The organism is Cecembia sp., assembly GCF_007126775.1.
Lineage (GTDB): Bacteria > Bacteroidota > Bacteroidia > Cytophagales > Cyclobacteriaceae > Cecembia.
In genome coordinates, this window is the sequence record NZ_SLAP01000165.1 from 1 (window position 1) to 57671 (window position 57671).

51 protein-coding genes and 1 tRNA gene (1 of these 52 running past the window's edge) are annotated in these 57671 nt (G+C 38.3%); 29 read left to right on the plus strand and 23 right to left on the minus strand.

From position 1 onward, the window contains the following. The 5 genes from QZT73_RS10620 to QZT73_RS10640 form a co-directional block, all read left to right on the plus strand. Nucleotides 1-323 (plus strand): acyl-CoA-binding protein (locus tag QZT73_RS10620; protein ID WP_363331094.1); only part of this gene is annotated, 323 nt, incomplete at its 5' end. Between the two features lie 253 nt (nt 324-576). After that, complete coding sequence (locus QZT73_RS10625) at nt 577-2298, plus strand: DEAD/DEAH box helicase (protein WP_291778654.1); 1722 nt, start codon at nt 577-579, stop codon at nt 2296-2298. Nucleotides 2299-2447: 149 nt separating this feature from the next. Next, nucleotides 2448-3164, plus strand: coding sequence for a 16S rRNA (uracil(1498)-N(3))-methyltransferase (locus QZT73_RS10630; RefSeq protein WP_291788075.1), 717 nt, complete (start codon nt 2448-2450; stop codon nt 3162-3164). Then, nucleotides 3161-3652, plus strand: a complete 492-nt coding sequence (locus tag QZT73_RS10635) for a hypothetical protein (RefSeq protein ID WP_291778648.1) — start codon at nt 3161-3163, stop codon at nt 3650-3652. The genes QZT73_RS10630 and QZT73_RS10635 overlap by 4 nt, the downstream gene beginning before the upstream one ends. Before the next feature lie 112 nt (nt 3653-3764). Beyond that, nucleotides 3765-4910, plus strand: a complete 1146-nt coding sequence (locus QZT73_RS10640; RefSeq protein WP_291788077.1) for an alpha/beta hydrolase-fold protein — start codon at nt 3765-3767, stop codon at nt 4908-4910. A 69-nt stretch (nt 4911-4979) separates the two neighbouring features. Here the strand turns inward: QZT73_RS10640 and ahcY are convergent, their stop codons facing one another. Together ahcY and QZT73_RS10650 are read right to left on the minus strand one after the other, a co-directional pair. Continuing rightward, entirely contained in the window at nt 4980-6299 is a 1320-nt protein-coding gene (ahcY, locus tag QZT73_RS10645) for an adenosylhomocysteinase (protein ID WP_291788080.1), read from the minus strand. Nucleotides 6300-6381: 82 nt separating this feature from the next. Then, complete coding sequence (locus QZT73_RS10650) at nt 6382-7137, minus strand: biotin--[acetyl-CoA-carboxylase] ligase (RefSeq protein WP_291784106.1); 756 nt, start codon at nt 7135-7137, stop codon at nt 6382-6384. Nucleotides 7138-7230: 93 nt separating this feature from the next. Between QZT73_RS10650 and rsfS the strand changes: the two genes are divergently transcribed. From rsfS to QZT73_RS10670, 4 genes are all read left to right on the plus strand, one after another. Then, the gene (gene rsfS, locus QZT73_RS10655) at nt 7231-7581 is read left to right on the plus strand and encodes a ribosome silencing factor (RefSeq protein ID WP_291784108.1); all 351 of its coding nucleotides are present in this window, start codon (nt 7231-7233) and stop codon (nt 7579-7581) included. 64 nt (nt 7582-7645) lie between these two features. After that, on the plus strand, nt 7646-9706 hold the full coding sequence (gene ftsH / locus QZT73_RS10660; protein WP_291784110.1) for an ATP-dependent zinc metalloprotease FtsH: 2061 nt from the start codon (nt 7646-7648) through the stop codon (nt 9704-9706). A gap of 102 nt (nt 9707-9808) precedes the next feature. Then, nucleotides 9809-10570 carry a UDP-2,3-diacylglucosamine diphosphatase gene (locus QZT73_RS10665; protein WP_291788084.1) on the plus strand — a complete coding sequence of 254 codons (762 nt, stop codon included), beginning with the start codon at nt 9809-9811 and terminating at the stop codon, nt 10568-10570. After that, a complete protein-coding gene (locus QZT73_RS10670; protein ID WP_291788087.1) occupies nt 10567-11403 on the plus strand; it encodes a hypothetical protein in 837 nt (278 codons plus the stop codon). Before QZT73_RS10665 ends, QZT73_RS10670 begins: the two co-directional genes overlap by 4 nt. Nucleotides 11404-11440: 37 nt before the next feature. Here the strand turns inward: QZT73_RS10670 and QZT73_RS10675 are convergent, their stop codons facing one another. Further along, entirely contained in the window at nt 11441-11869 is a 429-nt protein-coding gene (locus QZT73_RS10675) for a peptidylprolyl isomerase (RefSeq protein ID WP_291788089.1), read from the minus strand. 215 nt (nt 11870-12084) lie between these two features. Between QZT73_RS10675 and QZT73_RS10680 the strand changes: the two genes are divergently transcribed. Beyond that, the gene (locus QZT73_RS10680) at nt 12085-13467 is read left to right on the plus strand and encodes a sigma-54 dependent transcriptional regulator (RefSeq protein WP_291778810.1); all 1383 of its coding nucleotides are present in this window, start codon (nt 12085-12087) and stop codon (nt 13465-13467) included. Beyond that, entirely contained in the window at nt 13457-14800 is a 1344-nt protein-coding gene (locus tag QZT73_RS10685) for an ATP-binding protein (protein WP_291778813.1), read from the plus strand. The genes QZT73_RS10680 and QZT73_RS10685 overlap by 11 nt, the downstream gene beginning before the upstream one ends. A gap of 36 nt (nt 14801-14836) precedes the next feature. Here the strand turns inward: QZT73_RS10685 and QZT73_RS10690 are convergent, their stop codons facing one another. Further along, nucleotides 14837-15304, minus strand: a complete 468-nt coding sequence (locus tag QZT73_RS10690; protein WP_291778816.1) for a hypothetical protein — start codon at nt 15302-15304, stop codon at nt 14837-14839. A 270-nt stretch (nt 15305-15574) separates the two neighbouring features. Here QZT73_RS10690 and QZT73_RS10695 point away from each other — a divergent pair, with 270 nt between their 5' ends. The 4 genes from QZT73_RS10695 to QZT73_RS10710 all read left to right on the plus strand — a co-directional run bounded on the left by QZT73_RS10695 (nt 15575) and on the right by QZT73_RS10710 (nt 21028). Then, nucleotides 15575-16426: a UDP-2,3-diacylglucosamine diphosphatase gene (locus QZT73_RS10695; protein WP_291788090.1), complete on the plus strand. Its 852-nt coding sequence runs from the start codon at nt 15575-15577 to the stop codon at nt 16424-16426. After that, nucleotides 16423-17562: a glycosyltransferase family protein gene (locus QZT73_RS10700; RefSeq protein ID WP_291788092.1), complete on the plus strand. Its 1140-nt coding sequence runs from the start codon at nt 16423-16425 to the stop codon at nt 17560-17562. Before QZT73_RS10695 ends, QZT73_RS10700 begins: the two co-directional genes overlap by 4 nt. Before the next feature lie 219 nt (nt 17563-17781). After that, nucleotides 17782-20454, plus strand: a complete 2673-nt coding sequence (locus QZT73_RS10705; RefSeq protein ID WP_291788094.1) for a glucosidase — start codon at nt 17782-17784, stop codon at nt 20452-20454. Beyond that, nucleotides 20429-21028: a ribonuclease HII gene (locus tag QZT73_RS10710; protein WP_291779366.1), complete on the plus strand. Its 600-nt coding sequence runs from the start codon at nt 20429-20431 to the stop codon at nt 21026-21028. Before QZT73_RS10705 ends, QZT73_RS10710 begins: the two co-directional genes overlap by 26 nt. A gap of 22 nt (nt 21029-21050) precedes the next feature. On the opposite strand, the gene QZT73_RS10715 is transcribed toward QZT73_RS10710, so the two are convergent. From QZT73_RS10715 to lepA, 6 genes are all read right to left on the minus strand, one after another. Beyond that, the gene (locus QZT73_RS10715) at nt 21051-23870 is read right to left on the minus strand and encodes a carboxypeptidase-like regulatory domain-containing protein (RefSeq protein WP_291788096.1); all 2820 of its coding nucleotides are present in this window, start codon (nt 23868-23870) and stop codon (nt 21051-21053) included. A 144-nt stretch (nt 23871-24014) separates the two neighbouring features. Then, nucleotides 24015-24515, minus strand: a complete 501-nt coding sequence (locus tag QZT73_RS10720; RefSeq protein ID WP_291782847.1) for a DsrE family protein — start codon at nt 24513-24515, stop codon at nt 24015-24017. Nucleotides 24516-24620: 105 nt separating this feature from the next. Then, the gene (locus QZT73_RS10725; RefSeq protein WP_291788098.1) at nt 24621-25964 is read right to left on the minus strand and encodes a hypothetical protein; all 1344 of its coding nucleotides are present in this window, start codon (nt 25962-25964) and stop codon (nt 24621-24623) included. A gap of 140 nt (nt 25965-26104) precedes the next feature. After that, nucleotides 26105-26187, minus strand: a tRNA-Leu gene (locus QZT73_RS10730). A gap of 95 nt (nt 26188-26282) precedes the next feature. Continuing rightward, a complete protein-coding gene (locus QZT73_RS10735) occupies nt 26283-27170 on the minus strand; it encodes a tetrahydrofolate dehydrogenase/cyclohydrolase catalytic domain-containing protein (protein WP_291782852.1) in 888 nt (295 codons plus the stop codon). Between the two features lie 174 nt (nt 27171-27344). After that, on the minus strand, nt 27345-29138 hold the full coding sequence (gene lepA / locus QZT73_RS10740) for a translation elongation factor 4 (RefSeq protein ID WP_291788099.1): 1794 nt from the start codon (nt 29136-29138) through the stop codon (nt 27345-27347). Between the two features lie 234 nt (nt 29139-29372). Here lepA and QZT73_RS10745 point away from each other — a divergent pair, with 234 nt between their 5' ends. Next, nucleotides 29373-29918 carry a DUF4924 family protein gene (locus QZT73_RS10745; RefSeq protein WP_291788101.1) on the plus strand — a complete coding sequence of 182 codons (546 nt, stop codon included), beginning with the start codon at nt 29373-29375 and terminating at the stop codon, nt 29916-29918. Nucleotides 29919-30217: 299 nt separating this feature from the next. Here QZT73_RS10745 and QZT73_RS10750 read toward each other — a convergent pair whose 3' ends face one another. Then, a complete protein-coding gene (locus QZT73_RS10750; protein ID WP_291782858.1) occupies nt 30218-32146 on the minus strand; it encodes an AAA domain-containing protein in 1929 nt (642 codons plus the stop codon). A gap of 66 nt (nt 32147-32212) precedes the next feature. On the opposite strand from QZT73_RS10750, the gene QZT73_RS10755 reads away from it, so the two are divergent. Both QZT73_RS10755 and QZT73_RS10760 read left to right on the plus strand, forming a co-directional pair. Next, entirely contained in the window at nt 32213-32818 is a 606-nt protein-coding gene (locus QZT73_RS10755) for an ACP phosphodiesterase (RefSeq protein WP_291782860.1), read from the plus strand. Next, complete coding sequence (locus QZT73_RS10760) at nt 32815-33300, plus strand: hypothetical protein (protein WP_291782863.1); 486 nt, start codon at nt 32815-32817, stop codon at nt 33298-33300. Before QZT73_RS10755 ends, QZT73_RS10760 begins: the two co-directional genes overlap by 4 nt. Here QZT73_RS10760 and QZT73_RS10765 read toward each other — a convergent pair. Both QZT73_RS10765 and QZT73_RS10770 read right to left on the minus strand, forming a co-directional pair. Further along, nucleotides 33272-34318 carry a porin gene (locus tag QZT73_RS10765; protein WP_291788103.1) on the minus strand — a complete coding sequence of 349 codons (1047 nt, stop codon included), beginning with the start codon at nt 34316-34318 and terminating at the stop codon, nt 33272-33274. The two genes, QZT73_RS10760 and QZT73_RS10765, sit on opposite strands and share 29 nt — an antisense overlap. A 43-nt stretch (nt 34319-34361) precedes the next feature. Then, nucleotides 34362-34901, minus strand: coding sequence for an inorganic diphosphatase (locus QZT73_RS10770; RefSeq protein WP_291782868.1), 540 nt, complete (start codon nt 34899-34901; stop codon nt 34362-34364). 286 nt (nt 34902-35187) lie between these two features. Here QZT73_RS10770 and QZT73_RS10775 point away from each other — a divergent pair, with 286 nt between their 5' ends. Beyond that, nucleotides 35188-35661, plus strand: coding sequence for a response regulator (locus QZT73_RS10775; protein WP_291782871.1), 474 nt, complete (start codon nt 35188-35190; stop codon nt 35659-35661). Between the two features lie 2 nt (nt 35662-35663). Here the strand turns inward: QZT73_RS10775 and QZT73_RS10780 are convergent, their stop codons facing one another. From QZT73_RS10780 to QZT73_RS10790, 3 genes are read right to left on the minus strand one after another with little or no spacing between them, the layout of a single operon-like run. Further along, nucleotides 35664-36875: an alanine dehydrogenase gene (locus QZT73_RS10780; protein ID WP_291788105.1), complete on the minus strand. Its 1212-nt coding sequence runs from the start codon at nt 36873-36875 to the stop codon at nt 35664-35666. Then, nucleotides 36856-37299: a tRNA (adenosine(37)-N6)-threonylcarbamoyltransferase complex ATPase subunit type 1 TsaE gene (tsaE, locus tag QZT73_RS10785; protein ID WP_291782874.1), complete on the minus strand. Its 444-nt coding sequence runs from the start codon at nt 37297-37299 to the stop codon at nt 36856-36858. The genes QZT73_RS10780 and tsaE overlap by 20 nt, the downstream gene beginning before the upstream one ends. Before the next feature lie 5 nt (nt 37300-37304). Beyond that, the gene (locus tag QZT73_RS10790; protein WP_291782876.1) at nt 37305-38864 is read right to left on the minus strand and encodes a bifunctional response regulator/alkaline phosphatase family protein; all 1560 of its coding nucleotides are present in this window, start codon (nt 38862-38864) and stop codon (nt 37305-37307) included. 51 nt (nt 38865-38915) lie between these two features. Between QZT73_RS10790 and QZT73_RS10795 the strand changes: the two genes are divergently transcribed. The 6 genes from QZT73_RS10795 to QZT73_RS10820 are packed head-to-tail and all read left to right on the plus strand — an operon-like array spanning nt 38916 to nt 44573. Further along, nucleotides 38916-40154, plus strand: a complete 1239-nt coding sequence (locus QZT73_RS10795) for an HD domain-containing protein (protein WP_291782878.1) — start codon at nt 38916-38918, stop codon at nt 40152-40154. A 21-nt stretch (nt 40155-40175) separates the two neighbouring features. Continuing rightward, nucleotides 40176-41198 carry a UDP-3-O-(3-hydroxymyristoyl)glucosamine N-acyltransferase gene (lpxD, locus tag QZT73_RS10800; protein WP_291788108.1) on the plus strand — a complete coding sequence of 341 codons (1023 nt, stop codon included), beginning with the start codon at nt 40176-40178 and terminating at the stop codon, nt 41196-41198. Between the two features lie 37 nt (nt 41199-41235). After that, nucleotides 41236-42630 carry a bifunctional UDP-3-O-[3-hydroxymyristoyl] N-acetylglucosamine deacetylase/3-hydroxyacyl-ACP dehydratase gene (locus tag QZT73_RS10805; RefSeq protein ID WP_291783731.1) on the plus strand — a complete coding sequence of 465 codons (1395 nt, stop codon included), beginning with the start codon at nt 41236-41238 and terminating at the stop codon, nt 42628-42630. Further along, nucleotides 42627-43406: an acyl-ACP--UDP-N-acetylglucosamine O-acyltransferase gene (gene lpxA / locus QZT73_RS10810; RefSeq protein WP_291783733.1), complete on the plus strand. Its 780-nt coding sequence runs from the start codon at nt 42627-42629 to the stop codon at nt 43404-43406. The genes QZT73_RS10805 and lpxA overlap by 4 nt, the downstream gene beginning before the upstream one ends. 4 nt (nt 43407-43410) lie before the next feature. After that, the gene (locus tag QZT73_RS10815) at nt 43411-44043 is read left to right on the plus strand and encodes an ATP-binding cassette domain-containing protein (protein WP_291783735.1); all 633 of its coding nucleotides are present in this window, start codon (nt 43411-43413) and stop codon (nt 44041-44043) included. 50 nt (nt 44044-44093) lie between these two features. Next, the gene (locus tag QZT73_RS10820) at nt 44094-44573 is read left to right on the plus strand and encodes a hypothetical protein (RefSeq protein WP_291783737.1); all 480 of its coding nucleotides are present in this window, start codon (nt 44094-44096) and stop codon (nt 44571-44573) included. Nucleotides 44574-44624: 51 nt separating this feature from the next. On the opposite strand, the gene QZT73_RS10825 is transcribed toward QZT73_RS10820, so the two are convergent. Both QZT73_RS10825 and QZT73_RS10830 read right to left on the minus strand, forming a co-directional pair. Next, nucleotides 44625-47012, minus strand: a complete 2388-nt coding sequence (locus QZT73_RS10825) for a Smr/MutS family protein (protein WP_291788111.1) — start codon at nt 47010-47012, stop codon at nt 44625-44627. A 4-nt stretch (nt 47013-47016) separates the two neighbouring features. Next, nucleotides 47017-47319, minus strand: coding sequence for a DUF4296 domain-containing protein (locus tag QZT73_RS10830; protein WP_291780004.1), 303 nt, complete (start codon nt 47317-47319; stop codon nt 47017-47019). Between the two features lie 210 nt (nt 47320-47529). Here QZT73_RS10830 and QZT73_RS10835 point away from each other — a divergent pair, with 210 nt between their 5' ends. Genes QZT73_RS10835 through QZT73_RS10845 form a run of 3 tightly spaced genes read left to right on the plus strand, consistent with a single transcriptional unit; the run spans nt 47530 to nt 50336 of the window. Further along, nucleotides 47530-48408 (plus strand): DUF58 domain-containing protein, encoded by an 879-nt coding sequence (locus tag QZT73_RS10835; RefSeq protein ID WP_291780001.1) that lies wholly within the window; start codon nt 47530-47532, stop codon nt 48406-48408. Continuing rightward, nucleotides 48401-49303, plus strand: a complete 903-nt coding sequence (locus QZT73_RS10840) for a hypothetical protein (protein WP_291779999.1) — start codon at nt 48401-48403, stop codon at nt 49301-49303. The genes QZT73_RS10835 and QZT73_RS10840 overlap by 8 nt, the downstream gene beginning before the upstream one ends. Next, nucleotides 49290-50336 (plus strand): VWA domain-containing protein, encoded by a 1047-nt coding sequence (locus QZT73_RS10845; protein WP_291779996.1) that lies wholly within the window; start codon nt 49290-49292, stop codon nt 50334-50336. Before QZT73_RS10840 ends, QZT73_RS10845 begins: the two co-directional genes overlap by 14 nt. 1 nt (nt 50337) lies before the next feature. Here the strand turns inward: QZT73_RS10845 and QZT73_RS10850 are convergent, their stop codons facing one another. The 5 genes from QZT73_RS10850 to QZT73_RS10870 form a co-directional block, all read right to left on the minus strand. Continuing rightward, entirely contained in the window at nt 50338-50967 is a 630-nt protein-coding gene (locus tag QZT73_RS10850; RefSeq protein WP_291779993.1) for a hypothetical protein, read from the minus strand. 15 nt (nt 50968-50982) lie between these two features. Further along, nucleotides 50983-52353, minus strand: coding sequence for a cystathionine beta-synthase (locus tag QZT73_RS10855; protein WP_291788114.1), 1371 nt, complete (start codon nt 52351-52353; stop codon nt 50983-50985). A gap of 147 nt (nt 52354-52500) precedes the next feature. Continuing rightward, entirely contained in the window at nt 52501-53376 is an 876-nt protein-coding gene (locus QZT73_RS10860) for an ROK family protein (protein WP_291788115.1), read from the minus strand. Nucleotides 53377-53457: 81 nt separating this feature from the next. Further along, complete coding sequence (locus tag QZT73_RS10865; protein WP_291783606.1) at nt 53458-55785, minus strand: glucosamine-6-phosphate isomerase; 2328 nt, start codon at nt 55783-55785, stop codon at nt 53458-53460. A 97-nt stretch (nt 55786-55882) separates the two neighbouring features. Further along, complete coding sequence (locus QZT73_RS10870) at nt 55883-57343, minus strand: DUF294 nucleotidyltransferase-like domain-containing protein (RefSeq protein ID WP_291788117.1); 1461 nt, start codon at nt 57341-57343, stop codon at nt 55883-55885. Between the two features lie 49 nt (nt 57344-57392). Between QZT73_RS10870 and gndA the strand changes: the two genes are divergently transcribed. After that, nucleotides 57393-57671: the start of a decarboxylating NADP(+)-dependent phosphogluconate dehydrogenase gene (gene gndA, locus QZT73_RS10875; RefSeq protein ID WP_291788121.1), read on the plus strand. 1656 nt of this gene lie beyond the right edge of the window; only the first 279 of its 1935 coding nucleotides appear in the window; the start codon lies at nt 57393-57395; its stop codon lies beyond the right edge, outside the window.

Sequence of the window (57671 nt, forward strand, 5' to 3'; positions counted from 1 at the left end):
AATTTTCCGAAACTAAAGTTTTGCTATATTTGGAAACTAATAAACGCAAAATGAGTTTACTTATGCATGTAACTACTTTAGAAGAAGCCTTTAACCTGACAAAAAAATTCACCAGTAAACCTGGGAATGAAGAGCTTTTGAAGCTATACAGTCTTTACAAACAAGCAACAGAAGGAGACAACCAAGATGAGCCTCCAGGAGGTTTTGATTTTGTGGCTGCAGCCAAGTACAATGCATGGTCTAAATTAAAAGGCATGGACAAGCAGGAAGCAGTAGAAAAATATATCTCTCTTGTAAATAACCTTTCGAAAGCTCACATTTGATTGGCAGTTGAAGCAAAGCAAATTTGGAAAAACACAAAAATGCGCTTTGCTTCAAAATTTTCCTCCATAAAAAGTATATATTTTTCCAGAATATTTTATCAAGCAATAGCATGTCCTTGCTTTTATAATTATTTACTCATACCTTTGTACCCGAATTAATTATTAATATTTTTCTAACCGTGGGTTTCCTTTCTGTCGCTTGACTTGGGTTACTTGTAGGAGTCATGGATTAGAAGAAGTAAGGAAACATTTCATGGAAAAAGAATTATTATTCTCAGACCTTGGGATTTCGGCTGAAATTCTCAAGGCAGTGGAAGATATGGGCTATACCCATCCTTCTACTATTCAAGCACAATCTATCCCCTACTTATTAGAAGGTAAAGATGTTATTGGACAAGCACAAACCGGTACAGGTAAGACTGCATCTTTTGCTATTCCAATTATTGACATGGTTGATGCTTCATTTAACAAACCTCAAGCCTTGATACTCTGCCCTACAAGGGAACTTGCTGTTCAGGTTGAAGGTGAAATTGTCAAACTATCTAAATACAAAAGAGGGGTATCTTCTACTTGCATTTATGGTGGTGAAGCAATAGACAGGCAGATCAGAAGCCTTAAAAAAGGTGTTCAGATTGTAGTAGGTACTCCTGGAAGGATCATGGATCACATGGACAGGGGCACATTGAATCTAGACCACGTACGCATTATTGTTCTTGACGAGGCAGATGAAATGTTGGATATGGGGTTCAGGGAAGATATAGAGAATATTCTCAGTGATTGTCCTGAGGAGCGTCAGACTGTGTTTTTCTCTGCTACAATGCCTAAGCCTATCATGGACTTGACCAGAAAATTTCAGGATAACCCCGAAATTGTAAGAGTGCTTAGAAAGGAGTTGACAGTAGAGAATATCTCTCAGGTATACTATGAGGTTAAGCCTGCTTTAAAACTTGAATTGATGTCCAGGTTAATCAACCTCCACCAATTTCAATTGAGCGTGGTATTCTGCAACACCAAAAGGGTTACGGATGAGGTTACAGAAGAGCTTGCTGCCAGAGGAATTACTGCTGAAGCCCTTCATGGCGACCTTTCCCAGGCACAACGTACCAAAGTCATGAACAAGTTCAGAAAAGGACATGTTTCGGTTTTAGTAGCCACCGATGTTGCTGCAAGAGGCATAGATGTGGATAATGTTGAGGCTGTTTTCAATTTTGACCTTCCTTTAGATGAGGAAAATTATGTACACAGAATCGGAAGAACAGGCCGTGCTGGAAAGTCTGGTGCTGCAATCAGTTTTGTGACAGGTAGAAAAGACATGTTCAAAATCAAGGATTTGGAAAAATTCATTAAGACTTCCATCTCCAAAATGGATCCACCTTCAGTTGCCGACTTGATCGAACTGAAGAAAGAACAATTGATCAAAGATGTCAATAGACATTTGAGCAAAGATGAAGACAATAGCTTTTACGAAGATGCTATTGGTCAAATGTTGACTGAAGGTCTTAGCATGGAGCAAATTGTTTTAGCACTTACCAAAATTCAATTGGCGGATGCTGTGAAAGAAATGCAAGAGCAGAACTTCAATTTAGATCTTGGAAGAGACAGAGACAGGGGAGTCAGAAGTGATAGAGGGGAAAGAAGAGGTAGAGAGCGTGGAAGAGAAAGAGATAGAAGCGGAAGAGGCGAAAGAAGCGAAAGAAGCGAAAGAAGAGGGGGAAGAGAAAAAGGAGTTAGAGAGCCTGGAATGGCTCGATTATTCTTGAATCTTGGTAAAAAAGATAGAATCCGACCAAATGATATTGTTGGTGCCATTGCAGGGGAAACCGGTGTACCAGGAAAAAATATAGGCGGAATTGATATTTTTGATAACTTTTCGTTTGTGGATGTCCCTTCAAAAGATGCTGATCATGTAATCAAAGTGATGAAGAACAATACCATTAAGGGCAAGTCTGTCAATATGGAAATTTCAAAAGGATAATTTGAATAATTGGTTTATATAGTTTATAAAGGTTAGTGTTGTTAAAGCGTAGTCCCTGAGGGATTACGCTTTTTTTTAAATCCAATATCTGTGTCTTTTCTATATATATTGCATATTTTTGAATCTGACAAATAGCATGAAAAAACAGGATGCAGCTTTTCTATCATGAAAATACCCAAGAAGACGTTTTTTACCTAGGTCCTGATGAATCCAGGCACCTTACCAAAGTGCTCAGGAAAACGCTTGGAGATCAGGTCCGGTTTACCGATGGCAGGGGATGCCTTTTTACCGGCACCATCATTCAGGCCAGTCCAGCAAAAACTAAAATTCAGATAAATAAAAGGCATTTCATTCCTCAAGAAGATTTTTATATCCATTTGGCAATCAGCCCAACCAAAAATTCGGACCGAATGGAGTGGATGGTGGAAAAAATTACAGAAATCGGAGTCCATGAAATTACGTTCATGGTTTCAGAACATTCTGAAAGGCCACATCTGAAAATGGACCGTATAGAAAAGAAAGTAATAGCTGCCTGCAAACAAAGTTTAAAAACCCACTTTCCAAAATTGAATCCCATCAGGCCCATGCAGGAATTGGTACAGGATAAAACTTTCGACGATTACCAGAGGTTTATAGCCTATGTAGATGAAGACAACAGCAGGCACTTATTTGAAAAGGCCTCAAAAGACCGAGCATACATTATATTGATAGGTCCTGAAGGTGATTTCTCTGAACAAGAACTTCAAATGGCATTTGACCAACACTTTCTTCCCTGTTCTTTAGCAAAAAGCAGACTCAGAAGTGAAACAGCAGGTATTGCAGCAGTGCATACTTTACAATTGATCAACAATCTGAAAAATTTATGAAAAAATTAATGTTTACTATCGGTATAGCCCTTGCAATAGGTTCATGTCAATCTACAACCGAAGAAAAGTCTACAGCCGTGGGTTTAGATGGCTGGCTTGAGGGCACTAGCGAGGAAAAATTTGAAGAAGTGGCACACCAATTGGGAGGCTACAGTAGGACTATGGTAGAGGTAGGGTACCGCTATTCAGAACTTTACTGGGCTGCTATGGATGAAAACTGGGGTTATGCTGATCACCAAATAGAACACATCATTGAGGCAATGGAAGATGGACTCAAAAGAAGGCCTGTAAGGGCAGCCTCGGCTGAAGATTTTATGAATGAAACACTTCCTTATATGGAATCCTTGTTGGAAAAAGAAGATAAAGAGGAATTCTTGAAAGGCTTTCAAATATTTACCTCTGCCTGTAACGCATGTCACGCAAAAGAGGGGGAATCTGCTATCATGATACAGCTTCCACTCAACAGGACATCCCCTGTCAGGTTTTAATACGGCCATTAACCTAGCAATTCGTAAAAATTATTGTTTAGCTGCCTTTTGATCAAACATCCACTTCCTTCCTTTAAGGATATATCGAAACAAATTTCCGGAGCATCACAAAATGGATTCTGAAGAAAAAACAGAGACGGTAGAAATAAACAGTTCAAAAAATAATCAAGAACTTACTATTCTCCTTAGAACAGATGAAGATGATCACAGACCTGTCTATCTTTCCGGTAATTTTAATAACTGGGAGACACAGGACCGGCGATTTATGCTTCATCGCATTAAGGAAGGAGAATACCAATATACCTTCCCTGCTAATTTTGATTTTCCGGACACCTTGGCTTATAAATTCACAAAAGGAGACTGGTCTGAAGTGGAGATAGACCGATATGGAAACAAAACCTCGAATAGACTTTGTATTAAAAGGTCAGGTATCCAAGAAGAACATGTCCCCAAATGGAGAAAGAACTGGTTACCCTACAGGCCCAGTCAACTTCCGCAAGTACATCTGATATCCGAAGAATTTGAAATCCCTCAACTGAACAAAAAAAGAAAAATTTGGGCTTTACTCCCCTATGATTACGAGACTTCAGAGGAACATTACCCAGTTTTATATTTACAGGACGCTCAGAATCTCTTCAATGAAAATGCTCCCTTCGGTAATTGGCAAATTGATAAAAAATTGGCCGTAATGTCAGACTATGGTATTGGAAAAATCATCATTATTGCCATTGAACACGCAGAAAAAGAAAGACTTTTGGAATACAATGTTGGGAAAACCTTACTCGGAGAAGGGCAAGGAAAAAAATACATCCGATTTGTAACCGACACACTCAAACCTTTTATTGATAAAAATTTCAGAACCAAACCTGAACGGGAATTTACTGGGATCGGAGGAAGCTCTATGGGGGGCTTGGTCAGTATTTTTAGCGGGCTGATGTATCCCGAAGTATATGGAAAGCTCATGATTTTTTCTCCTTCTCTCTGGGTTATTCCGAAAATAAAATTTTCATTTTTAGATATTTTTGCTCCTATGGAAACCAAAATTTATCTGTATGCAGGTGGTGATGAAAGTGAAACCATGATCAAACATGTCAAAAAATTCAAAAAAAGATTATTGAAAAAAGAACCGGTAAAAGAAAAAATAAAGGTAAATCTGAGCATTAATATGGAAGGAAAACACAGTGAGACTTACTGGAGTGATGAATTCCCAAAAGCAATTGAATGGCTGTTCTTTAGTGATAGGGAAGGAACTATATAGGAGTAAAGATATAACATAAAAAAACCCACTGGGATATCAGTGGGTTTTTATTTTTTTGCCAAAAGAGGATCAGTACCTGTAATATTCTGGTTTAAATGGCCCTTCAACCGTTACACCAATATATTCAGCCTGATCTTTTGTAAGACTATCTAGCTCCACGCCCAACTTAGACAAATGGAATGCTGCTACTTTTTCATCTAAATGCTTGGGCAATACATATACTCCCGCCTCATATTTATCAATATTGGTCCAAAGTTCAATTTGAGCCAATGTCTGATTTGAAAAAGAGTTGGACATTACAAAAGATGGGTGTCCAGTAGCACAGCCCAAATTCACAAGTCTACCCTCTGCAAGAACAATGATTTGCTTGTCCTCTATAGTATATAAATCCACTTGGGGCTTTATGACATCTTTTGTTTGGCCATAATTTTTATTGAGCCAAGCCATATCTATCTCATTGTCAAAGTGGCCTATATTACAAACAATAGCTTTATCCTTCATTGCCCTAAAGTGTGCTTCAGAAATGATGTCTTTGTTCCCTGTAGCGGTGACTACAATATCAGCTTCTTTTACAGCATCTACCATTCTCTTAACCGCAAACCCGTCCATTGCTGCCTGAAGGGCGCAAATTGGATCTATTTCGGTTACAATTACCCTTGCACCAGCACCTCTTAACGAAGCTGCAGATCCCTTACCTACATCTCCATATCCTGCAACAACCGCTACTTTCCCTGCCATCATTACATCAGTTGCTCTTCTAATGGCATCTACCAAAGACTCCTTGCAGCCATATTTATTATCAAATTTTGACTTGGTAACTGAATCATTGACGTTGATTGCAGGCATGGGTAGGGTACCTTTTTTCATGCGCTCATACAACCTGTGTACACCCGTGGTAGTTTCTTCTGAAAGGCCTTTGATACCTGCCACAAGCTCTGGATAATTATCCAAAACCATATTGGTAAGGTCTCCCCCATCATCCAAAATCATATTTAAAGGTTTTCTTTCTTTACCAAAGAAAAGTGTCTGCTCAATACACCAATCAAATTCTTCTGCAGTCATTCCTTTCCATGCATAAACAGAAATTCCCGCTGCTGCAATGGCTGCTGCTGCATGGTCTTGGGTAGAGAAGATATTGCACGAAGACCAGGTAACTTCAGCACCTAAAGCTGTCAATGTTTCTATCAAAACGGCAGTCTGAATGGTCATGTGAAGACAACCAGCTATCCTTGCCCCTTTCAAGGGCTGTGACGGCCCATATTCTTCTCTAATGGCCATCAAACCAGGCATTTCGGCCTCCGCTAATTTTATTTCTTTTCTTCCCCACTCTGCCAGGGAGATGTCTTTCACCTTGTATTGGATGAATTTGTCAGATTTAATTTCAGACATATTATTAAGTAATTAATGAATTGATTTTCAATTTAGAAGATGCAAATTTAGGCTTTTTGGAGCACAATATAAAATGACAGACTCACAGGTATCTAACCTCTTTAAAGGCATAATGGTTGAGTGATCCGTCTGTTTTTTCAATAATCAGTCTTCCATCCGACCCAATACCAACTATTTTACCTTTAAATGGCCTTTCATCAAAATAATCTGCCTCTTTTCCAAACCTGTACAATTGGCTTAAATAAAGCGCTCTCAAAACATTCTTTTGCCCTTTTTTTAATAAAAGATAGTTTTTTTCAATTTTTTGGACCAAAATTTCGAATATTTCAGCTTTATCCCATTCCTTTCCTGTAAGATCCATAAAGGAAGTTGAAAAGGGTAAATCACTCATTTTTTGGTTGATATTCAACCCAATCCCAATAATTGAATATTCAATTCCTTTCTGATTGATGATATTTTCAATTAAAATCCCTCCCAATTTCCCATAAACCTCATGAAGAACATCATTTGGCCATTTTACTCTGACGCCTGAAAAATAGTCCGATAGGGTTTCAACAACAGCGAGAGCAATTGCTATACTCAATTCAAATTGCTCAGAAGGTTTCAAAAAATAAGGCTTTAGTACAAGTGAAAAGGTTAAATTTTTATAAGGCACTGACCACCATATATTTCCCCGCTGCCCTTTCCCTCTTGTTTGGACCTCCGTGATCACGATACTGCCTTCTGTCAATTCTCCATTTTTAATTTTTTCCATTGCCATATCATTAGTAGAGTGACACTCTGTCAGGAAATGGATATCTTTTCCAAGAAAAACCGTATTGGCAAGGATTTTATACATTCTTTTATTAGTTAATTTGTAAGGCAATCAAGATATTTAGTTTCCATTTGCCGGAAGAGTTATAACCTAAAAACAAAATTAGCACAATTAAGTATGACAGCAGAAGAGCTGAGTAAAGTTATCATTAAAGGAATGGAAGAAAAAAAAGCTTCCGATATTGTTGTAATGGATCTAAGAGGTGTAAAAAACGCCTTCACAGATTTTTTCGTCATATGTTCCGGTAATTCAGACACACAAATAGAAGCCATATCCGACGCTGTTGAAGAAGAGGTGATCAAATCCAGCAAAGAAAAGCCTTTTCGAAGTGAGGGTAAAAATAATAAACAATGGATTCTTATGGATTATGTAAATGTAGTCGCACATATCTTTTTAAAGGAAAGGCGAACATTTTATGGTCTTGAGGAATTATGGGGAGATGCTAAAATTACTAAAATTGAATCCTGAAAGTTTTGAACTTTCAAGCATCAAAAACGTTTTAAATGAGTTCAAGTCACTATAGTATATAAGAATGAGCGAGAAGAATAAAAATAAAAACTTCATTCCCAAAACACCTCAAAAGCCCAATTTTCAGCTTTGGCTGATCATCACAGCGGTAATTGTGTTGATAGGGATTACTTGGTTTAACCAAAGAAGTACCGTCATCGATGTTACCCTGAAGCGTTTTGAGGACATGTATCTGGCCAACGATGTCGCCAAAGTAGTGGTGATTTACAACCAAAACTTGGTAGAGGTCAGTCTGAGACCAGAAAGTCTGCAAAATACCAAATACAAGGAAGAACTAGAGGCCAACAGTCCCTTTTTCACTCCAGCTGGCCCACATTATCAGGTAAGAATTGCTTCAGTAGACAAATTCATTGAAGATTTTCAAAATCTTGAGTCAGCTAAACCTGATGATCAAAGAATAGGATATACAGCAAAAACCCAAGAATCCTGGACCAATTGGTTTGGAAGTTTTGGGTTTCTTATCCTGCTCTTTCTTCTCTTTTGGATCATGATGAGGAGAATGGCAGGACCAAGTGGGCCTGGAGGCCAGATTTTCAATGTTGGGAAATCCAGGGCGCAATTGTTTGATGCTGAGAATAAAGTCAAAATTACTTTTGACAATGTGGCAGGATTGGATGAGGCCAAAGAAGAAATACAGGAAATTGTTGAATTCCTTAAAAACCCATCCAAATTCACTAAACTTGGTGGAAAAATCCCCAAGGGTGCCCTTCTTGTAGGCCCTCCCGGAACTGGAAAGACATTGCTTGCAAAAGCAGTGGCAGGTGAAGCAGGTGTTCCATTTTATACCCTTTCAGGTTCCGATTTTGTGGAAATGTTTGTTGGTGTTGGTGCTGCCCGGGTCAGAGACTTGTTCAAGCAGGCTAAAGAAAAAGCTCCATGTATTATATTTATCGACGAAATAGATGCTATCGGAAGGTCAAGAGGTAAGGGGCAAATGCCAGGTTCCAACGATGAAAGAGAAAACACACTGAATTCTTTGCTGGTAGAAATGGATGGTTTCGGTACAGATTCAGGTGTAATCGTATTGGCCGCAACCAACAGGCCGGATGTTTTGGATACTGCGCTTTTGAGACCGGGAAGATTTGACAGACAGATCAGTATAGACAAGCCTGATATTATTGGTAGAGAAGCTATTTTCAAAGTACACCTTAAGCCAATCAAAATTTCTGATGATGTAGATGCTAAGAAAATAGCTGCGCAGACACCAGGATTTGCAGGAGCTGAGATTGCCAATGTCTGTAATGAAGCAGCGCTGATTGCTGCAAGGAGAAATAAATCTGCAGTAGACATGCAAGACTTCCAGGATGCTATTGATAGGGTCATTGGTGGTCTTGAAAAGAAAAATAAAATCATCTCTCCAGAGGAGAAAAAAATAGTAGCATACCACGAAGCTGGTCATGCTGTGGCGGGATGGTTTCTTGAGCATGCTGACCCATTGGTCAAAGTAAGCATTGTACCGAGAGGTGTTGCTGCCCTTGGATATGCACAGTACCTACCCAAAGAACAGTTTCTGTATCAAACCGAGCAGTTAATAGATGAAATGTGCATGACCTTAGGCGGACGTGCGGCAGAGGAGATTATATTTGGTAAAATTTCCACAGGAGCACTGAGTGATCTTGAAAGGGTCACTAAAATGGCCTACTCTATGGTCTCAGTTTATGGTATGAATGACAAAATAGGCAATGTTTCCTTTTACGACAGTAAAAGCAATGAATACAAAATGACCAAGCCTTATTCCGAAACTACTGCAGAAACCATAGATGAAGAAGTCAGAAAGCTAATAGCTTCTGCTTACGAAAGAACTAAAAAGCTTCTGAATGAGAAGAAAGCAGAGCTAGAAATTTTATCAAAGGAATTACTTGAAAAAGAAATCCTTTTCCAGACTGATTTGGAGAAGCTTATTGGAAAGAGACCTTTTGCCAAAGAGACTACTTACGAAGCATTTACTAAAAAAGTAGATGCAAAAGAAAAGGAAGAAAAACTAAAATCGGAAAATAAACCGAAAATCAATGATGAGGGAAGTGATGAAAAGCAACCTCAAAAGATAGAAGAGGATAAGAGCTAATCCAGATCTAATTTAGGCATTCAATAACCTCCTGACTTGGGAGGTTATTTTTTTTATCAGTTAAAAGTTCTCTAAATTCGGTGCTGGATTCTTAAAACAGGCATGAATATATCCCTTCACAACAAAAAAGTTTTTTTTGCTTCTGATTTTCATCTCGGAGCGCCGGATGAAGCCCTGAGCAAAATCCGGGAAAAAAAAATAATCAATTGGTTAAATAGTATTGAAGAAGAGGCGGCTGCCATTTTCCTGGTAGGAGACATCTTTGATTTTTGGTTTGAATATGATAAGGTTGTTCCCAAAGGATTTATTCGTTTTTTAGGGAAAATTGCTGACCTTAAAGAAAAGAATATCCCTGTGTTTTTCTTTACGGGAAATCATGATTTATGGATGGATGATTATTTCACAAAGGAACTTCAAATACCTGTATACCATCATCCTATAGAGATCACTATCGAAAATAAAACTTTCTTAATTGGTCATGGAGATGGACTAGGTCCTGGGGATGAACATTATAAAGTGCTGAAAAAAATATTTACCAATCCTTTTTGTAAGTGGCTATTCAAATGGCTGCACCCCGATATTGGTGTCCGTCTAGCCCATAAATGGTCTAAAAATAGCCGCATAACCAATATGAAAAAAAACGAAGGGGAATTCAAAGGGGGGGATGAATGGCTATGGGCTTATTGCAATGATTTAATCCAAAAGAAACATTTTGACTATTTTATATTTGGACATCGGCATCTTCCACTTGATCTCCCAGTTGGTGAGGGATCCCGATACTTCAATCTTGGAGAGTGGGTTAACCATTTTACTTATGGTGTATTTGATGGCCTTGAATTCGAATTGAAAAAATACCAAGGATGAAAAAAATCATATTGATACTATTATTATTAAACCTAATTCAACCACTTTCAGGTCAGCAGGATTGGGGTAACCCTATTCTAATTGAGTTCCCCAGACTAAGTCAGCTTTCCGTGGATAATCAGGGTTTTATATTCATCGCAGACACTGAAGGTAATATTTATCAATATGATCAAAGAGGCAAAGAAATCAATAATTTTTCACCCAATAGGCAGGCTGCTATTTCCCATCTGGAAGCGGCTTGGACAGTAAATATATTTACTTTTTCTGCAGATTTACAGGAGTACAGGATTTTGGACAGATTTATCAACCCAGTTTCTGAAAACCGTATTCCTTTGGAACATTTTAACGTGGTTAAAATTGCAACTTTAGGCAATAATAATATTATATGGGCATTCGATGAAACAGATTTATCTCTCAAACAATGGGATTATAGAAGAAACAGAATATTTCAAAACCAACCTCTAAATTTAATTTTTAACAAGTCTTCTTTTGAAATCAGGGATATGAGAGAATATCAAAACCTTTTGTTTTTGAGTATAGAAGATGAGGGGATTTATATATTGGATAATCAGGGTAACTTCATAAAAAATATCCCTAAAGAAATTACCCAAAGATTGTCTTTTTTAGAAAGTAACCTGATTTTTAATGAACTTGGCAAACTCAAATTATTGAACTATCAATCAGGACAAGAAAACGTTTTCTCCCTTCCTGATGAATTATTGAACTATCATGTGATTGCTAATCGCTATCAATTGATATTTTACAATGATAGGAGGGTAATGATCTATCCATTGGAACAAAGTCCACTAAAGGATATAAAAAAACAGCCCTAGAATAAATAGGGCTGTTTTTATTATGGGTATACTTAAATTATGCTATTTCAACCAAAGTTATATCAAAAATCAGGTCTTTTCCTGCCAAAGGATGGTTGGCATCAAGTGTGATTTTTTCTTCATCAACGTTGGTAACCTTTACAGGTACAGGTTGGCCTGCCTGATTTTGTAATGAAAGCTCCATTCCGACTTCCGGCTTGATATGAGGAGGGACCTGGGCCAAAGGGATATCTAACATCATGTCATCTCTTTTTTCACCATAGGCCTCTACACAAGGAATGGTCACACTCTTTTCATCTCCAACTGCCATACCGTGTACAGCTGTATCAAAACCTTTGATCATATTGCCATCACCAAGAGTAAATTGAAGCGGTTCCCGGTTTGCTGAGCTGTCAAAAACAGTACCGTCTTCAAGTTTTCCGGTGTAGTGAACTTTCACAGAATTTCCTTTATTTGCTACTGACATAATATATTATTTATGAATTGATTAAGGCATAAAGATAATAATTTTAAGCCCCGATTAAAAGTCAATAAGCGGTCAATACAGCAACTGTCCGTTTTTTTCAATAAAGTGTACGATATTGAACATTAAATTCTTATATTAAGGCCATCTGGACCTTCATGACCTATTTTACAACTCTGGCATTATTTTGTCAATAACATATCTAAAATAATAGCATCATGGAAAATCAACAATTGGGGAAAATACTAATCATAGATGATAATGAAGACTTGTTATTTGCAGCTAAGATGTTGCTTAAAAAATATGCAAAGGAAGTCACTATAGAAAAGGACCCAAGGAGAATCCCTTTTTTAGTAAACAACAACAGTTTTGATGTGATTCTTTTGGATATGAACTTCACAGAGGACACCACCTCAGGCAAAGAGGGATTCCATTGGTTGAAACAAATAAAAGAAATTGATCCTAAAGCTGTAGTGATATTGATAACAGCCTTTGGAGATGTCGAAATGGCTGTAAAGGCTTTAAAAGAAGGCGCTACCGATTTTATTTTAAAACCTTGGCAAAATGAAAAATTACTGGCTACACTGACTGCCGCAAGCAGGCTGAAAGAAAGTTATGATGAGGTCGATAAGCTCTCAAAAAAACAAAAGCAATTGCAATCTGATGCCCAGAAGCCTTACACTGATATTATTGGCAGCAGTACTGCCATGAAGAACATTTTCTCCATCATTGACAAAGTGGCCCAAACAGATGCCAATGTATTGATACTCGGTGAAAATGGGACAGGAAAAGAACTGATAGCCAGAGCTATACATGACAGATCACTCCGAAAAAATGAAATTTTTGTAGGCGTAGATATGGGTGCTATTACCGAGACTTTATTTGAAAGTGAGCTTTTTGGTCACAAAAGGGGAGCATTCACAGATGCCAAAGAAGATAGGGCAGGAAGATTTGAAATCGCAGATAAAGGAACACTATTTTTAGATGAAATTGGAAATTTAAGTATGCCGCTACAGTCAAAGCTACTCACCGTACTGCAAAAAAGAGAGGTGACCCGTATTGGTACCAATAAATCCCTACCTGTAGATATTAGATTGATATGTGCTACAAATATGCCTGTACATGACATGGTTATGGAAAATACTTTCCGTCAGGATTTACTTTATAGGATCAATACAGTTGAGATCTACCTTCCCCCTTTAAGGGAACGGCAGGACGATATCCCTACACTGGCTGAACATTTTTTGAAAACTTACAGTCAAAAATACCGAAAAAGCTTCAAAGGTTTCAGTTCTTCTGCCATGCAATTACTACAACGGTACAATTGGCCCGGGAACATCAGAGAACTACAGCATGCCATAGAAAGGGCCATTATCATGGCAGATGGAGACGAACTCGATGGCAGGGATTTCTTTTTCCTTTCTGCCAAACCCATGAATGAAAAAATTTCAACCCCTGCTTCATTCAATTTAGATGAGGTAGAAAAAACCACCATTCAAAGGGTGATTGATAAAAATGGCGGGAACATATCAAAAGCAGCAAAAGAGTTAGGCCTTACCCGGGCCTCATTATACAGGAGGTTGGAAAAATATGGATTATAAAGTCGGTCTGCTTGGGAGAATTGCCCTTCTGGCTGTCTCTATCTTTTTACTCTCTAATTTCATCCTTAACGGATCGGGAGTATTTCTTATTTCTTTGTTTATCATCTTGGTACTAGCCCAATTCATTCTTTTGGTACGATATTCTGAGAGTTCTTTCAAAAAGGTAAGGCAGTTTCTTGATAACATCAAACAGGACAATTACAATAATGTGTATCCAGTAAAGTTTGACGGTACAGATACAGATGACCTGCATATTGAATTCAATGCCATTTTGGCCAAATTACAGGAAGATCAGGCAGAAAAAGAGGCCAATTACCAGTACTTTCGTTCTGTCTTTCAACACCTGAGCATTGGTCTGATCACATTTGATGAAGATGGAAAAGTGCAAATTGTCAACACCGCAGCCAAGCGTATGCTGGATATTCAATTCCTTTCCAATATCAATGAGATTGAAAAAATTAACAAAGAGCTGCACCACGCCATTCACAACCTAAGAACTGGGGGAAGTGAACTCATCAAAATTGCACATCCTGACGGTATCATGCAACTATCTGTTTATGTAATTGAGTTGGTATTGCGTGACACGAAATTCAAATTGGTTTCTCTACAAAATATACAAAGTGAGCTAGAAGAGAAAGAAATGGAGGCTTGGCAGAACCTGGTAAGGGTTCTTACGCATGAAATCATGAATAGTATTGCACCCATTTCTTCATTGGCTGCCACTGTTAAGGGTGACATAGCACACAAGCTTGACATTGACGTACCAGTCCCTTCTCATGAGTTGGAAGATTATTTTATGGCCTTGGAAACCATCGAAAAACGCAGTGAGGGGATGATCAACTTTGTGAGTGATTTCAGAAGTCTGGCACATATTCCAATGCCCAAATTCCAGACCATTCAATTGAAAAACTTATTTGGACAATTGGAAACTTTGCTCCAACATCAATTTGAAAACCATAAAATCCTCTTCAAAACAAAGATTGAGCCGGAAGAACTTATCCTTTTCGGAGACCAAAACCTAATAGAACAGGTAATGATCAACCTCATTCAAAATGCTATCCATGCAGTTGAAGAATCAGTCATGCGTGTTATTTCCTTGGAAGCTTTCATAGATGAATCTGGGAAAATCATTATTGAAATCACAGACAGTGGAAAAGGTATTGAAGAAGATGCTTTATCTAAAATTTTCATTCCATTTTTTACAACCAAGAAAAAAGGTTCGGGTATCGGATTGAGTCTATCCAAACAAATCATGCGCAGACACAAAGGCAATATCCAAGTACGCTCCATCCTAGGACAAGGCACTACTTTTAAATTGATTTTTAATGCTTGAATCTCAATGTCCTTGAACAGCTAAAAAAAATGCTGTTTATTTTGATTTTGAATATACATACCCAAGACCATCGCATGCGGACCAAGAAGTATTAACAAGCTTATTGGATTTGGTGATAAAAAGATATTCTGTATTAGCCTCTCCACAGTTAGCTGCCATCTCAGGATTGGTATCAAAAACAAGCTTGACCTCATAAATAATTTCGTCATTACCATGTTCCATTGGAGAAAAAGTATACACACCCAAAGCCTGAACAGGAACTTGAAGCTTCTCTCCTATTCCTTTTGGTCTATTTGAGAATTTAATAAAGCTTCCATCATGGTTAAAAATATATTTCTCGTTAAAATCAATCACTTTACCATCATAATCAGGCACAGGCCAAGAAGGAACTATCTGAATCAGGTTCCAATAACCGGCAACACTGAACTCAGGTTCTTTATCATCCTGATTACAGGAAGTAAATGCGATGAAAACCAGAAAAAGAAAAGGAATTATACTCCTCATAAGTTATTAAGTTCTGATATTGTAAACTCCTAAAACCACTTAGGGTTTTACCTTACAACGGAAATGTACAACATTCTGTTAGAATACCATAAAATCAACCCTCAATCTTAGCATAGCTTTGATTTTTTTCATTTAAAACGGGTAATTTAATAATCCGTTAACAATAGTTTCACAATCAAAGCTTTAATAATCCAAAACTTAGCCAAAGGATAATACGGTATTCATCATAGGTTGACATAGCCGATTTACATTGCTTCAAAACTGAAAGCATTGAAAACTAATTTCAAAACTATCGTGATCTCAGATGTTCATCTTGGAACAAAAGGGTCAAAAGCCAAAGAGGTTTCAAGATTTCTTAAGCAATATAGCTGCGAAAATCTTATCCTCAATGGAGACATTATAGACGGTTGGCAATTGAAAAAGTCTGGCGCGTGGAAAAGAAAACACACCAGGTTTTTTAATAGAATTCTGAAAATGATCGAACAAGAAAACACCAAAGTGTTTTATTTACGTGGCAATCATGACGATTTTTTAGACCAGGTACTTCCTCTTCAGATAGGGAATCTCTCTATTCAAAATGATATGGTTTATGAAAGTCAAGGCAAAAAGTATTTCATCACCCACGGAGATGTCTTTGACAGTGTTACTTCCAATTTTAGATGGATAGCTTACTTGGGAGATATGGGTTATACTTTTTTGCTGTGGCTCAATCGACAGGTCAATTACCACAGGCGTAAAAGGGGGCTACCATATTTTTCATTGTCCCAATATGTAAAATCGAAGGTAAAATCTGCTGTCTCTTACATTGATCAATATGAAGAAGAGCTGGCAAAAATGGCCAGAGCAAAAAACTGCGATGGTATAATTTGCGGGCACATTCACAAAGCAGAAAATCGGGTAATCGATGGCGTTGCATATATGAATTCAGGAGACTGGGTAGAGAGCATGAGTGCTTTGGCTGAGGACTTTGATGGCAATTGGCAATTGATTTATTATAATGAGATTGTATTCAAAAAGGAATTTGATCAAAAAGTCATCAGCCTTCCGGAAGACGCTTTAAAGACTGTTGCTATCCAAAAACTTCCGGATGACGGATTTAACAAAAACATTTTTTTCAGATGAGATTCCTTTTTATTGTGCAGGGAGAAGGAAGAGGGCATATGACCCAGGCCATTTCCTTATTAGAATACCTTAAAAGCGATGGCCATGAGCTTACAGCGGTTGCCTTGGGCTCAAGCAAGAGAAGAGAAATTCCTGATTTTGTACAAAATGCTTTCGATTGTCCATTACATACTTTCGAAAGTCCCAATTTTATTACTGACAAAAAAGGAAAAACTATCCGTTTGTCAAGAACTATTATCCATAATTTTCTTAGAGCCAATACCTTCTACAATAGTCTGATAGAAATAAATACACTGGTTAAAGTATACCGTCCGGATATCATATTGAACTTTTATGATGTTTTAGGTGGTCTTTATAATTTATTATTCAGACCTAAATGCAGGTTTTGGGTTATCGGTCACCAGTACCTTATAGGGCATCAGGATTTCCCTTTTGCAAAAAGTAAGGGTATTCAAAAGTTACTTTTTATACTCAATACAAAAATCACTGCTTTTGGAGCGGACAAAGAGTTGGCTCTTTCTTTTCGACCAATGGAACCTCCTCTCCGAAAAAGTCTCTTCGTACTTCCACCATTGTTAAGGAAAGAGCTCAAAGAATTATGCTCAAAAAAAGGAGATTATTACCTTTCTTATGTGGTCAACTCCGGATATGGTGAGGAAATAATAGCCACTGCAACAAAAAATCCAGAAATAAATATTGTGGCATTTTGGGACAAAAAAGAAGCATGTAATCCTTATCAGCCTCTTCCCAATCTTATTTTTCATAAAATAAACAACCGCCTTTTCCTGGAAAAAATGGCAAGTTGTAAGGGATTGGTATGTAGCGCCGGGTTTGAATCCATCTGTGAGGCAATGTTTTTAGGTAAACCTGTAATGGTCATTCCAGTAAAAGGGCAATACGAACAATCCTGCAATGCTTTGGATGCAGAAATTTCAGGGGCAGGAATTCATCATCATGAATTTGATTTTTCCATCTTTGACGAATACTTACTTAAGAAAAAACTCCCTGTACATGACCCTCAAGCATGGGCAAACAGCTTTTATGCTACTTTTCAAAATCTATTGCATGCCGAAAATCAGGCCGTAAACACCTTCCCATTGCCTTCAATCAAAGAAAACCGAATGATATCATCCTGATTTCATTTTCAATTTAAACTTATCCCTATTCATTTTGGTTTAATACACGAATTAATACCGTTTAGGTATTTTTGCCAAATCCCAAACAGATAAAAGAGCTTAGAAATTGTTTGTTTGAATTGGATTACTTGGTAAAATTTTTGAGTAATAAAAATAATCTACATCGGAGATTATTTAAAAACCAGTAAATTCGAGGCTGTTTAATTGGATACAAGGTTCATGAATATAGAAAGACAAAGGCTTAAAGAAGATAGGGAATGGAAAAAGCATTGGAAAAAGTGGGGTCCTTATCTTACAGAAAGACAGTGGGGAACTGTTAGAGAAGATTACAGCCCAAATGGAGCAGCTTGGGACAATGTGACTCATGATGAAGCTAAAAGTAAAGCCTATCGCTGGGGAGAAGAAGGAATTGGGGGAATTTCTGACTATAAGCAAAAACTTTGTGTGGCCTGGGCCTTTTGGAATGGAAAGGACCCCATAATAAAAGAAAGGCTATTTGGATTGACTGGCCCTCAGGGAAACCATGGAGAGGATGTCAAGGAATTGTATTACTACCTGGACTCTACGCCAAGTCACAGTTATATGAAAATGCTGTACAAATACCCTCAAAATGCATTTCCATACAAGCAACTCGTTGAAGAAAACAGAATAAGAACCAAGAATGATCCTGAATTTGAAATTCTGAATACAGGACTTTTTGACAACGATGCTTATTTTGATATTTTCATTGAATATGCAAAAGAGGACATTGAAGATATTACTGCAATAGCTACCATCCACAACAGGGGTAAAGAGGATGCGGAAATCTGGGTAATGCCCACGATATGGTTTCGAAAGAACTGGTTTACAGGGCATGAGCCATTTATGCCAAAACTATCCAAAATAAATGAGCAAAGCATCAAGGCATATAGCCCCAAGAGTGGGAATTATTTTTTCTCATTCGATGGGGAACCAGAGTTAAAATTTTGTGATAATGAAACCAACAGAGAAAAGCTATATCACATTCCAAATGAAAAGAAATACCTGAAAGATGCGATCAACGATTATGTAGTGCATAACTTCTCCCAGCATCTTAATCCTGACAATTATGGTACAAAAGCAGCTGCTATCTATAAATTCCGAATACCTGCTGGTTCTAGCAGCGTGGTAAAGTTTAGAATGACCCATCAGGAAATTAAGGAAAGTGTGCTTTCCTGCGATGAGATTCTGAAAGTCAGAAAGAAAGAGGCGGATGAATTTTACGCAGAAATTCAGGATAGGGTGAAAGATAAAGATATGCGCAACATCCAAAGGCAGGCCTTTGCAGGTATGATGTGGAGTAAGCAGTTTTATTATTACAATGTAGAACGTTGGTTGGAAGGAGATCCTGGAAGATACACCCCTCCAAAGGAGCGAAAAAAAGGGAGAAACCATAATTGGAGGCATTTACACAATTACGACATCATCTCTATGCCGGATAAATGGGAATATCCGTGGTATGCTGCATGGGATCTGGCATTCCATTGTATTCCAATTGCAAGAATAGACCCTGATTTCGCCAAAAGCCAGCTGGTTCTTTTGCTCAATGATTGGTATATGCATCCAAATGGCCAGATTCCCGCTTATGAATGGAATTTCAGCGATGTGAATCCACCCGTTCATGCCTATGCAGTACAACGGGTTTACCAAATTGATAAAAAAATGAACGGGGGAAAAGGAGATCAGGAATTTTTGGAACGATGCTTCCATAAATTAATGATCAATTTTACCTGGTGGGTCAATCAAAAAGACAGCGATGGAAAGAATATTTTTGAAGGTGGCTTTCTTGGACTCGATAACATATCAGTAATAGACAGAAGTCATGCCCACCATTACAGTGGAAAGCTCGAACAAGCAGATGCTACTTCTTGGATGGCCATGTTTTCCTTGAATATGCTCAGAATTTCACTTGATCTTTGTGAATTCAACAACAGTTACCAATACACTGCTGGGAAATTTTTGGAACATTTTCTTTACATAGCTGGTGCAATGAGCAATATTTCAGGGGAGAACATCAGTTTGTGGAACGATGAGGAAAGTTTCTTTTTTGACATTATACATCTCCCTAGAAAAGAACCACAGGTAATGAAGGTTAAATCTATTGTTGGGATCATCCCACTTTTTGCTGTTGAATCTATAAGGGTGGATATGTTTGATAGTCTACCTGATTTTAAAAAGAGAATGGAATTTTTTCTAAAAGAAAAGCCCAAATTGGCTGCTTTGGTTTCAAGCTGGATTCAACCTGGATATGAAAAAAGAAGGTTATTTTCCCTTTTGAGAGGCCATAGGATGAAAAGTATTTTGAATAAAATGTTAGATCCTGATGAATTTCTCAGTGAATTTGGGATAAGGTCCCTTTCCAAGGTCCACGAAAAAAATCCTTACAGTTTAAAAATCAATGGAGATATAATGACTGTAAAATATACCCCAGGCGAATCAGACTCTTTGATGTTTGGAGGGAATTCCAATTGGAGAGGTCCTATTTGGTTCCCAATTAACCATTTAATAATTGAATCACTTCGTAAATTTGATTATTATTACGGAGGAGAATTTCCCATAGAATATCCCACTGGCTCAGGAAATCATCTCACCATTGACTTGATTGCCAAAGAGCTGTCTTTAAGGTGTATCAAAATATTTTTGAAAGATGAAAATGGATACAGACCTGTTTATGGAAAGCATAAAAAATTACAGGAAGATCCATACTTCAAGGATTACATCTTATTTTATGAATACTTCAATGGAGATAATGGCAGCGGTTTAGGTGCTTCTCACCAGACAGGTTGGACAGGATTGGTAGCTGAGATGATCCATAAATACCACAAACCTCAAAAAGACAATCAGGAAAATGCTGAAGCCATTTTTAGAATCTGATAGAATAGAAGCAGGATGCGATGAAGTAGGTAGAGGCTGTCTATGTGGTCCAGTGGTAGCTGCTGCTGTTATTTTGCCTGCTGATTATGCAAATGAATTCATCAATGATTCCAAAAAAATAAGCAAATCCAATAGAACCTTTCTTGTAGACGAAATCAAGGAATCCGCTATTTCATGGGCCATAGCGGAGGCGAGTGTAGAAGAAATTGACCAAATAAACATCCTCTATGCTTCCTTCTTGGCCATGACTCGTGCAGTTAAGAATTTGAATATCAAACCCGATCATTTGCTTGTTGACGGCAACCGATTCAAAAGTAATATCGACATTCCATACTCATGCATTGTAAAAGGAGATGGGAAATTTGCCAGTATTGCGGCAGCTTCTATCCTTGCTAAAGTATATAGGGATGAGCTGATGGAAAAAATGGCTATGCAATACCCCGGATATGGTTGGGAAAAAAATGCCGGTTACCCAACCAAATTACATAGAGAAGGAATAATTAAGTTGGGACTAACCCCTATCCATCGGAAATCTTTCAAACAGTTTCCCGAGCAGCTCAATATGGATTTTTAAATTTATTTTTTGCCAAAACTTATTATAGTTCTCTCTTCGCAGCTGGACTATCCAAATCAACGTAAAAAATTTTTGAAATCGGATCATTGTCATTGGAAAGGCCTTCAATTTTGATTAGAAGTCGCTTAGTCTGACTGGACATTTCAAAAGAAATGGGAATGCTCGTCTTGTCTTTATCCCACTCCAGTTTTGGATTCCAATACACTGCTGACTGACGGAAAATTACACCATCCTGTTTTTCAAAATCTGGAAATCCAGGGACCTTAGTAAATCCTCTGATTTTAAATTTTTCAAATTGGGTATCATCAAAAACCTGGCTTCCATTCATTCTTCTGGAACCTTTTTTAGTCTCTATAAGTATTGCACCAGCATAACCCTGCAAACCAAAGACAGGTGCAGAAAATGTGTACACTTTAATTGATTCAACTTCAGAAGCAATGAAAGTAGACAAATAATTCATCACTGACTCGGTTTCCGTTTCGAAAAACCTTGAGCCATCAACTATCAGAAGTGGCGAGCCAGCTTCTGTACCCCAATTATATAGACCCATACCTCCACCAGGCATATACATGGAAATAATTCTATCTAAGGTTAAATCTGACCATCGTTCCAACTGCTCTGGCCCAATAATCCTATCAGGATCCCCATAGCCATAATTATCAGATGCTGCATCTCCAATGACAGCACTTGAAACTGTGAACTCATCCAACTCAAAAAATTCACCTTCCAATAAATCTGCGTAGCTCATTTTTGAATGAGAGAATGGGTTAGCAATTTTTTGGTAGCGGAGCCTGGGATAAAAATGCTTCACCACTGGTAACAGTGAAGGAGCCAAATGAACTTTGCCAAACCTCTTTCTCCTAGAATTTAGGGCTGCTATTGAAACTGTTGCAGAATCCGTAAATGAAAGGCCTGTAGCCCAAAAATAACCGTTGCTATCAGACTCCACAATTCCATAGTCTTCCAACTCTCCCTTTACAATGGTCAAAGGGACTGAAAGAGGTCTCTTAGGACGGTCTATAAAATACCCTTTTACAGAAATCCCATATTCTATTGGGTACTTTGGAGTTTCATATGATAACCCAGTTTCTGATTCTAATAACCATTCCATGGCATTGGAAATTGAAGGTAGTAAGCCTATAGCTGGATTTAAGTCCACATCCAAAACGGAAACATTGAAAATCCCTCCTTTAATATCTGGGTACGGTTCGGAAAGATTAATTTTCAGTTCGGCTTTTGTATTCCATTGGCTTGGCTTAAAATCCCATTCAATATGCACATCAATGTCACCTTCCGGATCCACCCACTCCTCTAAGGTCTCAGATAAAGCCAATTGATCTGGGGAAAGAATAGGAACAGGAAAAAAAGAAAAACCATCCTCTCCGTAGTTTCTTGACCAATTGGTGTAGGCCCTGAGCACAAAATCTCCAGGAGACAACGTTTCTGGTATTTCAAAAACCCCAGAAACATGTCCATTTACTATTTCGAACTTTTCTGACTTAAGCAATTCAAAATCCTTTCCATACAGGTCAACATATAATACCCTACTCAACGTATCTGCATTCATTGGGTTTTGGTAAAGCATGTGACCTGAAAACCAAAGAACTTCTCCAGGCTCATAAAATGATTTATTGAGGCTCAAATGAGGGCGTTCTCTCAAAGAATTCCATTTTAATTTCTCCACTAAAGTAGAATCAAATACAGCGGTCAACTCTCTGAACTCTTCGGAAGGCTCGAAATCATAAGGTAAAAACCTGGCCATCCGTTCCCGCCCTACAAATCCCGACCTCACTAATTGACTGGGATCAAGTAAAACACCAGATTCATCCACAATAAAAAATCCTCTTGGAGCTTCTAACCAAAAAATACTGTTGTTGATATATTCATAATAATCACTTAGCCAAGGGATTTTTAGATTATGTACTTCTACTTTGTATGGCAACTCCACCCTGATCCTATTCTCAGACAATTCACAAATGTAAAGTGAATCCCTTCCAATTCTAATGATAGACCTTCCTAATTCCTGACCAAAATTATTAGTTCTTTCACTGGCTGATATACGAGGGTTAACCTTGTACATTTCAAATTCCAGGGTATCAATTTTATTCTGTATCAACGATTGGATGAAATACCTCAGAGAGCCCCGAAAGGTGGAATTTCTCTCTCTTTCTATATCACTTTCACCATCCATCTCTTCAAATTTAACCAATCCGCTATAATGAACACCTCTTCTCCACTCTATAAAATGCTGTAAATGGTATTCAATTTGGTAACCCAAAGCATTGTTCTCAATTAGTATTGGTTCTTGGGCATTGGCCATAAAATATCTCCGCCCACCTTCTTTAAGCTGCTCAAAATTTAGCACCCAAGGATTTAAAATTTTGTTCTTTTGGAGGAAGGGGTCATCAGGAAGTGCTAAAAATGCTTTCTCAAATCTTTTTAAATTTCTTTCCCACTTTTTATCTCTTCTTGCTTTTAACACGACCTCATCCAATTGATCAATTTTTGGAATCAACTCAAAATCAACATTGATATGAGTACTATTTATAATATCTATTCTTGTGGATTTTGTATAATACCCGATAAATGAAGCTGCCAATTCAAAGTTCTGAAGAGTCGGAACTGAAATCTTATAATTACCATGGATATCAGAAGTAGCACCTAGTGTTGTATTGCTAATAAATACATTGGCAAATGGTAAAGGCTTGCGTGTGTTGGCATCAAATACCCTACCTGCAATAGTCTGAGCGATTAAATTACTATGAAAACCAAAAAAAAAGATATTGTAAATTAAAAATAGGATGAAAATATTTAAACGATAAAAGATTAAAATTCTTTTCATTTTCATGCTTGAGAATACGAAATTTTTAAAAAATAAGTTACAAAACCTAAGAATTTTCTTACCTTATAAAAACTGCTGAAAGTAAGAGCTTAATAATAATTCTTTTTATCAAAACAACTCTATCCCAACACATAAATCCAAGCACTAAAAACGTAAGAGCATGTATCCATCCGGTACATATTTGGTCAATACCGTGAGCATAGAAAGCGCGATTTGAGTCCCATACCATACGTCTGTGGTTTTCATATCCCTTGCTATGAGAGATTGCCCACAAACATAAAATTCAACGCCTGCTTTCTTTAAAGCCTCATATATGGGCAAATTTGGATTGTTTACGCCATAAAGTTTTTGATAGAAGTCATTATTTAAAAGACTAAAAACTGCTCCTCCATGGACTGCTACTTTTATGTGTAAGTTTTCTTTTTTGACACCCCCAAGCCCATGGAGATTCATCATTCGGGCAATATTATCTACCATACGGTTGATCTGAGTAGGGTCTTCTGATCCCGATACCAAATCAATGATGATCTTAAATTCTTTATTTGCGTCGGGATTTTCAGTGGATTCCGGGATTTCAAAAATCCCTCCAAAATCTTTGACTATAGGGAATTTTGCTTCTTGTGCAATTACACTTTGTAAATGCAAACAAATTAATAAATTGAACAATAGTAAATGTTTCAAGCTGTAGACAGGTTAAATTAACGGTTGATTAAATGGCTTCTAAAACCTTCAAGGTTATTGAATACCCAATCATACTTCAATTTTCCTGATAATGAATTCGGATTGGTTGATTCTCCCTTCTCTAGGTTTTGTCAAACCAAAAAATACAAATTTATTCTCATACCAGTGCAAAAATTTTGGGTATGGCAAATAATTCAAAATCGATGGATCGGTTAAAAAGCTTTGAACCTGATTGAATTGTAAACCTTCTCCTTTTTTGATTGAGTAAATTTTTTTTCCAGGGGGATTCAGCCGGTTTTGATTTCCTCCAAACATAAAGTAAACGGTAGAATCCTGATTGGTTAGCTGCAATTCGGAAGGATTAATTCTATTATGATAGAATAGCTTCACTGATTTGTCGAATTCTTTCACTCCATCTTGATTAATAGAAATAATATGTGCAAACTTTTTAACTGTTCGAAGTGGCTCAGAAACAATGGTAATGAATTCTCCATCAGTTGCAGCATCCACCATTACCATTTCTTTGTTAAAATTTGTTCTTTTAGGCTTTTTGGATCTATTATTATTCCCAAGGTAATCATAGAACCCTTCCAGTTCTTTATAGGGGTAAAGTTGTAAATCCTGTTCCAACAAATCATTGATGCTCAATTGGAAATATCCAGAAAACCACTCTCCATACCTGTTACTGTAAATGCCAACAATTTTCTGTTCCTGAAAAGGTCCATGTATTAACTGCGCAGTACTTACAAAAAAATTCTTGTTTTGAGGGAATTTCAGCGGAATGTTGAATAATCTGTTTCCTTCTTGGTCAAAAGATAAAATTTGCAACAATTGTTTTCGCTTTTTGTCTCCTGTAAATAACAAAAGGTCGACTTGATCTTCTATAATTTTTATATCCCAAACTCTGGTATTTGGCATAAAGAAGTCAGTTATGGTGATCAGGTAATTTTGGTCAAAATGATAAATCTCCATTACGTCCCCCTCTTCTAAAACACCTATCATTAAAACCGCTGAAGAAAAAGCTTTAAAGACAGTGGGAAAAGCGAAATTTGACTGAACCGTATGGGCTCTGTAGTCAGCAGTTTCAAGATCAATGACTAATAAAGTTTTTAAATAATTTTTGAACACACCATAGGCTAATAAAACAAACGCTTTATCTCCCTGAACATCTACTTCTATCTTTTCTATGCTAGGAGATAACTTCACCGACTGAAAAGCAATATTTTCAAGCGTCTCATTTTTTATTTGAATCTCTATCTCTCCATTACTCTGATTGACCTTATATACAAACAATTTCTTTTCAGCCGGCACAACACCATAAACAATAGGAGCGGAACTCGGTAAAATACCTCTGTCAAGTTGAGCATAAGTTTTTGGATATATAGCAAAAAAAAGAAGTAGGGTTAAACTCAAAGAAAAAAAATAAGGGCCATATTTCTTTTTCCCACTCACAATTAAAGATTACGTACAATTAGAAATATGGTTTTAATTAATAAAGAGGAAAACTAGAAACATTAAATAAAAAAGCCTCAGATGATGCATCCAAGGCTTTGTGCGCACGAGAAGACTCGAACTTCCATGCCCATAGGGCACCACCCCCTCAAGATGGCGTGTCTACCAATTTCACCACGTGCGCTTTTAAGGTCTGCAAAAGTAGGAAGGATTGCCATTCACTGCAACTCTTATCCTTTATTTTTAATTTGAAATAGTCCTTCGCCCTCTTCAAATGGATTATTTAGAATATATTTTCCCTTCCGCTGCCAGTAGCGTATTGTGAAGCAGAGAAGCTATGGTCATGGGCCCCACCCCACCTGGTACAGGCGTAATAGCAGATGCTTTAGTGGCTACTTCTTCAAACTTAACATCCCCAATCAACCTAAACCCTGATTTCTTACTAACATCCTCCACCCTATGAATCCCTACATCAATCACTACCGCGCCTTCTTTGACCATGTCTGCTGTCACAAATCCAGGCTTACCCAATGCGACAATTAAAATATCAGCAGATTGGGCAATTTCCGGCAAATTCTTGGTTCTGCTGTGCGTCAATGTCACTGTACAATTGCCGGGATATTCATTTCTTGCCATCAAAATACTCATTGGAGAACCTACAATATGGCTTCTTCCAATCACCACGCAATGCTTCCCTGCAGTTTCTATAGCGTATCTTTTTAGTAATTCCACAATTCCATAAGGAGTAGCTGCCACATAAGCAGGCCAACCCAAAGTCATCCTTCCTACATTGGCGGGAGTGAAACCATCTACATCCTTTTCCGGTTTGATTTTGTTGGTTACTTTTTCAACAGAAATATGGTTGGGTAGAGGAAGCTGTACAATCAAGCCATCAATTGCCGGGTTTTGGTTGATATCCTGCACTACCTTAAGCAATTCACCTTCGGTAACCGTTTCCTCAAGCCTGACCAATGTGGATTCAAAACCAACCTGTTCACAGGCTTTTACTTTGGCACCTACATAGGTCTGACTGGCACCATCATTTCCTACTAGTACGGCAGCCAAATGAGGGATTTTCCCACCTTTGGCTTTGATTTCACTTACCTGGGCAGCAATTTCAGATTTGATTTGTTCCGAGGTTTTTCTTCCGTCTATAATTGTTGGCATAATGGAAAAATGATTTTTAGAGGTTGGTTAATTGTTATTAGTTAACTGTTAAATGATAAGTATTAAGTTGAACGGATGATAATTCTGCTTTATCGCTTCTCAAAATAACAAATTTCCAAAGCATCCGAAATTCAGTCTCATTTCTGGCCTCTCACTTCTATTGTCTAGCTTCTCTTAATCCAACTTCAAAACCGCCATAAACGCCTCTTGAGGAACCTCCACGTTCCCCACCTGTCTCATTCTCTTCTTGCCCTTCTTCTGCTTTTCCAAGAGTTTACGTTTACGCGAAATATCACCACCATAGCATTTGGCCAATACGTTTTTACGGAGAGCTTTTACAGTTTCTCTTGCAATGATCTTGGTTCCTATCGCAGCCTGAATAGCAATTTCAAACATTTGTCTAGGTACCAGTTCTTTGAGTTTCTCACAGAGGCGCTTACCCCATTCATATGCCTTATCTCTATGTACTATAGCAGAAAGTGCATCTACAATTTCTCCATTGAGCATCACATCCAATCTGACCAAATGTGATTGTCTAAAGCCTATCAATTCATAATCAAGGGATGCATAACCTCTGGAGATTGTTTTTAGTTTATCGAAGAAATCAAATACAATCTCCGCCAAAGGCATATCAAAGGTAAGTTCTACCCTTTCAGAAGTTAAATAAACCTGGTTTTTGATTTGTCCGCGCTTATCCATACAAAGCTGGATAACCGGCCCCACATATTCAGAAGCAGTAATGATTGTTGCTTTTACAAAAGGCTCTTCTATGTGCTTAAATTTATTAGGATCAGGCATGTCCGACGGGGCATTGATTAGACTTATCTGGTCATTGGTCATGAGTGCTCGGAACTGAACAGAAGGAACGGTAGTAATAACGGTCATGTCAAATTCCCGCTCCAATCGCTCCTGAATAATCTCCATGTGAAGCATCCCCAAAAAACCACAACGAAATCCAAAACCTAGAGCAGCGGAGGTTTCCGGTTCCCATACCAGCGAAGCATCATTCAATTGAAGCTTCTCCATAGATGCTCGCAATTCCTCAAATTCAGTAGTATCTACAGGATAAATCCCTGCAAAAACCATAGGTTTTACGTTTTCAAAACCCTGTATGGCTGCAGAACAAGGTTTCTTCACATGGGTAATGGTATCTCCTACCTTAATTTCTTTAGCCACCTTGATACCGGAAATAAGGTAACCTACATTTCCTGCTGACATGGTCTGTTGAGGAATCTGATTGAATCCTAAAATACCGATTTCATCAGCCTCATACTCCTTACCTGTATTGACAAATTTAATTTTGTCTCCTTTATTGATGGTGCCGTTGAAAATCCTGAAAATAACCTCAACTCCTCTAAATGGATTGTATACAGAATCAAAAATCATGGCTTGCAGAGGTGCGTCTGGATCCCCTTTTGGTGCAGGAATTTTTTCGACCACAGCATTTAGAATATCCTCTATCCCTAGCCCCTCTTTTCCTGAAGCAAGGATAATATCCTCTCTGTCACATCCGATTAAGTCGATGACTTCATCGGCTACAACTTCAGGATCTGCACCAGGGAGGTCAATTTTATTTAAGACGGGTATTATCTCCAAGTCATGCCCTATTGCCAAATACAAATTGGATATGGTCTGGGCCTCAATCCCTTGGGAAGCATCCACAATCAATAGCGCTCCTTCGCAGGCTGCAATGGAGCGGGATACCTCATAAGAAAAATCCACGTGTCCAGGAGTATCTATCAGATTGAGGGTATATTCCTCACCCTTGTAATTGTACTTCATCTGGATAGCGTGAGATTTGATGGTAATACCTCTCTCCCTTTCCAGGTCCATATTATCGAGCAATTGATCTTGCATCTCTCTATCTGTTACCGTATTGGTAAACTGTAGGAGACGGTCCGCTAGCGTACTCTTCCCATGGTCAATATGGGCTATGATACAGAAATTTCTAGTTCTTTGCATATTCATTCTGGGCGCAAAAATAGATAAATTTATGGGGATTATTGATATAACATTCAAGTATCCCTAGAATTTTCAGGATTACTTTATATCAAAAACCCACTGTAGTACTTTAAATGATTTGTAGCATCACAATGTTTTGATAAGAGCCAACTTCTTAGGTTCTAAAAGGATTAATCTTCTCCAATATTTTTACTGTTTTTGGACCTTTCTTGTTTTCTTTGTTTCCAAAATTGTAGTTCTATGAAAACGGTAGCAGATAAAAAAAAGGGACAAAATATTGGCGAGTACATCATCTATATGTACCAGATGGAAGACTTGTTAAGGGCTTATCAGTTTGAAATGGAAGAAGTCAAACGATATGTGATTTCCCATTACCCGATTTCTGAAGAAGAAAAAGCAGAAACTACAGCATGGTTTGCAGAAATTGCCAAAGCCCTCAAAAACGAAGGTAAGGAAGAAAAAGGAAGGCTTAACAGCACCCAAGTCTATGTCACTGAATTAGCAAAAATCCATTGGGAATTGCTCAAAACAGACAAAAACTATTTTGAGCATTACCGAAAAGCAAAACCTCATATCCTTCAATTGGTCATTGAAGCAGGCGATAAAGCTCCTTCCAACGAGGTACAGGTTTGTCTCAATGCCATTTATGGTTTGCTTTTGGCCAAACTAAAAGGGCGTGATGTCCCCAAAGATATGGAAAACGCAACCGAGGCTTTTGGTAATGTCCTCAGCTACCTGAATTGGGCCTATTTTCATAAAAACGAGAAAAAAATCAGAGAAAATTGATAATTAGGTAGGGTCTGCTGAAAAAGGCTCAAGTGCAATAGATTCTAGGCGTCAAAGCGAAGACGTATTGTTATACTTCGAGCTGAAGCCAACAAAGAAGACATTGTGCCTGAGGTTAAGCTATAAATTATCAAATTATGACAATTTGATGCAAGCTTTCCAACATATCTTGCTTAAAAACCTTCCACTTTGATTTCTAAAAACCATCCTCTAAATATTGATTTAAAGTGTCTTAGCTGTTTTTAGCAAACCCTAGTTAAATGCATCCCAATCCCGTTATAAAACTTACGACAGGTCAATCAAACCAAATATTCATACACACTTTTATAACAGTCATTTTCATCCACATAATCCAAGAAAGCATTGTAAAAAGAGTGGTGGCTAAGTGTAGCACTATCTCCAACGACCACCAATTTTCTTTTGGCCCGTGTCAGGGCTACATTCATCCTCCTGGTATCTGCCAGAAAGCCAATTTCTCCTTTCGCATTTGACCTCACCAAGGAAATCAGGATAATATCCCGTTCTTGGCCCTGAAAACCATCAATGGAATCTATTGTCAAAAGTTCTGAGAAAGACCGGAGGTTGGGAAAGGCATAGCTTTCAAAAAGCAGTTCATTGAATTTCCTCACCTGTGCCCTGTATGGCGCTATGAGTCCAATTGTCCATCCCTTTTCCTTGATTTTGGCTATTCCTGTACGCTTCAGCAATTCCTCCAAGTATTGTAGTGCAAACCTGGCTTCTTCCTGATTATAAGTGCTGAGAGACTCTTCTTCAACAGCTTCCACAAACCCACTGCCCGCAGTATCGATAAATTCCAAAACAGGTTCCTCCTCAGAAATAAAATGATTTTGTGTATTTTCTGATGCCCTTAATTCATTTTTGTAAAAGAATTTATTTGAAAATCCCATAATCAAATCTGGCATTCTATACTGCAGCTGAAGCATTTTAGAAGCCTGCGGCTGTCTTTTGATCACCTTTTCAAACAAGGTTTCGCTTAAACCGGCTTTGGCTGCCTCAAAAGATTTAATGGTGGGCGGTAACTGACAATGATCTCCTGCCATCACCACTTTTTGTGCCTTTTGAATGGGAATCCAGGTGGCTGCTTCCAATCCCTGTGCAGCTTCATCTATAAAAACTACAGGAAACTTCATTCCCTTCAAAGCGGTATTTGCTGCTCCTACCAGGGTAGCTGCAAATACTTGGGTTTGCTGAAATACATCAAAAACAATATATTCCTCCAAGTGTACCGCTTCATCTTTCAACCTATTTGCCTCATCAAAAAGTCTCTTTCTCTGCATCCTTTCCTCCGGACCAAAGCTTCTTTTGTATTTCTGTCCCAATTTTCGATATTCATCAGCCTTTTTCTTGAGTTTTTTTAAATCCTTATAGCTATCATGGAGGGCAATTTTTGCATCAAGGGTTTGGGTTAAAATATGGTCTTCCACCCTAGCTGGATGTCCGATTCTTATGGATCTCATTCCTTTTTCCATGATTTTTTCTACTAGCAAATCTACCGCAGCATTGCTGGGTGCGCACACCAACACCTGTTTGTGATGTTCAAGGCTTTTTTTTATTGCCTCCACTAGGGTAGTTGTTTTTCCTGTCCCTGGCGGGCCATGAATCACGGCCACGTCTATAGCACTGGCCACCAGTTCTAAAGCAGCCTGTTGACTTGAATTAAGGTCTGTGTGATCCAATGCAACAACACTTTCAAAACTCCCCTCTCTTTGTCCCAATAAAGTATTTTTAAGCTCCCCAAGTCTACTATTTTCCGCTTTAATGACTGATTTTAAAGCAGATTCCATCTCCCTGTAACTGGCTTCGTCAAATAAGAGGTCTATTCCTACCTTACCTTTATGCAACCAGTCAGGCAATTCTTCCATCTGCAAAGTCACTGTCATCACATCTTTTTTGACCTGATTGATCACTCCATTGATCCTGAATTCCGGAGAAATATGTTGCTCTAAATTAGAAAAAATAGAAACAGACTTACCGGATTGAAAGATATGACTCTGATTGGTGTCCATTCTTTCCATGTCCACTATCCATCGCTCTCCATATCCCAACCTGAATTTCTTTAGTTGTACGGGATACCAACAGATGCCTTCCTCCTTTTTATCTCCTATAGAAGTGTATAAAAACTTTTTTTTGAACTGTTGAAGATCCTCTTCCCACTCCTGCCTCAAAAGTTTCAAAGATTTTTTTAATTCCTCGGTGATATTTGGCATCTTTAGTTAAATTTATCGCAAAATTAAGATATAAACCATCCCATTTAATCACTGTTTATATAAAACGTGAATTATCTAGCGCATGCATATTTGTCCTTTGGTGAACCAAAGGTTTTAGTTGGAAATTTTATCGGAGATTTCGTTAGGGGATCGATAGAAAAATCCTATGAAAAGGAAATTGTGGTCGGTATAAAACTCCACTGGTCTATTGATAAGTATACGGACAATCACCCTATAGTAAAAGAAGCGCAGGAAATCCTAAAGCCTGAGTACGGCCGGTACTCTACCGTAATTACGGACATGTATTTTGATTATTTCCTTGCCAAATACTGGAACAATTACCATCCTGTTTCTTTGGATGACTTCGTACAAGATGTTTATGAGACGATTGATAGTTTCAGAAATGTAGTTCCGGAGAAATTTATGAAAACATTTGCCTACATGCGCTATTGGGACTGGCTGGGTGGATATGGAGAATTGGACGGAATAAGACAGGCAATGACAGGGATGGCAAAAAGAACCAAGTTTCAATCTAACTTGGATACTGCCCACATCTTCTTAGATGAACATCATGAATTTTTGAGATTGCATTTCGGTGATTTTTTTGAAGACTTGGTCAGCCATGCTAAACACAAGCTTTATGAACTAAAATCAGACCTCAATCCGGCATGATACAATGTAAACCCAAAGTCAATACTTACTTTGCACTTACTTTGGTGCTTATTGTCCTGATAAGTGGTCTGGTGTATATACTTAACCATTTTGCAGTACAAAGAACATTTGGGCTGGTCTTTTACCTAATTGCAGCAGTAATTCTCACCTTTGTCATCATTATGCTGCTGGTAAAAATGATGGCTGCGTACAAATTTATATCTGCTGGAAAGGAAAGGATCATCACCCGTTTACCTCTTAAAGGGATCACAAAGTCATACAAATTGGATGAGGTAATGGTCTGGGAAGAAGAAAAAATAATTTCCAACAAAAGAGAGTTCAGGCAACTTACCATTGCCTTCAATGATCAGCAATCTTTCACCATAAGCAATCATGAACACATCAATTATGATGATTTTTCTCAATATTTACAGAAAAAGGTGCCAGGGAAAAACGTAAAATCATTAAAAAAAGCTAAAAGCTCAGGGAAAAAGAAGCAGTAACTGCCGTATTGCCTTTACTAAACCTCCCCCCCGGAAGTGAAAAAACGCCTTCAGAACTTATAAATTGACGCACTTCCAATCTAAATAATGCGGACGGATTATAATGATAATCCAGATTACAAGATAATCCTGAAACTTTAAGTCCTTCATTCAAGATAATTCCTTTTGGATCGGAATAATATTCTGCTCTAGCTGCCACATAAACCTTTTCATCAATTGCCCTTCTAAGGGATGCTGTGAGGCCATACCATTGATTGATTCCCCCAAGGTATGCTTGTTGAATTCCATAATCCGTGCCTAGGGTTAGTCCCCAATAGCCTACTTCAGACTGCAAATAAAAATTGTTAAAAAAACGCCAAAGTTTAACAGGGTCAATCCCCTCGTTTCCCAAATAATTGGCATAGTTGATTTCCAGTCCTGGAATGGGCCTGTGCGTTACTCCAAAACCCAATCCAAGCCCTCTGTTCCTTTCTACTCTTTGAACATTTTGCCAACCGTTGGAAGCCCAGAGAGTAAGGTCTATATTCTCTTTAACTGCATAACTTAGTCTAGCTCCAGTTAAAAAATAGGGGGAATTTTCAGCCAGCAAACTTCGGCTGAGGTGCCAGCATTCCGCTCCTATCCAAGTTTCAAAACCAATATGAGATGGCATAACGCCTATATCAAGCCACAATTTCTCATGCAACCTTACCCCAAGGGAAGCCTCGTTGATGAACTGTGCCCAAGTGGGTTCATTGGCCATATTGAATTGCGCATAGGTGCCTGCCATAAGAGCCAGATTAGCACGGATGCCATCTGACTGATAAGCCATTTTCACCATTGCCAAATTGATGCTGAACTCGTTGTGTCTGGAAAAATTATATAGAAAATCAGGCCTATTTTGATCATCAGGCTGGTTAAAATCATACGAATAATAAGTCTCTAAATAAGCTGAAAAGTTAAAATTGTCTTTATTCAAGTCCTGTCCTATTGCAGGAATAATCAAAAGTGAAAACAGAAAGCTCAGCAATGGTTTCATAGGAATAAAAAAATGCCTAGATCTTAATCCAGGCATTACAAAATCAAATACGTGTTCTGAAGTTTTTATCGTAAAGTTCTATGCTCTCTTTGATGATACCGAACGCCTCCTCTTTTCCCAGGAAATCCTCTACTTTGACCTCTTTATTTTCAAGCTTTTTATAGTCTTCAAAAAAGCGGTGCACTTCCTTCATCAGGTGGGGAGGAAGTTCATCTATATCGTTGATATAATTGACTGATTGATCATCCGCTGCAACTGCTATAATTTTATCATCCGCTTCACCTCCATCGACCATTCGCATTACTCCAATAACTTTGGCTTTCACCAAGGTCATGGAAGGAATATCAATTTGAGATATAATCAAAATGTCCAATGGATCCTTATCATCACAAAATGTCTGGGGAATAAACCCATAATTGGCAGGATAATGGACAGCCGAAAATAATACCCTATCCAGTAGCAACATACCGGTTTTTTTATCCAACTCGTATTTCCCCTTGCTTCCCTTTGGGATTTCAATTACGCCAGTAACGAACTCTGGCGCTTCTTTTCCTATTTGCACATCGTGCCACGGATTAATCATAATGAAAAACTATTAAGTTTAATTGGAATGCAAATTACGGCCAATTTGGTCTTTTAACAAAGGGAGAATTTACTTTTGTACCGACCAAATGACCTATTTTAGCCATATCGGCTTGAATGACCTTATTTGAAGCTAGTATTTTAAACAAAATACCTTTTTGGCAACAACTTTGTTGCAAATTAATATCGGGTCCAAAAATTTTTGAAATTTGCCCCATTAATAGAATATTTTCAATCTTTTAATTCAAATTATTATTAGCTTACAATATAAACCCAACGCAATTAAGATGTCTAAGGCCAATATGGAGAAAATTAGGGTACTTTACGTAGATGATGAGAAGATCAATTTACAGGCATTTAGAACCACCTTTAAAAAAGATTACGAAATACTGCTGGCATCCTCTGCTAAAGAAGCCCGGCAATTACTTTTGAAAAATAAAGTTGATATCATCATTACGGATCAAAGAATGCCCCAAGAAACCGGCATCGAATTTTTTTTATCGATAAAAGACGCCTACCCCGAACCTATCCGGTTATTACTAACAGCCTACTCTGACAATCAAACAGTGCAAGATGCAGTGGGAAATGGACTGGTTTACCACTATTTGACCAAACCTTGGGAGGAGAAATATTTCAATAATATTATACGCAATGCATATGAAGCGTATGTTCTCAGAAAGCAAGTAAAAGACTTACAAAAGGAATTGTTGATGGTCAGGCAGGATTTGGAACTGTCCTACCGACAAAACCAAATTACTTAAGCTTAATACCTAGCTGCTAATAGTAGCTGAAGTTCTTTATGGCTCATGGTAAATTTCCTTGCAAGATAGGCGTTTGTAAGGCTACCTCTGTAGGTGTAAACACCTTTCATAAACCATTTGTAGTTAAAAATCATTTCTTCGGCACCCCTAAGATCCGCCATTTGTAGTAAAATAGGCGTAAATATATTGCTCAAACCTGCAGAAGCAGTTCGGGCAACCCTTGATGCAATATTTGGCACACAATAGTGGATTACACCGTGCTTGACATATGTAGGGTGTTCATGGGAAGTCATTACCGCAGTCTCTATACAACCTCCCTGATCAATACTTACATCTATAATGATACTCCCCTCCATCATTCCAGAAACCATCTCCTCACTGACCACAATTTTGTTTCTCCCTTTTTCAGCGCGAAGGGCTCCTATGACCACATCGGCCTCTTTGAGTGCTTTGCCTAAAGTATAGTTATCAATAGTAGAGGTGTATACCTGTTGTCCAAGGAGCTGCTTGATCCTGCGTAACTTATAAATTTGATTGTCAAAAACTTTTATACTGGCACCAAGGCCCAAAGCCGTCCTTGCAGCATATTCTGCCACAGTCCCTGCACCTACAATTACAACCTCTGTAGGAGGAACTCCTGTTACACCCCCCAAAATCAAACCCTTACCATCATTCACACTACTGAGGTATTCGGCAGCAATCAACATTACTGTACTGCCCGCAATTTCACTCATAGCCCTAACTACTGGCATCCCACCAACTTTATCCTCCAAATTTTCAAAAGCAACTGCCGTTATTCTTTTCCTGTTCAAGGCATGGATATAATCTGCATGTTGCTTCCCTAGCTGAAGCGCTGAAATCAGACAGGCACCGGGGCGCATATTTTCGATTTCTTCTATGGTAGGGGGCTCTACTTTCAAGATTACTTCTGCATCAAAGGCTTCCTTTGCAGAATACACCATTTTTGCACCTGCATCAGAATACTCTTTGTCCGTAAATTTTGCATCTTTTCCAGCCAGGGTTTCTACAATTACCTCTTGCCCATTATTCACCAAAAGCCCAACTGCTTCTGGGGTAAGTACAACCCTTTTTTCCTGGGCAGCCGTTTCCCTGGGAATACCAATTACCAAAGCATTTTTAGAACTTTTGATTTTAGCTGGCGCCTCTTTTGTATAAACTATATTCTCTGTTAAATCAACCATTGATTTCCCCATTAACGACCCTATTTAAACTGATAATCCTTACGTCACTTTCATCAACTTCCATATTAATTAAGATAAAATCAAGCGGAATGTAGTCGGGAATTTTCTCAGCCCACTCCAACCAGCAAATACGTCCACTGTAGAAATATTCATCTACACCGATTTCTAGAACTTCCTCAGGCTTTTCAATCCTGTAGAAATCGAAATGATAAAATATTTCACCCCGCTTGTTCCTGTATTCATTTACTATGGAAAAGGTAGGAGACGATACCATATCCTCAATTCCAAATCTTTTGGAAATGGCTTTGATCAAGGTGGTTTTACCTGCCCCCATTTGGCCTTTAAACACCCAAACCTTTTCATCACCACAAAACTGAATGATTTTTTCAGCTGCCCCTGCAAGCTGGTTTAGATTTTCACAACGGATTACTTTCAATCTGCTTAAATATTCTTTGGAACAAGATGAATAAGTGGAATAATAATTTCCTCCAAGGATACTCCTCCATGCTGAAAAGTATCTTTGTAGTAATTTACATAATAATTGTAATTGTTTGGATATGCAAAGAAATAATCTTCCACTGCAAAAACATAACTTGTTGATACATTAAATTTTGGAAGCTTTGCGTCTTCAGGCTTTAATATTTCGAAAACTTTTCCACTTTCAAAGTTCAGATTTTTCCCTTGTTTGTACCTTAGGTTTGTTGTGATGGTTTTATCACCGACAATTTTATAAGGTTTATGAACCCGCTTTGTCCCGTGATCTGTGGTTACGATTACCTCCGCTCCCACATCATTGATTTTTTTGAACAGTTCAAATAAGGAGGAGTGCTCAAACCAACTTTTTGTCAATGACCTATAGGCAGATTCATTGGGTGCGAGCTCCCTGATCATTTTCATGTCAGTTCGCGCATGGGACATCATATCCACAAAATTATACACCAATACATTCAGATCATTGTTCAGAAGATTATGTACCTGATCCAAAACTGCTTTTCCCTGATAAGCCTGTAAAATTTTATGATAGCTAAATTTAATATTCAACCTGTTACGGTGAAGGTTTTCGGCTAAAAACTCCTCCTCTTTATTATTTTTCCCTTCATCTGTATCCTCCCCTTCCCACAGATCGGGATGAAATCTGGCCATTTCAGAAGGCATAAGCCCACTAAAGAGTGCATTTCTGGAATAAGCGGTAGTGGTAGGCAGGATGCTGTAATAAGTCCCTTCTTCTTTGACATTGAAATAATTGGTAATTAAAGGCTTTAAAACTTCCCATTGGTCAAGCCGAAGATTATCTATTACCACAAAAAACAAAGGTTTCCCTGATTTTAGCAAAGGGAAAACCTTTTCTTTCATCAGTTTATTAGATAAAATGGGCATCTCTGACCTGGAATCATTGATCCAGTCCAAATAATTGGTTTTAATAAATTTTGCAAAAGTGGAATTGGCTTCGGTCTTTTGAGTCTCCAACACCTCTTGCATACTTTTATTTTCTGTTTTGTCTATTTCTAATTCCCAATAAGTAAGCCGCTTATAAATATCAGTCCATTCCTGATGAGTAGAGGCCTCATCGCAGGCCATACTTATATTCATAAAATCCTGTCTATAGGACAGATTTGTTCTTTCAGATATCAGCTGTTTATTCTGTAGGATTTTTTTTACCGAAAGCAATATCTGGTTAGGATTGATGGGTTTGATCAGGTAATCGGCAATTTGACCACCTATGGCATCATCCATGATGTGCTCTTCTTCACTTTTGGTGATCATCACCACTGGAATCTGAGGCTTTATCATTTTAATCTGCTGAAGGGTTTCCAAACCAGTCATACCTGGCATCATTTCATCTAGGAAAATTACATCAAAATTTTGCTCTTCAACCATATCAATGGCATCTACTCCGCTGTTAACAGTCAGAATATCATATCCTTTTTGTTGGAGGAAAAGAATATGAGGCTTCAATAAATCTATTTCATCGTCCGCCCAAAGGATTTTGGAATTTTGCATGTGATACGGTTTATTTCTTTTAAAATTATAATTACTTTTGAAACCAATCAAATGTCTGAGACATTGAAAAGCCACAAAATATTGAATGATCCTGTTTACGGATTTATTACCATACCCAGCGAGCTGATTTTTTCGATAATTGACCATCCCTTCTTTCAAAGGTTACGTCGTATCAAGCAACTTGGTTTAACTGACTTTGTCTATCCCGGTGCTTTGCATACACGTTTCCATCATGCCATAGGCGCTATGCACCTCATGAGTATCACTTTGGACAATTTACGAAATAAAGGGAATGAAATCTCAGATGAGGAATATGAAGCTGCCTTGATTGCCATTTTACTTCATGACGTAGGCCACGGGCCATTTTCCCACGCTTTGGAATTTAGCCTGCTACAAAATATTCCCCATGAATCAGTTTCATTATTGGTAATTCAAGCCATGAACAAAGAATTTTGTGGAAGCTTGAATCTTGCTCTTAAAATTTTTGAAAACCAATATGAAAGAAAATTTTTTCACCAATTGGTAGCCAGTCAATTGGATATAGACCGCCTGGATTATCTTCAAAGAGACTGTTTTTTTACAGGAGTTTCTGAAGGAACCATTGGAGCAGACCGAATCATTAAAATGATGAACATCAAAAACGACCAATTGGTCGTTGAAGAGAAGGGGTTGTACAGCATTGAAAATTTTCTTAGCGCGAGGAGGTTGATGTATTGGCAGGTTTATCTGCATAAAACTACCGTTTCTGCAGAAAAAATGCTCATCAACCTCATCATTAGGGCCAAAGAGATTCAACAAAGCAGAGGAAAAGTGAAAGCTTCTGAAGATCTGCTTCATTTTCTGGAAAATGATTTCAGATTGAAAGACTTCGAAGAATCCCCGGATTTATTAAAGGCTTTTCTAGGTTTGGATGATTTCGACATATGGGGAGGGATCAAACACTGGAAAAACGAACCTGATTACATCCTGCGAAATATTTCCAATATGTTTCTTACCAGGAAGCTCTATAAGATTTCTTTGAGAAACGAAGCATTCGAAGCCGAAGAATTGGAATCTTTGAAAAACAAAACCCTGAAAAAACTAGGAATACCTGAACAGGACTTGCATTATTTCTTTACTCATGGTTCAATTAGCAATCATGCCTATTTGAATAAAGAACGCATCCATATTCTAACCAAAAAGGGGAAAATAATTGACGTGGCTCAGGCTGCCGATCTACCTAACATTAAAGCCATGAGCAAAATTGTAAAAAAGCATTACGTATGTCAAGCTAAAAGTTTAATTTTATAGCCAAATTGTACCAAATTAAGCATGGAATTCACCCTAGAACAGATTGCAACGATTCTCGATGGGAAAGTAGAGGGAAACGAAAACCTAAAGGTTTACAGACTGGATAAAATCCAAGAGGGCAAACCTGGTGGCATCAGTTTTCTTTCCAATGAAAAATACGAGCCATTTATCTATACAACCTCAGCTACTGCTGTAATCGTATCCGAGGATTTCAAGCCATCCAAACCAATTTCTTGTCAACTTATTCGGGTAAAAAATGCTTACACAGGCTTTACCCAATTATTGGAAGCCTATTCCAAGTTGAGTAAAATGAGTAAAACCGGAATAGAAGAACCTTCACATTTTCATACTTCAAGTTCTCAGGGAGATGCTGGATATAGGGGCGCTTTTTCTTATGTAGGTAAGAACTGTTCCATAGGAATAGGTGTGAAAATCCATCCCCATGTGTATATTGGCGACAATGTAAGCATAGGGGATCATACAATTATTCATGTAGGTGCAAGAATTTTAGATGATACCACAATCGGAAGCCATTGTGAAATTCACCCCAATGCAGTAATTGGCTCTGATGGTTTTGGATTTGCTCCTCAAGATAATGGGAGCTATAAGGCAATCCCACAAATAGGGAATGTAATTATTGAAAGTCATGTAAGTATAGGAGCCAATACCACTGTGGACCGGGCAACTATGGGAAGTACAATCATTAAAGAAGGTGCAAAAATCGATAATTTAGTGCAAATAGCACATAATGTGGTTGTAGGAAAGCACACTGTAATTGCTTCTCAGACAGGTATTTCGGGGTCAACAGAAATAGGAAATAATTGTGTGATCGCAGGTCAGGTAGGACTTGTAGGCCACATAAAAATCGCGGATAAAACAACAATAGGCGCCAAAACTGGAATTACAAGAAGCATTGAAGGTTCGGGAAAAACTATTTTTGGATATATGGGAATGGAGATTAAAGAATTCTTAAAATCCTATTCCATTTTCAAAAACTTACCATCTCTTCAGGACCGTTTAAGGGAACTGGAAAAAAAACAATAACTTTGTAAGCCTTTTAACTTTAGCACAATAAAATCCGATGAGGGTAAAACAACATACGATTAAAAAACAAGTAACAGTTTCAGGTGTAGGTCTCCACACAGGAGTCATTTCTAATTTAACCTTTTTACCTGCTCCAGCTAATCACGGTTTCAAATTCCAGAGGATTGACCTGGAAGGCATGCCCATCATTGATGCGGACGTGGACAATGTGGTGGATGTATCCCGAGGGACTACACTTGAACAAAGCGGGGCAAGGGTATTTACAGTTGAACATGTGCTTGCAGCCTTAGTTGGATTGGAGATTGATAATATTCTGATGCAATTGGATGGCCCTGAACCTCCTATTTTGGATGGTTCTTCGATCCAGTTTATTGAAGTTTTGGAAAATGCCGGTATGGAAGAGCAGAACGCACTCAGAAGATTTTTTGAGGTTCCTGAAAGCATCAGTTACAGAGATCCATCCAGAGAAGTGGAACTTGCGGCTTTGCCCTTGGATGATTATCGGGTAACAGTCATGGTGGATTACAATTCCCCGGTATTGGGAAGCCAGCATGCCTCGATAACCAATATCAGTCAATTCAAAAATGAAATCGCCTCTTGTAGGACTTTTTGTTTTTTGCATGAACTTGAAATGCTCTATAACCAAAACCTGATCAAAGGGGGAGACTTAAACAATGCCATAGTTGTGGTGGACAGAATCATTGAAGATTCTGAACTGAATAATTTGGCTAAAATGTTCAATAAAGAAAAAGTTGAGGTCCGTAAAGAGGGGATTCTGAACAATGTCGAATTAAGATACAAAAATGAACCTGCTCGTCATAAATTATTGGATGTCGTTGGTGATCTTGCTTTGGTTGGAAGACCTTTAAAGGCGCAGATCCTTGCCGCCAGACCAGGTCATGCTGCAAATGTAGCTTTTGCCAAAAAATTGAAACGGGCTTGGGAAAAAATAGGCCCTAGCCATATCCCTCATTATGATCCAAAATTGCCACCTGTAATGGATATCAATCAGATCAGTAATATACTACCTCATAGGTATCCATTCCAGCTCTTGGACAAAATAATCTATTTGGATGACACCACAGTAGCAGGTGTCAAAAATGTCACAATCAATGAGCCCTTCTTTATGGGACATTTCCCCAATAACCCTGTAATGCCTGGTGTGTTACAAGTGGAAGCAATGGCTCAAACTGGGGGGATTTTAGTCCTCAGTACCGTAAAAGATCCAGAGAATTATTGGACATATTTTCTCGGAATAGAGAGCTGCAAATTTAGGAAAATGGTACTTCCTGGAGATACTATCGTCTTCAAATGCGAACTCTTGGCTCCTATTAGAAGGGGTATAGCCAAAATGAAAGGAGAAGCTTTTGTAGGAAACACCTTGGTTTGTGAAGCAGTAATGACCGCAAGTATTGTAAGAAAAGAATCATGATCAGTCAACTCGCCCAAATCCACGAAAGCTCCAAAATTGGTCAAAAAGTACACATTGACCCATTCACCATGATACATGAAGATGTAGAAATAGGCGAAGGCACATGGATAGGATCCAATGTTACTATATTTCCAGGGACAAGGATTGGTAAAAATTGTAAGATTTTCCCAGGAGCAGTGATCGCTGCCATCCCACAAGACTTAAAATTTCAAGGAGAAAAGTCTACTGTAGAAATAGGAGACGATACCACCATAAGGGAATGCGTCACCATTAGCAGGGGGACTTTGGAAAAGAAAACCACCAAAGTGGGGAGTAATTGCTTGCTTATGGCATATGTACATATTGCCCATGACTGTATCGTAGGCAATAACGTTATTATTGCTAATGCAGTGCAGGTAGCAGGGCATGTAATTATAGATGATTGGGCCATTATTGGTGGAAGCAGCGCCATTCATCAGTTTGTTAAAATCGGAATGCATTCCATGATTTCTGGGGGATCTTTGGTGAGAAAAGATGTCCCTCCTTACACAAAAGCAGCCAGAGAGCCTTTGAGTTATGCAGGAGTGAATAGCCTTGGGCTTAGGAGAAGAGGCTTCTCCTCTGAAACCATCAGTCTTATTCAGGAAGTGTACCGATATCTTTTTCTCAATAGTCTGAATAACAGCAGGGCTTTGGAAGAAATTGAGATCAATCTTCCAGCTACGAAAGAAAGAGACGAGATAGTGAATTTTATCCGCTCTTCCGAAAGGGGAGTAATGAAAGGATACATCAGTTAGTCCTATGGAGATAAGGCTGGAATCAGCAGGTAAACGTTTTCAGTACGATTGGATTTTTAAAAGTCTGACCACTGTGATACCGGAAGGTGAAGCCATTGCCATAACCGGAAGCAATGGCTCAGGCAAGTCGACTTTGCTCAAATGCATAGCAGGTCTGAATCCGCTTACAGAGGGAAATGTCTATTTCCACTGGAAAAATCAGGAAGTCAATGACGCAGATATTTTTAACCACCTGGTCATCAGCGCTCCTTATCTTGAATTACCGGAAGAATTTCAATTACTTGAATTGCTCCAATTTCACTTTAAATTCAAAAGACCTTTCAATGAAATGTCATTTGATGAAATGATGGATAAAATGTACCTAAAGGATCACAAATTTAAGCCCATCAATCAGTTCAGCAGTGGCATGAAACAACGGCTAAAACTTGGGCTTTGTCTCTTTTCAGACGTCCCATTGGTTCTCTTGGATGAGCCTACCTCCAATCTAGATGAAAAAGGAGTTTTATGGTATTTGGAATTGATAGGAAGTTATGGCAAGGGAAAGACCTTATTGATTTGTTCCAATGACCCCAGAGAGTATGGTTTTTGTCACCAAAAAATTCACGTAGAAGATTATAAGCTAAGTCAAAGGCTTTGAAAATCGAATCTAATATTTAATTTTACTGAAAATACTTAATATTATTTTATATGAAGCATCCTTTTTATAAGCTTTTTATCCTTTTAAGCATACTGACCCTTTCTTTTGCATGTGGTGAAAAAAGCACTGACCCTGAGCCTCAGAAGACCCCGGAAGAATTGGCAATTGAAGATCTGGCAGGAAGTGGATCTGAAGTGTGGGGTATTGCAAATGGTGGCTCAGTTCAACGGGACGGCCGTTCAGAAACCAATATATATCAAAACTTTACAATTACTTTTTCTGCAAATAATTCCAGTAAGACTTATCAAACAAGCAATGGCAACAGTTTATTTGACGCAAGCGGTAATTGGAATTTTGCTTCAGGAAGTATTGAAAGAATCATTTTAACAGGTTCTTCACCTGCTTCGGGCCAAGAAATTACTTTTACCAGATCGGGAAATAATCTCAGGTTACAATTCAATATTCCAATTCCTGAAGCAAGGGTAAATGCTATCGCAGGAAGCTATGTGTTCAACCTGACAAGGCAATAATACCTAAGCCTATTAGTTTTATTAAAACTAAGTAGTTCGCTATAAGTTTTTTTAAACCTTTAGGGTAACCAACGTAACGCCTGCTCCACCCCTATCAGCATGCTCATCCTCCAATTTACCGACCTGCTTCATTCCCCTTAGGATATTTCTGGTGATATCCCTTAAAATCCCATCCCCTTTCCCATGCACGATTCTAAGATCTTTCAATCCCAACATATATGCATCGTCAATAAAGTTTTGGACGAATGGAAGTATTTCCTCTCCCCTTTTGCCGCGAATATCCAGATTGGGAGAAAAATCCAACATTTTACTGTGGGTATCAAAACCAGTTCTCTTGGCTAATGACTTCTTTTCTTTTTTGACTTCACCTTGAGAAATTTTCTCAAGCCGGTTTAATTTTACAGTAGATTTTAAATCCCCAATACTTATTTCTGCTACCTTATTTTTCAGTACCAGTACTTGTGCTATTGCCCCATTATCTTTCAAGCGCACATGGTCTCCTTCTTTGATTTCTCCTCCAATCACCTTTACTTCAGCAACCGGAATCAAAGGCTTTTCTGGTTTTACCTCTTTTTTGAGTACCTCAAGCTCAGCCCTTACTTTTTTAGAGACTTCGCTATCAGCTTTGCTTTGTTTGATTTCTTTGATGGATGCTTCAATCTTTTTATTGACCTGATCTAAAAGGGCTTTGGCTTCTGTTTTGGCCTCCTGTATGTATTGTTTTTTATTTTTATCTAAGGTCTCTTTCAATTGATTGTATTCCTTTAGCTTTTGGTCCAGAAGGCGTTCCTTTTTTTGATTTGCTGAAATGATCTGCTCAAATTTCACTTTCTCATTTTCCAATTTCGTCAGCAAGCGATCATAAGTGACACGTTCCTCTCCTATTTGGTTTTTAGCATGTTCAATGATGTCCCTAGCAATACCGATTTTAGACGCAATCTCCAACGCGAATGAACTCCCTGGCTTTCCAATTTCCAGTTGATACAAGGGCTCTAAATTATCCACATCATATCTCATGGCCCCATTTACCAGCCCTTGATTTTTAGATGCCACTTGTTTCAAGTTTCCATAATGCGTGGTGATAATACCATAAGCTCCAGTTTTATTCAAAGACAAAAGAATCCCCTCAGCGATGGCACCTCCAAACAGTGGTTCTGTTCCCGTTCCAAATTCATCTATAAAAAGTATTGTCTTCTTATCGGCAAACTGGGTAAAGTATTTCATACTCATCAAGTGAGAACTGTAAGTACTTAGGTCATTTTCGATATTTTGTTCATCTCCAATATCAATAAAAAAATGATCAAAAAGACAACAGATAGAATGGGGTTCCATGGGAACCAAGAGACCACATTGCAACATATATTGTACCATAGCGACCGTCTTCAAAGTAACTGACTTGCCTCCAGCATTTGGGCCTGATATAATAAGCAATCTTCTATTATGATCGAGTTGAATATGGAGTGGAATAATTATTTTTCCCTGCTGCTTAAGTGCAATCTCCAAAAGTGGATGCCTGGCCTCATGCCATTGAAGGAGCCTGGCCTTTTCCAATTTGGGTCGGTTGGAAGCAGTTTTTATTGCAAATCTTGCCTTGGCCCTGATAAAATCAACCAATCCAAGGAATTGAAAAGCCTTTCTAAGTTCGGGGATATAAGGCCTTAGTTCATCAGTGAGATTCATAAGGATTTTTTGAATTTCCCTGCGTTCCATATACTCGAGGTCCTTCAATTCATTATTAATATCCAAAACCTCAGCAGGTTCAAGGTAAACCGTCTGTCCTGTGGCTGATTCGTCATGAATAAAGCCTTTGATCTTCCTTTTATTCTCAGCCAGCACTGGTATTACCATTCTTCCGCCTCTTATGGTCACGGATGCATCTTCAGGAGTAAGTCCCTTTGATTTAGCATCTTTGAATATCCTATCCAAAACTTTCCTTAGTCGGTTTTCTTCATAAAGAATCTGGGAGCGTATCAAAGATAGCTCCCGAGAAGCGTTATTTCTGATTTTTCCCTTTTCATCAATGATCCTTTCAATAGCTCTCAAAAGATCATTATTGAGATTGACCAGTCCTAAAAGTTCAAAAAGCTGGGGGTAATCGGCCTCATGATCCAGGAAAAAAGATATACATTGACTCAGGGTATTGAGTGCTAATTTTACTTCATGAAATTCATCTTCGTACAAAAATGTACCTTCGATTTTTGCTTTTTCAAGAAAAGGATGGATGTTGGTAAAGTTGGAAGAAGGAAAAAATTCACCCGACTCTATAAGCCGCTTAAATTCTTCTGTTTGATCCAGTAATCTATTGACCAATCTAAAGTCTTTAGAAAAGGACATTTTATCAACAAAGTCCATTCCCAAAGGACCCGTACATTCTCCTTTGATCAGCTCCCTGATTTTTTGAAAGTTTATTTTTTCTTCCAGATTCTGTGGATATACCATTGATTTACTGATTGCCTGATTTTTCTACCACATGCAGGGAGTCGATAGTCCTTGCATAAAGCCTGTCCATCACCCGGGTATCCCTCATGTAATATTCCAGGCTTTTTCTAAAAACTGAATCTGACACTTGATGTTTTTTGAAAACTTCTTTTTCGAATAAGGGGTACAAGATTCGAGAAGAATCATAGTGTATTGGAAAAGTACTCACCAAGCCTTCTGCAAGGTGAATATCAATGAGAAGTTCAACCATTGTATCCTCATCCAAAATCCCTTCCGGTAACCGCTGCCTGTTACAGGATTGAAGCATGAGTGCAACTGTCAAAAGAATCAAAATATTTTTCACGTCATAAAAATACGATTTATAAATGTATTTGGAATGTTTCTCTATGGTTTCAACCATGTTTGTCTTAAATAATCTTAAATTCACACCTCTCGATGAATAGAATACATGGGTTTCCAATTACCTTTTTTATTATTCAGAGTAGTCCCTTAAATTAGGCCTCTGAATGAGGTGTCCATGAAACAACTGCTGAAAAAACTTCGAAAATATGAAATCATGATACGCAAGGTGGCAAATAACCACTTGCAAGGTGATTACCGTTCCATATTCAAAGGTGCAGGATTGGAGTTTGATGACCTAAGACCCTATCAGTATGGTGATGATGTGCGTACTATAGAATGGAAAGTCTCTGCCAAGGGCCATGGTACATTTGTCAAAACCTTCAAGGAAGACAAGGACCAATCAGTTTATTTTCTTTTGGATATTTCCGGGTCTCAGGACATTGGTGAAGCAGGTAGGAAGAAAATAGATTTGGGCAAAGAAATTGCAGGGGTACTTACCTTGGCGGCCATATTTGATGGCAGTCAGGCAGGATTGATATCATTTTCCGATCAAAAAGAAAAAATCATCCTTCCCGGAAAAGGTCCTAAGCAAGGTGTGAAAATCATTCAGGGTATCTTTCATCATGAAAATAAATCTTTTAGGACCAACCTGAAGGAAATGTTTAACTTTGCTTTGAACCACATAAAAAAAAGAAGCATTATCATTGTTATCTCCGATTTTATTGATGAAGGCTATGAAAGACCATTTAAGGCATTGGCTGAAAAACATGATTTGGTGGCCATCCAAATAACAGATCCAAGAGAATCTGCCTTGCCATCATTGGGAATCATTCCAGTTTTTGACAAAGAAGAAGGAAGGACTACGTGGGTAAACACAGCTTTTGGTTCATTTTCCAAAAAAATTGCCGATACCTTTACTGTAGAAAGGATACATTTACAGGAAATCTGTAAAAAAAATCAGATCAATTATCTCAATATCAATACCAAAGATGATATTGTACTACCGCTAATTGAACTATTCAAAAGAAGAAACCGTACCATGAAACGTGGCTAAGAAATTGAAAAACATCATTACTTGTCTCGCAATTTGCTTCCTTCCGTGGTCTATACAGGCTCAGGAAATAATTGTAGAAGGTTATTTCCTGCAGGACTCTGCCAAATTGGGTGAGCGCATTCCTTACGTACTCAAAGCCAAGTATGGGGCTGGTCAAAATATTGTATTTCCTGACTCCACCTATGATTACTCTCCTTTTGTTCTATTAGAGAAAAAAACGTTTATGTCATCGACCAAGGATGGGGTCACCTTGGACAGTGCTATTTATTATGTTTCCAACTTTTCATTGGAACCGGTTATTGAATTTACAATTCCTGTTTTTGAGGTATTTAAGTACGATAGCCTAAAACATGAGCCCTTGGAATCCTCCCTTACGTTAAAATTAATCATCGATCAAATTCCGGATGAACTTGCCTTCAGAGACAATAATGTTTATCAACCAATACCGACAGTTTTCAATTACCCCTTATGGATAAGTATCCTAGTTGGCATAGTCATCTTAGGCTTCATATTGTTCTTTTTCTTTGGAAACAAATTACAGAAGCGATGGGACATTTGGATGGAGAAGAAAAGGTACAAGAGGTTTGAGAAGCGTTGGCGAGCAGCTGAAGATGCCTTTAAAAAGCAACCTGATATGGATCAGGCTGATGAGTTATTAGGGCTTTGGAAGACCTATATGGAGCACTTAAAGGCCAAACCGTTTAGGGAATGGACTACTACCGAAATAGCTGAATTCCTGGAAAACAAAGCAATAATTAAGGACTTTAGGGATATTGAAATGATCATTTACGCGGGAAAAACAAGTGATGGTCTTCCCCAAGCATGTCAAAATCTTTGGAAAATCTGTTCAGATTCCTACCAACAAAAAATTACCCTCACAGATGAGCGTCAATAGTATTGCTGATTTTTTCTCTTTTTATTGGTTCTCACCAGAAACCCTTCGTTCATTTGAATGGGAAAATCTCTGGGCACTCCACCTGCTCTGGGTCATTCCTTTGCTTTTTTTGCTCAGAAAATTTATTAAGTTCTTAAAAAACCCAGTCTTGGAGCTTTCACTTCCAGGCAGTGTTTCCCAGAGTAACCCATGGACTTACCTAAGGTTAATTCCGGGGATTTTATTTTTACTGGCCACTTGGATGATAATAGTTGCACTTGCAAGGCCTCAGCGTACCAATGAACGGGTAGAACAATACACAGAAGGGATAGATATCATGATTGTCCTCGATATTTCAGAGTCCATGGATTTGCAAGATTTCAAACCCAATAGATTAGAGGCAGCCAAAGAGACAGCCATAGCGTTTATTAACGGTCGTTTCGGAGACAGAATAGGTATGGTGATTTTTTCAGGAGAAGCTTATTCTCTTGCTCCTTTGACCACTGATTATGCCCTGCTAACAGATTTGGTCAAAGATATCTCCTTTAATATGATGGATGCAAAAGGTACAGCTATAGGCAGTGCATTGGCAGCGGGAACTAACCGGATGAGAGAGTCAGATTCGAAGTCAAAGGTGATGATTTTATTGAGTGATGGAGAAAACAATGCTGGAAATGTGGACCCTATTTTTGCCGCACAGCTTGCTACTGCACTGGACATCAAAATCTACAGCATTGCAGTAGGCAAAGACGGTATGGTACCTTATGGGGTAGATTTTTTTGGAAGACCGCAAATGATCGAAAGCTACTTGGATGAAACAACACTAAGAGAAATCGCTGAAATTGGTGGTGGCCGCTTTTACAGGGCTTCTGATGATACCGCTCTTGAAAACATTTTTGATGAAATCGATAACCTGGAAAAAGCGGAAATCATTGAATCAAGGTACAAAGAAACAGTTGATTACTACCGTACATACCTTTTCTGGGGCATCCTATTTTTCTTAGGCTGGCTGGGATTAAAGAGCACCTTCTTTAACAACTTCCTCTTGGATTAAATTACTCGGAAAAAATATCTAGCGTCAAATCTTCAAATAAAATATAGGTAGCATAAAATGTGACCGGCAATGTTACGATCAAACCAATAAACAAGAAGAGTACGCCTAGTACGTTGATGAGTATCAAAAACAGGGAGAAAAGAAAAAACTTCCACCACCTAACGGTAATCAGCTTACGGCTTTCCTCCAAGGCTGTCCAAAAATCAAAGCCTCCAAAGATGGCCATCATTACTGAAAAACTGTAGGCTACTGCCAAATAGACTCCAGGTAAAATAAATGCAAAAATCCCCAGTGCAGTGAGCGCTTGACCGACCAACCAAATTGGAATAACTACCAAAGCCACACTGAACCCTTTAAAAAAATCAGGATAAATTACAGGTTGCTTTAGACTGATTTTATTGGCAACGTAATAAAACCCTGTAAATAAAGGAGGCGCAAGGAATACGGCATACAAAAGTGTGAAATTTGGAAAATACGAAGCAAAAATAATTTGAATCGTTAAAATCAGGAGGGTGTAAGCCATGCTATACAGTGGCTGGGAAAGAAACATTTGAAGTCCTCTTTCAAGAATATCTTTTATTTCAAAATCATAGCCCCTTTCCCGGAGATCGGCTAGCCTATCTTTGTTCATAAAACAATAGCCCTATTATGACCTGGTAATAGCTTCCAGTATATCATGTTTGGTGATGATATGTATTTGATGATGATCATCTCTTACCAAAACCGCCTTTTCTTTGTCTACCATGGAGGAGAGTACATCTAAGGTGCTATCAAGGGCCACAAATTTCATAGAATCTTCCATGACCTCGGATACTGCTGCATCTTTAAGTGCTGGATTTTCAATGATTTTACTTAAAATTTTATTATCTGTGATGCTCCCTACCACATTTCCTTCTTCCATGACGGGGATTTGGGAAACACTTTTACTGTTCATCATGGCTATGGCATCTTTTACAGAATCCGACTTTTGGGATACTACCAAATGGTAATTTCCGTTCCTCCCAGTGATAATATCTCTTGCTGTTCCAAATGTTCTGTCTTCTAGAAACCCATGGTTTCTCATCCAGTCATCATTGTAGACCTTTCCCAAATATCGGGTACCATGATCAGGAAGTATGATCACCATCCTGTCCCCTTCTTTCAAGTTTTCTTTGGCATATTCAAGAGCTCCGTGCACAGCAGAGCCGCAAGACCAGCCTATAAAAAGTCCTTCTTCTCTTGACAGCCTTCTTGTCATTACCGCCGCATCCTTATCTGTTACTTTTACAAAGTGATCAATCATATCAAAATCCACATTCTTCGGCAGAATGTCTTCACCAATGCCCTCTGTGAGGTAAGGATAGATTTCATTTTCATCAAAAACGCCCGTTTCTTTGTATTTTTTGAATACAGAACCATAAGTATCAATACCCACAGTGACAATTTCTGGATTCATTTCTTTTAGGTATTTTGCGGTACCGCACATCGAGCCTCCTGTACCCACTCCTGCTGCATAATGGGTGATTTTGCCTTCTGTATCCTTCCAGATTTCAGGACCAGTTGTTTCATAATGTGCCTGAGCATTGGAAAGGTTATCGTATTGATTTGGATAAAAAGAATTTGGAATTTCATTATTGAGTTTCCTGGCGACGGAATAATAAGACCTTGGATCATCAGGAGCTACATTGGTTGGACAAACAATCACTTCAGCGCCCACCGCTTTAAGGATATCAATTTTCTCCTTGGACTGCTTGTCAGCCATGGTAAATATACATTTATATCCTTTGGCAATCCCTGCTAAAGCCAAACCCATTCCAGTATTTCCTGAAGTACCTTCAATGATTGTACCCCCAGGTTTTAAAATACCCGCACGTTCTGCATCTTCCACCATTTTTATTGCCATACGGTCTTTCATGGAGTTTCCTGGGTTGAAATATTCAACCTTGACCAAAATTTCTCCTTTTATATCTTTATTGATTTTATTCAACCGAATCAGGGGCGTATTACCGATGGTCTCAATGATGGAATTGTAAATCATAACTAGTTGGCTATTTTTTCTCCGCAAGTTACGAATAATTTAAAGCCAAGGCGAAACCTAATATAGAAATCCGAAGAATATTTTGGTGAGAAAAAGTCTTGCTGTAATACCTGAGTAAAAATCGAGAATGGTGCTATTGCCTTTTAACTATAACAATGAATTTACAGGAACTGAAAATTCATCTACCAAAGCTACTGCACCATGAATGGCTGTTTCATCCAATTCCGAAATAAGTACTTTCAAATTGGAACTTACGGTGGGATATTTGAATCGCGAAATACTGGAAAACATACTATCTTTGAAAAAAGGATATGCTTTGCGGATAGATCCTCCCAAAACAATGGCTTGGGGAGCCAAAACATAGAGTACATTTTTGATTAATTCTCCTAAATGAACGCCAAATTCATCAAATGCCTTTAGAGCTTCAGGATCTCCCAAAGCCGCTTTTTTAAATAGAGATTTAGGCTTTTTCCCAAATTTCCTAATAAAAAATTTACCGCTGCAATAAAATTCAAAATCCTTTTCCAGATAGGGTACTGAACACCATTCTCCGGCAGCACAATAGCGCCCACAATACAAGTGCCCATTGGCAATGATTCCTGTACCTACTCCTGTACCTAATGTAATTCCAACCACATGTTGATATCCTTGGGCAGAACCAAATTTGTATTCCCCTAATGTGAAGCAATTAGCATCATTATTTATAAATACTGGCTTGGCAAATCTATTCTGCAAAAAGTCTTTCAAATGTACTTTGGTAAAGGAAGGAATATTACTGAGGTTAAGTACGATTCCGTTTTCAGTATCGATCAGTCCTGGTATACCAATACCAATGGCAAAGAAATCATAATCCAAATATCCACTAATAAAGTCAGCAATGACTTCTAAAATATACTCTTTACTTTCCCTAGATGGGGTTTCGATGCTGCGAATATCTTGCAACTCGTTATTGATCATTACCCCGGCCCTGATGTTAGTGCCTCCAATGTCTATACCCAAAATGGGTTGAGTAACTGTGAGCATATTTTTAGATGTTAATAGGTTTCAAGAGCAAAGAAGATGAAAAAGCCATCTCCTTTGCTTTAGCAATAGGTTTTAAATGAATTATAACATGCCTTCGATCGACTTTTCCAATTCGCGAGCATGGGCCAAAAACTCCTCCACATTCATGTCCTTGAAAAATATCAATCCATGACTTGACCTTACTTTGGCTGATTCATGGAGATAGAAGTAATTTTTACCAAGCAATAACTGTATATCATTCAATTGACTGACCCATATTCTTTTGGCTACAGTACTGAATTTGCCATTATGGGAATAACTTGGAAAAGAAGCATTGACCTGGCTCAGGTAGCAATTGGAAAAGGAGTCTTCCATGACTGACATATCTCCCAATGAAACGGGAACAATAACGTTCGCCTCATGTGGCTCGAATTTGAACCATACATTCCTATAACCAACGATCCTCAATTCACTTAAATCTTTTTCCTCAGCCCATTGCCTCACTGCTTCTGCTGTAGCTTGAAGTACTTTGTAGTGGGTATCGGGTCCCGAGCCTTCCGGATCCAAGGTTAGACTTATTTTGGTGGGGTTAACCCTTCTAAACATTTCCACAATTGGTTCTACATCCCGCTTCTTATCAGGCTGTTCGGTGAAAATATCTCCAGTGTAAAACCCAAGCCTTAGGTGATGGACGTTTTGCACCTGTACGCCAAAATGGGCCCAAACAAGTTCTTCTTCAAACTCCCTGATCATCCCTTTTAATTTTTGGATTTTTGAAGGGTTCTTCTCACCATCATAACTATTTCTCAATATGCTAATGACATCATTGATGGTTTCTCGGAGTTTTTGCTTGTTCTTCACCTCAAAAATATCCACCAGAGCCCGAACCACCCTGTGGCAAAGTCCCCGCATTCTACCAGCAGAATCTTCCGCGGCAACTTTAGTCAAATAATGGTAAACATCCTTATCTGTTTTAAGCTTATATCCGATTTCAAAGAAATCATCATAATGCACCATCTGAATCTCTCCATCATCTAATAACCTTTTGGTATGCAAGAGTGTATCTATTACAAAAGTATTGGTGACCGCAGTAAACCCGGAAGTAAGAACTGAAAAGTGGGCCTCATTGCTGTTTTCCTGTAATTGATTGGTGATATGAGGCAATATTCCCAGAGAAATATCATCATGATGTGGTCCAGTATGAAGAATAACCTCTTGCTTTTCTTTTGCTGTGCCCCGATTGATTTTTTCAATTACACTCTGAACAACCCGATTAACTGTTTCCTCAGAAAGATCAGGGATTAAAGCCGTATACTTGTCGTTTTTTAAATCTTCCAGTTTCAACCTGTGTCCATATTTCCCCAGTTTTTTACAGAGCTCGATTACAGAACGCTCTGTTTTCTCCCAAGTCCACTCCCCAGACTTATAGTAAGTATCTACTGAATCAGTAAGCCGTACAGCAGCTCCTTTAGTAAGGAAAAATCTGCCATTCTTTAATTTTTGAAGTGCAGTAGCAGGATAAACATTGCTCAAACTATTTTCAAGAGAATCTTTCACAATTTGGGCTTTGGCTTCCCCTGCGGCTATAATAATGGCTACCGCATCTTTATTATAGGTAATGGTTTCGAGTCCAATTGTAATCACCAATCTATTTGCTGAAACTTCTATTCCTCCCAAATCACCCGCTGCAACTGCCTGGGTTTCAAAATTGGTCTCTGTCAATCGGGTAGGCGAAAAAAGATGGGAACCTCTCGTATTAAAAGCTATGTGTCCATCAGGACCTATACCCCCAAGAAAAAAACCTATCCCACCGAGATCCCTTATTCTTTGTTCATATTCTGCACACCACTGATCAATTAAATAGATGGACTCTTGCTGCATTTTTTCTAGAACGCTTACAGGTTCTCTGAATCTCAAAGATAAATCTACTTTAAGGTCTGGAAATATTTCCCTGTAATGCTTGCCTCCTGAAAGTGGAATTTCATCAGAGTTGATCAAAATAGCTTTCTCCTTACTCAATCCAAAACCTTCGAGATAAAACTTATTGACATAATGAAAAAAACTATTGTTCTGCTTAGAAGAAATCGGATAAAACTCATCAATCTGTACAAAAGTGAGTTCATTTAAAACCGGCTTCTTGGTTTTACCCAGATTATACCTTTCCCTGATCTCTTTACCTTTTTTGCTGTCCCAGTTTTCCAATAAATATTGACTCCATTTGATAAAATATTCAGGCGTTTTGCCAGTAGGCAAACTGATTACACCGCGGGGATTTTCTGCAGCCCATTCCAAAAATCTACAGGCGGTGATCAATCCCAATTTGGGGAAATTGTCAACCGTCAGGTATGGTATTTTGGAATTAATGGAAGTGATTCCAGATTCCTCCTGAAAGGCTTTTTCAACATCGGATAGTGGATAGTTGCTGAGCATATGCACGTAGTTTGTTTTTATTTTTCACAAAATAAAAAATCTTTGAATTAAAATCATATACTTTTATAAAAAATTTAAAAAAGATATTTTCGATTAATTAAAATATATTTTTTGTGAATTCAAGCTTAATCTTAAGTTGAAAGTCTTTAATCACTTTGAATATTTCCAATAAAGTGACAACCTGAACCTTTGTCAATTGCTTGATCGCTACATAATTCACTGGTTTTTGTCCATTCTGAATAATCTGCATTGCTTGTTTTTCAAGTCTTAAAGCCATAAGGTAATAATAGGCATGGGACAACTCTCTTGTTTCTTTTTCCGAGAACACTCCTATCTTACTCAGAGCTGCAATCCTTTTCCCTGTATTGGGTTCAAAGATTCTATGTTTTAAAGCAAACGCCCTCGCTAAATCTACGATTGGAGTCATAGCTTTTTTGATGTTAAAATGCGCTTCTCCATCGATATCGAACGTTTTGATATTTCTTTTAAAAAATGTGAGAGGGGGCTCGTATTGCAGAGCATTCACCCCCAAATTGATGAAAAACTTCTCTGTTGGATTTTTAAGTTGCTCATCCATGAAGTTTCTAAGCTCATCCAATAATCCATAATCTCCATAAATTGCCCTGCAATCAAAAAAAGTTGCGTATTTCATCATTGTTTCCGGTGTGGATTCCTGTATCCAATTTTCATAATTTCTTTTCCAGTGTGAAAGGGAATGGGTCCATTTGGGATTTTTGGCCATAAAGTCCCCTTTACAGAAATCAATTCCTATTTGGTCTAAGGCTGTAGAAACCCGATCTGCAAAATCCAAAAAATAAGTTCTTACCAATTCTCTCTTTTCATTGGCTTTATCCTCATAGATAATGGCGTTGTCCTGATCTGTTTTTAAGGTTTGTTCTCCCCTTCCTTCCGAGCCCAACACTATGAATACAAAATTAGCTGGGGCTGGCCCTATTTCATGTATTTGTATTTCAATTACCCTTTGTGTGATTGTATCTGTAACTGTCGAAACAATTTGATTGATGATTTGTGCTCGGATACCTTTCTCAACCAATTGATGAACCATAACTGGTACAAGACGCCACTTTTGCACCAATTCCTCTACGTCAAGCGCCTGTTTGAGGGATTGAATAAAAATAAATGGCCCTTGGTACTGTTCTGTCATAATTTTGGTCCTGCTGATCCAGCCCACAAAATGATGACCCTCTTTTACCAAAAGGTACCTTATTTTGGATTGAAACATCTGTAATAGGGCCTCATAAAGTAGCGCATTTTTATCTATGTAAAAAATATCAGTATCCATTACTTTTTCAACAGCTATAGATGGGCTTAGATTATTGGCCAATACACGGTCTCTCAATGTAATATCTGTAACAAAGCCTTCAATATTGTCCTTCAAATCCGTGATGAAAACGCAGGAAACCCTTTCTCTGGCCATCAATTTTGCAACTTGGTGTACCGCTGTTTGGCCATTGCAGGTAATCAGACCCCTGTAATGTAAGTCACTAACTTTTTTTGTGTAAAAGTGAGCTGATTCAATTCCAATCTGTGGGTCCATAGCAGTTTAAATATCAAGGTGAAAATAATTAATTTTCTTAACTTAGACCATGATATGTATTGTAACAGGTGTTTCAGGCAGTGGTAAAACGACCATTGGCACACTTCTTTCCAAAAAAACCCATCTGCCATTTTTTGATGCAGATGATTTCCACCCCGGTACCAATGTGGAAAAAATGTCCCAAGGTATACCTTTAACGGACCATGACCGTATGCCTTGGCTACAACATTTGGCAAACAAGATTCAAGATTGGGAAAAAAGCGGTGGGGCTATTCTGGCCTGTTCAGCCCTTAAAGAAACCTACAGACAGATACTGCATGCTGTTCCA

What these genes read in the sequence shown, in the direction of transcription:
- QZT73_RS10625 (WP_291778654.1), top strand. Translation starts at nt 577, where the DNA reads ATGGAAAAAGAATTATTATTCTCAGACCTTGGGATTTCGGCTGAAATT.
- QZT73_RS10630 (WP_291788075.1), top strand. Translation starts at nt 2,448, where the DNA reads ATGCAGCTTTTCTATCATGAAAATACCCAAGAAGACGTTTTTTACCTA.
- QZT73_RS10635 (WP_291778648.1), top strand. Translation starts at nt 3,161, where the DNA reads ATGAAAAAATTAATGTTTACTATCGGTATAGCCCTTGCAATAGGTTCA.
- QZT73_RS10640 (WP_291788077.1), top strand. Translation starts at nt 3,765, where the DNA reads ATGGATTCTGAAGAAAAAACAGAGACGGTAGAAATAAACAGTTCAAAA.
- ahcY (WP_291788080.1), bottom strand. Translation starts at nt 6,299, where the DNA reads ATGTCTGAAATTAAATCTGACAAATTCATCCAATACAAGGTGAAAGAC.
- QZT73_RS10650 (WP_291784106.1), bottom strand. Translation starts at nt 7,137, where the DNA reads ATGTATAAAATCCTTGCCAATACGGTTTTTCTTGGAAAAGATATCCAT.
- rsfS (WP_291784108.1), top strand. Translation starts at nt 7,231, where the DNA reads ATGACAGCAGAAGAGCTGAGTAAAGTTATCATTAAAGGAATGGAAGAA.
- ftsH (WP_291784110.1), top strand. Translation starts at nt 7,646, where the DNA reads ATGAGCGAGAAGAATAAAAATAAAAACTTCATTCCCAAAACACCTCAA.
- QZT73_RS10665 (WP_291788084.1), top strand. Translation starts at nt 9,809, where the DNA reads ATGAATATATCCCTTCACAACAAAAAAGTTTTTTTTGCTTCTGATTTT.
- QZT73_RS10670 (WP_291788087.1), top strand. Translation starts at nt 10,567, where the DNA reads ATGAAAAAAATCATATTGATACTATTATTATTAAACCTAATTCAACCA.
- QZT73_RS10675 (WP_291788089.1), bottom strand. Translation starts at nt 11,869, where the DNA reads ATGTCAGTAGCAAATAAAGGAAATTCTGTGAAAGTTCACTACACCGGA.
- QZT73_RS10680 (WP_291778810.1), top strand. Translation starts at nt 12,085, where the DNA reads ATGGAAAATCAACAATTGGGGAAAATACTAATCATAGATGATAATGAA.
- QZT73_RS10685 (WP_291778813.1), top strand. Translation starts at nt 13,457, where the DNA reads ATGGATTATAAAGTCGGTCTGCTTGGGAGAATTGCCCTTCTGGCTGTC.
- QZT73_RS10690 (WP_291778816.1), bottom strand. Translation starts at nt 15,304, where the DNA reads ATGAGGAGTATAATTCCTTTTCTTTTTCTGGTTTTCATCGCATTTACT.
- QZT73_RS10700 (WP_291788092.1), top strand. Translation starts at nt 16,423, where the DNA reads ATGAGATTCCTTTTTATTGTGCAGGGAGAAGGAAGAGGGCATATGACC.
- QZT73_RS10705 (WP_291788094.1), top strand. Translation starts at nt 17,782, where the DNA reads ATGAATATAGAAAGACAAAGGCTTAAAGAAGATAGGGAATGGAAAAAG.
- QZT73_RS10710 (WP_291779366.1), top strand. Translation starts at nt 20,429, where the DNA reads ATGCTGAAGCCATTTTTAGAATCTGATAGAATAGAAGCAGGATGCGAT.
- QZT73_RS10715 (WP_291788096.1), bottom strand. Translation starts at nt 23,870, where the DNA reads ATGAAAAGAATTTTAATCTTTTATCGTTTAAATATTTTCATCCTATTT.
- QZT73_RS10735 (WP_291782852.1), bottom strand. Translation starts at nt 27,170, where the DNA reads ATGCCAACAATTATAGACGGAAGAAAAACCTCGGAACAAATCAAATCT.
- lepA (WP_291788099.1), bottom strand. Translation starts at nt 29,138, where the DNA reads ATGAATATGCAAAGAACTAGAAATTTCTGTATCATAGCCCATATTGAC.
- QZT73_RS10745 (WP_291788101.1), top strand. Translation starts at nt 29,373, where the DNA reads ATGAAAACGGTAGCAGATAAAAAAAAGGGACAAAATATTGGCGAGTAC.
- QZT73_RS10750 (WP_291782858.1), bottom strand. Translation starts at nt 32,146, where the DNA reads ATGCCAAATATCACCGAGGAATTAAAAAAATCTTTGAAACTTTTGAGG.
- QZT73_RS10760 (WP_291782863.1), top strand. Translation starts at nt 32,815, where the DNA reads ATGATACAATGTAAACCCAAAGTCAATACTTACTTTGCACTTACTTTG.
- QZT73_RS10765 (WP_291788103.1), bottom strand. Translation starts at nt 34,318, where the DNA reads ATGAAACCATTGCTGAGCTTTCTGTTTTCACTTTTGATTATTCCTGCA.
- QZT73_RS10770 (WP_291782868.1), bottom strand. Translation starts at nt 34,901, where the DNA reads ATGATTAATCCGTGGCACGATGTGCAAATAGGAAAAGAAGCGCCAGAG.
- QZT73_RS10775 (WP_291782871.1), top strand. Translation starts at nt 35,188, where the DNA reads ATGTCTAAGGCCAATATGGAGAAAATTAGGGTACTTTACGTAGATGAT.
- QZT73_RS10780 (WP_291788105.1), bottom strand. Translation starts at nt 36,875, where the DNA reads ATGGGGAAATCAATGGTTGATTTAACAGAGAATATAGTTTATACAAAA.
- QZT73_RS10790 (WP_291782876.1), bottom strand. Translation starts at nt 38,864, where the DNA reads ATGCAAAATTCCAAAATCCTTTGGGCGGACGATGAAATAGATTTATTG.
- QZT73_RS10795 (WP_291782878.1), top strand. Translation starts at nt 38,916, where the DNA reads ATGTCTGAGACATTGAAAAGCCACAAAATATTGAATGATCCTGTTTAC.
- lpxD (WP_291788108.1), top strand. Translation starts at nt 40,176, where the DNA reads ATGGAATTCACCCTAGAACAGATTGCAACGATTCTCGATGGGAAAGTA.
- QZT73_RS10805 (WP_291783731.1), top strand. Translation starts at nt 41,236, where the DNA reads ATGAGGGTAAAACAACATACGATTAAAAAACAAGTAACAGTTTCAGGT.
- lpxA (WP_291783733.1), top strand. Translation starts at nt 42,627, where the DNA reads ATGATCAGTCAACTCGCCCAAATCCACGAAAGCTCCAAAATTGGTCAA.
- QZT73_RS10815 (WP_291783735.1), top strand. Translation starts at nt 43,411, where the DNA reads ATGGAGATAAGGCTGGAATCAGCAGGTAAACGTTTTCAGTACGATTGG.
- QZT73_RS10820 (WP_291783737.1), top strand. Translation starts at nt 44,094, where the DNA reads ATGAAGCATCCTTTTTATAAGCTTTTTATCCTTTTAAGCATACTGACC.
- QZT73_RS10825 (WP_291788111.1), bottom strand. Translation starts at nt 47,012, where the DNA reads ATGGTATATCCACAGAATCTGGAAGAAAAAATAAACTTTCAAAAAATC.
- QZT73_RS10830 (WP_291780004.1), bottom strand. Translation starts at nt 47,319, where the DNA reads ATGCTTCAATCCTGTAACAGGCAGCGGTTACCGGAAGGGATTTTGGAT.
- QZT73_RS10835 (WP_291780001.1), top strand. Translation starts at nt 47,530, where the DNA reads ATGAAACAACTGCTGAAAAAACTTCGAAAATATGAAATCATGATACGC.
- QZT73_RS10845 (WP_291779996.1), top strand. Translation starts at nt 49,290, where the DNA reads ATGAGCGTCAATAGTATTGCTGATTTTTTCTCTTTTTATTGGTTCTCA.
- QZT73_RS10850 (WP_291779993.1), bottom strand. Translation starts at nt 50,967, where the DNA reads ATGAACAAAGATAGGCTAGCCGATCTCCGGGAAAGGGGCTATGATTTT.
- QZT73_RS10855 (WP_291788114.1), bottom strand. Translation starts at nt 52,353, where the DNA reads ATGATTTACAATTCCATCATTGAGACCATCGGTAATACGCCCCTGATT.
- QZT73_RS10860 (WP_291788115.1), bottom strand. Translation starts at nt 53,376, where the DNA reads ATGCTCACAGTTACTCAACCCATTTTGGGTATAGACATTGGAGGCACT.
- QZT73_RS10865 (WP_291783606.1), bottom strand. Translation starts at nt 55,785, where the DNA reads ATGCTCAGCAACTATCCACTATCCGATGTTGAAAAAGCCTTTCAGGAG.
- QZT73_RS10870 (WP_291788117.1), bottom strand. Translation starts at nt 57,343, where the DNA reads ATGGACCCACAGATTGGAATTGAATCAGCTCACTTTTACACAAAAAAA.